Annotated in this window: 71 protein-coding genes and 1 tRNA gene (1 of these 72 only partly in view); 5 read left to right on the top strand and 67 right to left on the bottom strand. The window is 40.7% G+C overall.

Translation table 11 applies throughout. From position 1 onward, the window contains the following. The 10 genes from H0W64_03805 to queA all read right to left on the bottom strand — a co-directional run. Positions 1-244, bottom strand: partial view of a hypothetical protein gene (locus H0W64_03805; GenBank protein MBA3660828.1) — the 5' portion only. 179 nt of this gene lie to the left of the window's left edge; the window shows 244 of its 423 coding nt (coding positions 1-244); its start codon is at positions 242-244; its stop codon lies off the left edge, out of view. Between the two features lie 19 nt (positions 245-263). Continuing rightward, the gene (locus H0W64_03800; GenBank protein MBA3660827.1) at positions 264-656 is read right to left on the bottom strand and encodes a hypothetical protein; all 393 of its coding nucleotides are present in this window, start codon (positions 654-656) and stop codon (positions 264-266) included. A gap of 189 nt (positions 657-845) precedes the next feature. Beyond that, the gene (locus H0W64_03795; protein ID MBA3660826.1) at positions 846-1,982 is read right to left on the bottom strand and encodes an ABC transporter permease; all 1,137 of its coding nucleotides are present in this window, start codon (positions 1,980-1,982) and stop codon (positions 846-848) included. Next, positions 1,982-2,902: an ABC transporter ATP-binding protein gene (locus H0W64_03790; GenBank protein MBA3660825.1), complete on the bottom strand. Its 921-nt coding sequence runs from the start codon at positions 2,900-2,902 to the stop codon at positions 1,982-1,984. The genes H0W64_03795 and H0W64_03790 overlap by 1 nt, the downstream gene beginning before the upstream one ends. Positions 2,903-2,913: 11 nt before the next feature. Next, positions 2,914-3,771: an efflux RND transporter periplasmic adaptor subunit gene (locus H0W64_03785; GenBank protein ID MBA3660824.1), complete on the bottom strand. Its 858-nt coding sequence runs from the start codon at positions 3,769-3,771 to the stop codon at positions 2,914-2,916. Positions 3,772-3,932: 161 nt separating this feature from the next. Continuing rightward, complete coding sequence (locus H0W64_03780; protein MBA3660823.1) at positions 3,933-4,598, bottom strand: outer membrane beta-barrel protein; 666 nt, start codon at positions 4,596-4,598, stop codon at positions 3,933-3,935. 163 nt (positions 4,599-4,761) lie between these two features. Continuing rightward, complete coding sequence (gene secF, locus H0W64_03775) at positions 4,762-5,709, bottom strand: protein translocase subunit SecF (GenBank protein ID MBA3660822.1); 948 nt, start codon at positions 5,707-5,709, stop codon at positions 4,762-4,764. A 3-nt stretch (positions 5,710-5,712) separates the two neighbouring features. Beyond that, complete coding sequence (secD, locus tag H0W64_03770; protein ID MBA3660821.1) at positions 5,713-7,578, bottom strand: protein translocase subunit SecD; 1,866 nt, start codon at positions 7,576-7,578, stop codon at positions 5,713-5,715. A gap of 102 nt (positions 7,579-7,680) precedes the next feature. After that, a complete protein-coding gene (yajC, locus tag H0W64_03765; GenBank protein MBA3660820.1) occupies positions 7,681-8,019 on the bottom strand; it encodes a preprotein translocase subunit YajC in 339 nt (112 codons plus the stop codon). Positions 8,020-8,069: 50 nt separating this feature from the next. Then, on the bottom strand, positions 8,070-9,134 hold the full coding sequence (gene queA / locus H0W64_03760) for a tRNA preQ1(34) S-adenosylmethionine ribosyltransferase-isomerase QueA (GenBank protein MBA3660819.1): 1,065 nt from the start codon (positions 9,132-9,134) through the stop codon (positions 8,070-8,072). Between the two features lie 157 nt (positions 9,135-9,291). Here queA and H0W64_03755 point away from each other — a divergent pair, with 157 nt between their 5' ends. Continuing rightward, positions 9,292-9,441, top strand: a complete 150-nt coding sequence (locus tag H0W64_03755; GenBank protein ID MBA3660818.1) for a hypothetical protein — start codon at positions 9,292-9,294, stop codon at positions 9,439-9,441. Positions 9,442-9,443: 2 nt separating this feature from the next. Here H0W64_03755 and nuoN read toward each other — a convergent pair whose 3' ends face one another. From nuoN to H0W64_03645, 22 genes are all read right to left on the bottom strand, one after another. Further along, positions 9,444-10,895: an NADH-quinone oxidoreductase subunit NuoN gene (nuoN, locus tag H0W64_03750; protein MBA3660817.1), complete on the bottom strand. Its 1,452-nt coding sequence runs from the start codon at positions 10,893-10,895 to the stop codon at positions 9,444-9,446. Between the two features lie 9 nt (positions 10,896-10,904). Beyond that, positions 10,905-12,467: an NADH-quinone oxidoreductase subunit M gene (locus H0W64_03745; protein MBA3660816.1), complete on the bottom strand. Its 1,563-nt coding sequence runs from the start codon at positions 12,465-12,467 to the stop codon at positions 10,905-10,907. A 29-nt stretch (positions 12,468-12,496) separates the two neighbouring features. Continuing rightward, complete coding sequence (gene nuoL / locus H0W64_03740) at positions 12,497-14,521, bottom strand: NADH-quinone oxidoreductase subunit L (protein MBA3660815.1); 2,025 nt, start codon at positions 14,519-14,521, stop codon at positions 12,497-12,499. A 38-nt stretch (positions 14,522-14,559) separates the two neighbouring features. Then, positions 14,560-14,865 (bottom strand): NADH-quinone oxidoreductase subunit NuoK, encoded by a 306-nt coding sequence (gene nuoK / locus H0W64_03735; GenBank protein MBA3660814.1) that lies wholly within the window; start codon positions 14,863-14,865, stop codon positions 14,560-14,562. A gap of 27 nt (positions 14,866-14,892) precedes the next feature. Then, a complete protein-coding gene (locus tag H0W64_03730; protein MBA3660813.1) occupies positions 14,893-15,537 on the bottom strand; it encodes an NADH-quinone oxidoreductase subunit J in 645 nt (214 codons plus the stop codon). Between the two features lie 32 nt (positions 15,538-15,569). Continuing rightward, on the bottom strand, positions 15,570-16,061 hold the full coding sequence (gene nuoI, locus H0W64_03725; GenBank protein MBA3660812.1) for an NADH-quinone oxidoreductase subunit NuoI: 492 nt from the start codon (positions 16,059-16,061) through the stop codon (positions 15,570-15,572). Between the two features lie 14 nt (positions 16,062-16,075). Then, on the bottom strand, positions 16,076-17,101 hold the full coding sequence (gene nuoH, locus H0W64_03720) for an NADH-quinone oxidoreductase subunit NuoH (GenBank protein MBA3660811.1): 1,026 nt from the start codon (positions 17,099-17,101) through the stop codon (positions 16,076-16,078). 36 nt (positions 17,102-17,137) lie between these two features. Further along, positions 17,138-19,465, bottom strand: a complete 2,328-nt coding sequence (locus tag H0W64_03715; GenBank protein ID MBA3660810.1) for an NADH-quinone oxidoreductase subunit G — start codon at positions 19,463-19,465, stop codon at positions 17,138-17,140. A 47-nt stretch (positions 19,466-19,512) separates the two neighbouring features. After that, positions 19,513-20,784, bottom strand: coding sequence for an NADH-quinone oxidoreductase subunit NuoF (gene nuoF / locus H0W64_03710; GenBank protein ID MBA3660809.1), 1,272 nt, complete (start codon positions 20,782-20,784; stop codon positions 19,513-19,515). Beyond that, entirely contained in the window at positions 20,777-21,355 is a 579-nt protein-coding gene (locus H0W64_03705; GenBank protein MBA3660808.1) for an NAD(P)H-dependent oxidoreductase subunit E, read from the bottom strand. The genes nuoF and H0W64_03705 overlap by 8 nt, the downstream gene beginning before the upstream one ends. Then, on the bottom strand, positions 21,355-22,626 hold the full coding sequence (locus tag H0W64_03700) for an NADH-quinone oxidoreductase subunit D (GenBank protein ID MBA3660807.1): 1,272 nt from the start codon (positions 22,624-22,626) through the stop codon (positions 21,355-21,357). The genes H0W64_03705 and H0W64_03700 overlap by 1 nt, the downstream gene beginning before the upstream one ends. Beyond that, positions 22,610-23,305: an NADH-quinone oxidoreductase subunit C gene (locus H0W64_03695; GenBank protein MBA3660806.1), complete on the bottom strand. Its 696-nt coding sequence runs from the start codon at positions 23,303-23,305 to the stop codon at positions 22,610-22,612. The genes H0W64_03700 and H0W64_03695 overlap by 17 nt, the downstream gene beginning before the upstream one ends. 8 nt (positions 23,306-23,313) lie before the next feature. Then, on the bottom strand, positions 23,314-23,787 hold the full coding sequence (locus tag H0W64_03690) for an NADH-quinone oxidoreductase subunit B (GenBank protein MBA3660805.1): 474 nt from the start codon (positions 23,785-23,787) through the stop codon (positions 23,314-23,316). Beyond that, positions 23,778-24,134: an NADH-quinone oxidoreductase subunit A gene (locus tag H0W64_03685; GenBank protein ID MBA3660804.1), complete on the bottom strand. Its 357-nt coding sequence runs from the start codon at positions 24,132-24,134 to the stop codon at positions 23,778-23,780. Before H0W64_03685 ends, H0W64_03690 begins: the two co-directional genes overlap by 10 nt. A gap of 92 nt (positions 24,135-24,226) precedes the next feature. After that, positions 24,227-24,308: transfer RNA gene (locus tag H0W64_03680), tRNA-Leu, on the bottom strand. 4 nt (positions 24,309-24,312) lie between these two features. Continuing rightward, positions 24,313-24,645 (bottom strand): preprotein translocase subunit SecG, encoded by a 333-nt coding sequence (gene secG, locus H0W64_03675; protein MBA3660803.1) that lies wholly within the window; start codon positions 24,643-24,645, stop codon positions 24,313-24,315. Positions 24,646-24,680: 35 nt separating this feature from the next. Next, the gene (locus H0W64_03670) at positions 24,681-25,460 is read right to left on the bottom strand and encodes a triose-phosphate isomerase (protein ID MBA3660802.1); all 780 of its coding nucleotides are present in this window, start codon (positions 25,458-25,460) and stop codon (positions 24,681-24,683) included. A 176-nt stretch (positions 25,461-25,636) separates the two neighbouring features. Next, positions 25,637-27,307 (bottom strand): hypothetical protein, encoded by a 1,671-nt coding sequence (locus H0W64_03665; protein MBA3660801.1) that lies wholly within the window; start codon positions 27,305-27,307, stop codon positions 25,637-25,639. 80 nt (positions 27,308-27,387) lie between these two features. Then, complete coding sequence (locus tag H0W64_03660) at positions 27,388-28,212, bottom strand: hypothetical protein (GenBank protein MBA3660800.1); 825 nt, start codon at positions 28,210-28,212, stop codon at positions 27,388-27,390. A 73-nt stretch (positions 28,213-28,285) separates the two neighbouring features. Then, positions 28,286-28,528, bottom strand: a complete 243-nt coding sequence (locus H0W64_03655) for a hypothetical protein (GenBank protein MBA3660799.1) — start codon at positions 28,526-28,528, stop codon at positions 28,286-28,288. Then, positions 28,525-30,876, bottom strand: coding sequence for a Fe(2+) transporter permease subunit FeoB (feoB, locus tag H0W64_03650; protein ID MBA3660798.1), 2,352 nt, complete (start codon positions 30,874-30,876; stop codon positions 28,525-28,527). Before feoB ends, H0W64_03655 begins: the two co-directional genes overlap by 4 nt. A gap of 4 nt (positions 30,877-30,880) precedes the next feature. Continuing rightward, a complete protein-coding gene (locus H0W64_03645) occupies positions 30,881-31,108 on the bottom strand; it encodes a ferrous iron transport protein A (protein MBA3660797.1) in 228 nt (75 codons plus the stop codon). 200 nt (positions 31,109-31,308) lie between these two features. Here H0W64_03645 and H0W64_03640 point away from each other — a divergent pair, with 200 nt between their 5' ends. Beyond that, positions 31,309-33,249 (top strand): hypothetical protein, encoded by a 1,941-nt coding sequence (locus H0W64_03640; GenBank protein ID MBA3660796.1) that lies wholly within the window; start codon positions 31,309-31,311, stop codon positions 33,247-33,249. Here H0W64_03640 and H0W64_03635 read toward each other — a convergent pair whose 3' ends face one another. Together H0W64_03635 and H0W64_03630 are read right to left on the bottom strand one after the other, a co-directional pair. Then, complete coding sequence (locus tag H0W64_03635; protein MBA3660795.1) at positions 33,250-33,855, bottom strand: alpha/beta fold hydrolase; 606 nt, start codon at positions 33,853-33,855, stop codon at positions 33,250-33,252. Positions 33,856-34,001: 146 nt separating this feature from the next. Beyond that, positions 34,002-34,973: a threonylcarbamoyl-AMP synthase gene (locus H0W64_03630; GenBank protein ID MBA3660794.1), complete on the bottom strand. Its 972-nt coding sequence runs from the start codon at positions 34,971-34,973 to the stop codon at positions 34,002-34,004. A 64-nt stretch (positions 34,974-35,037) separates the two neighbouring features. Between H0W64_03630 and H0W64_03625 the strand changes: the two genes are divergently transcribed. Together H0W64_03625 and H0W64_03620 are read left to right on the top strand one after the other, a co-directional pair. Then, a complete protein-coding gene (locus H0W64_03625) occupies positions 35,038-35,865 on the top strand; it encodes a segregation/condensation protein A (GenBank protein MBA3660793.1) in 828 nt (275 codons plus the stop codon). Between the two features lie 98 nt (positions 35,866-35,963). Then, positions 35,964-36,647, top strand: coding sequence for a hypothetical protein (locus H0W64_03620; protein MBA3660792.1), 684 nt, complete (start codon positions 35,964-35,966; stop codon positions 36,645-36,647). Here H0W64_03620 and murJ read toward each other — a convergent pair. Both murJ and H0W64_03610 read right to left on the bottom strand, forming a co-directional pair. Further along, positions 36,644-38,200, bottom strand: coding sequence for a murein biosynthesis integral membrane protein MurJ (gene murJ, locus H0W64_03615; GenBank protein ID MBA3660791.1), 1,557 nt, complete (start codon positions 38,198-38,200; stop codon positions 36,644-36,646). The two genes, H0W64_03620 and murJ, sit on opposite strands and share 4 nt — an antisense overlap. 44 nt (positions 38,201-38,244) lie before the next feature. Beyond that, on the bottom strand, positions 38,245-39,420 hold the full coding sequence (locus H0W64_03610; GenBank protein MBA3660790.1) for a beta-lactamase family protein: 1,176 nt from the start codon (positions 39,418-39,420) through the stop codon (positions 38,245-38,247). A gap of 164 nt (positions 39,421-39,584) precedes the next feature. Here H0W64_03610 and rpsT point away from each other — a divergent pair, with 164 nt between their 5' ends. Next, complete coding sequence (gene rpsT / locus H0W64_03605) at positions 39,585-39,869, top strand: 30S ribosomal protein S20 (GenBank protein MBA3660789.1); 285 nt, start codon at positions 39,585-39,587, stop codon at positions 39,867-39,869. Between the two features lie 66 nt (positions 39,870-39,935). Here rpsT and cgtA read toward each other — a convergent pair whose 3' ends face one another. The 31 genes from cgtA to H0W64_03450 form a co-directional block, all read right to left on the bottom strand. Further along, a complete protein-coding gene (gene cgtA / locus H0W64_03600; GenBank protein MBA3660788.1) occupies positions 39,936-40,976 on the bottom strand; it encodes an Obg family GTPase CgtA in 1,041 nt (346 codons plus the stop codon). A 112-nt stretch (positions 40,977-41,088) separates the two neighbouring features. Next, positions 41,089-41,364 carry a 50S ribosomal protein L27 gene (gene rpmA / locus H0W64_03595; protein MBA3660787.1) on the bottom strand — a complete coding sequence of 92 codons (276 nt, stop codon included), beginning with the start codon at positions 41,362-41,364 and terminating at the stop codon, positions 41,089-41,091. 17 nt (positions 41,365-41,381) lie between these two features. After that, positions 41,382-41,693 (bottom strand): 50S ribosomal protein L21, encoded by a 312-nt coding sequence (gene rplU, locus H0W64_03590; protein MBA3660786.1) that lies wholly within the window; start codon positions 41,691-41,693, stop codon positions 41,382-41,384. Between the two features lie 80 nt (positions 41,694-41,773). Further along, complete coding sequence (gene rplQ, locus H0W64_03585) at positions 41,774-42,148, bottom strand: 50S ribosomal protein L17 (GenBank protein ID MBA3660785.1); 375 nt, start codon at positions 42,146-42,148, stop codon at positions 41,774-41,776. 73 nt (positions 42,149-42,221) lie between these two features. Continuing rightward, positions 42,222-43,226 (bottom strand): DNA-directed RNA polymerase subunit alpha, encoded by a 1,005-nt coding sequence (gene rpoA / locus H0W64_03580; GenBank protein MBA3660784.1) that lies wholly within the window; start codon positions 43,224-43,226, stop codon positions 42,222-42,224. A 30-nt stretch (positions 43,227-43,256) separates the two neighbouring features. Then, positions 43,257-43,877: a 30S ribosomal protein S4 gene (gene rpsD, locus H0W64_03575; GenBank protein ID MBA3660783.1), complete on the bottom strand. Its 621-nt coding sequence runs from the start codon at positions 43,875-43,877 to the stop codon at positions 43,257-43,259. 15 nt (positions 43,878-43,892) lie between these two features. After that, entirely contained in the window at positions 43,893-44,285 is a 393-nt protein-coding gene (gene rpsK / locus H0W64_03570) for a 30S ribosomal protein S11 (GenBank protein MBA3660782.1), read from the bottom strand. 11 nt (positions 44,286-44,296) lie between these two features. Further along, positions 44,297-44,656: a 30S ribosomal protein S13 gene (rpsM, locus tag H0W64_03565; GenBank protein ID MBA3660781.1), complete on the bottom strand. Its 360-nt coding sequence runs from the start codon at positions 44,654-44,656 to the stop codon at positions 44,297-44,299. A 278-nt stretch (positions 44,657-44,934) separates the two neighbouring features. Beyond that, a complete protein-coding gene (gene rpmJ, locus H0W64_03560) occupies positions 44,935-45,048 on the bottom strand; it encodes a 50S ribosomal protein L36 (protein MBA3660780.1) in 114 nt (37 codons plus the stop codon). A 54-nt stretch (positions 45,049-45,102) separates the two neighbouring features. Continuing rightward, positions 45,103-46,428: a preprotein translocase subunit SecY gene (gene secY, locus H0W64_03555; protein ID MBA3660779.1), complete on the bottom strand. Its 1,326-nt coding sequence runs from the start codon at positions 46,426-46,428 to the stop codon at positions 45,103-45,105. Further along, complete coding sequence (rplO, locus tag H0W64_03550; protein ID MBA3660778.1) at positions 46,429-46,863, bottom strand: 50S ribosomal protein L15; 435 nt, start codon at positions 46,861-46,863, stop codon at positions 46,429-46,431. Positions 46,864-46,963: 100 nt separating this feature from the next. Then, complete coding sequence (gene rpsE, locus H0W64_03545) at positions 46,964-47,473, bottom strand: 30S ribosomal protein S5 (GenBank protein ID MBA3660777.1); 510 nt, start codon at positions 47,471-47,473, stop codon at positions 46,964-46,966. A 17-nt stretch (positions 47,474-47,490) separates the two neighbouring features. Then, on the bottom strand, positions 47,491-47,844 hold the full coding sequence (gene rplR, locus H0W64_03540; GenBank protein ID MBA3660776.1) for a 50S ribosomal protein L18: 354 nt from the start codon (positions 47,842-47,844) through the stop codon (positions 47,491-47,493). Between the two features lie 9 nt (positions 47,845-47,853). Continuing rightward, on the bottom strand, positions 47,854-48,420 hold the full coding sequence (rplF, locus tag H0W64_03535) for a 50S ribosomal protein L6 (protein ID MBA3660775.1): 567 nt from the start codon (positions 48,418-48,420) through the stop codon (positions 47,854-47,856). Between the two features lie 10 nt (positions 48,421-48,430). Next, a complete protein-coding gene (gene rpsH / locus H0W64_03530) occupies positions 48,431-48,826 on the bottom strand; it encodes a 30S ribosomal protein S8 (GenBank protein ID MBA3660774.1) in 396 nt (131 codons plus the stop codon). Positions 48,827-48,858: 32 nt separating this feature from the next. Further along, on the bottom strand, positions 48,859-49,164 hold the full coding sequence (rpsN, locus tag H0W64_03525; GenBank protein ID MBA3660773.1) for a 30S ribosomal protein S14: 306 nt from the start codon (positions 49,162-49,164) through the stop codon (positions 48,859-48,861). 4 nt (positions 49,165-49,168) lie between these two features. Further along, positions 49,169-49,720, bottom strand: coding sequence for a 50S ribosomal protein L5 (gene rplE / locus H0W64_03520; protein MBA3660772.1), 552 nt, complete (start codon positions 49,718-49,720; stop codon positions 49,169-49,171). Positions 49,721-49,729: 9 nt separating this feature from the next. Next, entirely contained in the window at positions 49,730-50,053 is a 324-nt protein-coding gene (gene rplX / locus H0W64_03515; protein MBA3660771.1) for a 50S ribosomal protein L24, read from the bottom strand. Between the two features lie 22 nt (positions 50,054-50,075). Then, complete coding sequence (gene rplN / locus H0W64_03510; GenBank protein ID MBA3660770.1) at positions 50,076-50,444, bottom strand: 50S ribosomal protein L14; 369 nt, start codon at positions 50,442-50,444, stop codon at positions 50,076-50,078. A gap of 268 nt (positions 50,445-50,712) precedes the next feature. Then, entirely contained in the window at positions 50,713-50,976 is a 264-nt protein-coding gene (gene rpsQ, locus H0W64_03505) for a 30S ribosomal protein S17 (protein ID MBA3660769.1), read from the bottom strand. A 1-nt stretch (position 50,977) separates the two neighbouring features. After that, a complete protein-coding gene (gene rpmC / locus H0W64_03500; GenBank protein MBA3660768.1) occupies positions 50,978-51,178 on the bottom strand; it encodes a 50S ribosomal protein L29 in 201 nt (66 codons plus the stop codon). Next, positions 51,178-51,591 carry a 50S ribosomal protein L16 gene (rplP, locus tag H0W64_03495; GenBank protein ID MBA3660767.1) on the bottom strand — a complete coding sequence of 138 codons (414 nt, stop codon included), beginning with the start codon at positions 51,589-51,591 and terminating at the stop codon, positions 51,178-51,180. Before rplP ends, rpmC begins: the two co-directional genes overlap by 1 nt. Before the next feature lie 3 nt (positions 51,592-51,594). Next, positions 51,595-52,275: a 30S ribosomal protein S3 gene (rpsC, locus tag H0W64_03490; protein MBA3660766.1), complete on the bottom strand. Its 681-nt coding sequence runs from the start codon at positions 52,273-52,275 to the stop codon at positions 51,595-51,597. Positions 52,276-52,281: 6 nt separating this feature from the next. Continuing rightward, the gene (gene rplV, locus H0W64_03485; GenBank protein MBA3660765.1) at positions 52,282-52,617 is read right to left on the bottom strand and encodes a 50S ribosomal protein L22; all 336 of its coding nucleotides are present in this window, start codon (positions 52,615-52,617) and stop codon (positions 52,282-52,284) included. 34 nt (positions 52,618-52,651) lie between these two features. After that, positions 52,652-52,954, bottom strand: a complete 303-nt coding sequence (rpsS, locus tag H0W64_03480; protein ID MBA3660764.1) for a 30S ribosomal protein S19 — start codon at positions 52,952-52,954, stop codon at positions 52,652-52,654. 31 nt (positions 52,955-52,985) lie between these two features. Then, on the bottom strand, positions 52,986-53,810 hold the full coding sequence (gene rplB, locus H0W64_03475; protein MBA3660763.1) for a 50S ribosomal protein L2: 825 nt from the start codon (positions 53,808-53,810) through the stop codon (positions 52,986-52,988). 126 nt (positions 53,811-53,936) lie between these two features. Further along, positions 53,937-54,233 (bottom strand): 50S ribosomal protein L23, encoded by a 297-nt coding sequence (rplW, locus tag H0W64_03470; GenBank protein MBA3660762.1) that lies wholly within the window; start codon positions 54,231-54,233, stop codon positions 53,937-53,939. Then, a complete protein-coding gene (gene rplD / locus H0W64_03465; protein ID MBA3660761.1) occupies positions 54,230-54,844 on the bottom strand; it encodes a 50S ribosomal protein L4 in 615 nt (204 codons plus the stop codon). The genes rplW and rplD overlap by 4 nt, the downstream gene beginning before the upstream one ends. Next, the gene (gene rplC, locus H0W64_03460) at positions 54,834-55,499 is read right to left on the bottom strand and encodes a 50S ribosomal protein L3 (protein ID MBA3660760.1); all 666 of its coding nucleotides are present in this window, start codon (positions 55,497-55,499) and stop codon (positions 54,834-54,836) included. Before rplC ends, rplD begins: the two co-directional genes overlap by 11 nt. Before the next feature lie 113 nt (positions 55,500-55,612). After that, positions 55,613-55,945, bottom strand: coding sequence for a 30S ribosomal protein S10 (gene rpsJ / locus H0W64_03455; protein MBA3660759.1), 333 nt, complete (start codon positions 55,943-55,945; stop codon positions 55,613-55,615). Between the two features lie 7 nt (positions 55,946-55,952). Further along, positions 55,953-56,040, bottom strand: an 88-nt coding sequence (locus H0W64_03450) for an elongation factor Tu (protein ID MBA3660758.1), incomplete at its 5' end; no start/stop codon positions are given.

Genomic DNA, 56,040 nt, shown 5'->3' with positions numbered 1-56,040 from the left:
TATCTACAGGCGGTGGTCCTTGAAGGCGGGATTGAACCGTACCCTTGCTATAATAGCCATTATTTTTACGGTGGCCTTTAGAAGAGTGATAATTTTGATTGTAGCCAGATGTTGCATCACTGTAATAACTTTGCGGTGCACTACCACTGCTATAGTAACCATTTGAGTGAAATTGATCTTCAACACACCCAGCAACCAAGCCTGCCGCTAAGAGTACAGAAAATATTTTAATTGTTTTTTTCATTTACTATTTTCCTTAATTGTTAACAAGATTTTGTATCAACCACAATTTCCGCAGGGGAAAAACCATAAACAGTTATTGCTGCGCGAGGACAAAAAGTTGCATCATAAAAAACATTAAAGTTTGGATCTTGCAAAACTAAACGGGTAAAGAAAGCACCATTGCCATTCATGATGTGATCATTTGCATGCGGATAAACTGCATCAGTAAAATTACCTGCAGGCACACTTACGTACATCGTATTATAGGTGGCATTATTAATCACAATGTCAGTTGGGGCGAATAAGGCTGCTTGCAATTTTTGTTGGGTGGCTAAAGGATGTTGTTTACTGAAATAACCACTTGCACTAGCACTGACGTTCGTCGATAAAAGACCACTTACAACTAAACTTAGAACGATAGCCATTTTTCTCATGGGGATAACACCTCGAAAAAGTTCAAAGAATCGTCCATGAGGTGCGTATTACACGTTCCGTTTTGTCGCAAAAGTATATCATCTTCATCCTCTGAAGCAAAATGAGTGGGATTTTTTTTCCTAACTTGTTGAATGATAATGTTATTGATTACGACTTTAATAGCTTGTGACGAGAGAGACCCAATCCAATTAGTCTAAGGTCTGCCGGTAGCGTTTGAGAGCGAAGAGAAACATAACAGCCATAAAAAGAAGGAGTGGCCAAAGGTCAATCCACAGCTCAGCGAAACCAAGTCCTTTCAACATAATACCGCGGATGATATTAATGAAATGGGTGAGGGGCAAAACATTACCAATCCATTGAGCCCACAGTGGCATGCCTTTAAATGGGAAAGCAAAACCTGACAACAGCATCGAAGGCAAAAAGAAAAAGGTACTAATTTGACTCGCTTCGAGTTGAGTTTTTGAAACGGTGGAAATCATCATCCCAACTAATAAGTTAGAAAGAATAAAAGGGAAAGTCAGCACTAATAAAAGTGTAGCGCTGCCAAGCAGGGGAACTTCAAAACAATATACACTTAATAAAAGGACAATAACGACTTGCAGATAACCAACTAAAATAAAAGGGACGGCCTTACCAATAATAACTTCTACGGGTAAAACAGGCGTTGTTAACAAACTTTCCATTGTTCCTTGTTCACGTTCACGCGTTAGAGCCATTGACGCAACCATGACAAAAGTCATCGTTAAAACGGTGCCTAATAAACCGGGGATAATATTATATTGCGTGATAACACTCGGATTATATTTTGTATGGACGATGAGTTGCCCTGCACCACGTGTGGGCGCTAGATATTTCAAAGGACCCAATAAATCGTATTGAAATACTGTACTCATCAAATTGTTAGAAGCTGAAACTGCGTAGGCAACAGAAACAGGATCTGTCCCATCAACTTCGAGTAATGCACTTGGATTTTCTCCCCGAATAACTTTGCGTGAAAAGTCAGGCGGGATTGTTAGGGTAAACAAAACTTGATGGGTTGCCATCAATTTTTCAGCTGCAACATTTGAATTGGGAAAATGATCGAATTTAAAATATTGTGTGTTTTCTAATTCGTGAATTAAGGTTCGCCCAAACGGTCCGGAATCAAAATTTACAAGCGCTGAAGGAAGATGTTTAGGATTCGTATTAATTGCAAGACCAAATAAAATAAGTTGGAGAATAGGGACTAAAATAATCATCGCAAATGTGGTGTGATCACGTTTGAACTGCGTAAACTCTTTACTAATCATCCCGTTTAAACGAAATAAAGAAATTTTATTATGCATTAAGTCTGCCTTTCATCAACTTGGGTTTCGACCAAGTGAATAAATACTTCTTCTAAGCTCGTATCAACGCGTCGCCATTCAAAGTTGTGATGACGCGCTATAGCCGCATCAATTAATGGTGCATCGTTACCACATATTCGCAGTTCATTTCCCCAGGCAATAACTTGTTCGATACCTGGCTCATGCGCAATATCTCGAGCGAGTTGACCTAAATGTTTTCCCGTCGCAGACCAGGTTATTAAATTAACATGCTCAATAATTTGCGGAATGGTACCTTCAGCCATCAAATGACCATACACAATATAAGCCAGTCGATTGCATCGCTCTGCTTCATCCATGTAATGGGTACTAACTAAGGCTGTAATTCCACTTGCCGTTAAATGTGAAATGTAATTCCAAAATTCCCGGCGTGCTTTCGGATCAACGCCTGCGGTTGGTTCATCTAATAATAAAAGTTTGGGATCATGAATAAGTGCCGCTGCCAGTGAAAGTCGTTGTTTCCAACCACCCGATAATTTCCCAGCCAACCTATTTTCAAATTGTTTTAAATCTAAATCCTTCATCATTTCTTCAATACGAAATTTATAATTTTTCTCTTCGTATACGCGCGTAATAAATTCTAGATTTTCTCTAACGGTCAAGTCTTTATATAAACTAAAAGTTTGCGGCACATAACCAACTAACCGTTTGATCATATGTGAATCTTTATAGATGTCGTAACCTAAACATTCTCCTGTACCAGAATCAGGAATCATTAAGCCACATAGCATTCTAATTGTTGTGGTTTTTCCACTGCCATTTGGACCTAAAAAACCAAAAATTTCACCTTTCTTAACATTCAATGAAAGATTTACCACAGCAGGTTTACCACCAAAACTTTTTGATAAGTTGTGAACTTCTACCACATATTCTTCGTCCATCAACTGCTACCTTACTTTTTATTCCCAGAACCTAGGCTCACATAGACTGGCTGACCCGGATGCAATTGGTAAGCATCTTGAGGTGAGAAAGCGGCTTCAATTCGGTAAATTAATTTCACATTGGTTTCAATGCTATAAATGACAGGTGGCGTGAATTCGGCTACGGGCGAAATGAAACTAATTCTACCTGCTCGCACATTTTTGCAACCATCACAACTGACATGAATGGGATTATTTAATTGCAATTTTCCTAGCAAGGGTTCGGGAACATAAAAGACCACTTTAATATCAGCTGGTGCAAGCAACGAGAGGATTGCTTTATTTTCTTCAGTGTATTCACCTACTCGATAAAAGGTGTCAAACACAATTGCATCTACGGGAGAAATTAATTGTTTTTGTTCCAGTCGCCATTTTGCTTGGGCAAGGTTGGCGCGAGCCGATGCAACACTTGCCTTAGCTTGATCGACTTGGGCAAGATTAGCATTGTAAATTGATTTAGCATTGTCGAGTTGAGCTTGTTGAATCGCACCTTGGGGAACTAATACTTTGTAACGTTCGTAAGTAATTTTAGCATATTCAAGATTCGCTTTTATGGCGTTAAGAGCGGCCAAATTTTCTTGTAAACTCTCCCCTGCCGCAAGGTAAGCATCACTTTCTGGTTCGCTTTCTAGCTTAAATAATAGTTGACCGCGCTTTACTTGCGTTCCGCGGGCGACTGCTAATTCAAGTAGACGTCCTGGGACGCTCGTTGCGATATAAGTATATCGACCCTCAACGTAACCTTGATAAGAATTTTCTGCCTCACGCTGGCAGGCGGCCGTGACGATTAATAATAAAAGTATAAATCCCTGGCGTAAGATCTTAAGCATGAAAACATCCTGGTTTGAGATGTAACTATGATACCAGGAAATAGGAGAAGGCAGAATGAGGCTGCAGCTGGATAACCTTAAGCGCGTTAATAAATCAGCCAAAAAAAACCCACACCGTTACAGGTGTGGGGAAAGCATAACAAAAGTCTTACGACTTAGATTTAACCAAAGTTGTAAGCTACGTTGAAAGTTAACATGTTTGCGTCAGGAATTGCTGTGGAGCTAGTGTTAACATTACCCAAGCCTTGCGTGTGAGAAAATTCTAAGTTGGTTGTAACGTTGCTAGCTGGGATGTCATAGCTTGCACCTAAACCATAAACTGGACGGAACTTGTTGTTGGTAACAGAATCTTTAGAAATCGTTACGTTATTAATCGTTTCTTTAAGATCGCTTTGACTATTAACGTAAGCAACACCACCTAAAGCATACAAATTAAAATTACGGGTTTCGCCTAAAGGTAAATAAGCTTTACCCACTAAATTGTAAGTGTTCATTGTATAGTCAAGGTTTGCAACGTAGGTGCTAACAGGGGAGGTGATAGTTGATTTGTACTCGGAATCATTAAAACGAGCATAAGAGCCTTCTAAGCCAAAATATTCGTTAAAATTAAAACCAGCAAATACACGACCGCCTAATCCGCCATTTTGACGAGATTGTTCTAAAGTTGTTCCAACTGGGCTACTGTTAAAAATAAAGTCAGTAGAAGTTAATTGTTTGCTAAGACCAATACCAGCACCTGCATACATACCTGGTAAAGCAGCCAAAGCAACGTTGCTTAAAAGGGCTAAGCAAAGCGCCGTAACGCTAATAGAAACGATCTTCTTCATTATGTAACTCCTCAAGAGTGTGAATATTATTATTGGTTATTATTGTTTTACTTTTGCAAAAGTATAACGATCCCGTTTTGATTGTCAAACGAAATGAAGAAAGAAGAAACTATTACGAGCATTATGATTGTTTAAAAGACAATGATTGCTCTTTTTTAGTTCGTTAGGGACGCTCGTCTATTGTTTTCGGCTGGGGAATTAAGTGATGACGGTGTAACCCTAGCCATAATGTTAAGGACCCGGCAACATAAATGGAGGAGTAAGTACCGATGATAATGCCTATAATTAATGCAAGAGAGAAACCGTATAATAAGCTTCCGCCCAAAAAGAATAGTGCAAAGACGACCGTCAAGGTGATTAAAGAAGTCATGATAGTACGGGATAACGTTTGATTAATGGATTGATTCATGACATCCACTGCATCTGCTTTGCGCAACTTTTTAAAGTTTTCTCGTACACGATCAAAAATAACAATAGTGTCATTCAAAGAATAACCAATGACGGTTAATACAGCCGCTAAAGCAATTAAATTAAATTCAACATGAAGGAAAGAAAACACGCCTAAAATTAGAATGGGATCATGGATCAACGCAACGGTTGACCCGATAGCGAAACGGAAGTCGAATCGAAAGGCAATGTAAATCATCGTGCCGAGTAAAGCAGTCAATACTGCTAATATACTTTTAGTTACCATTTCCTGGCCCACTTGTGGACCGATGTAACTGACTTGTTCTAACTTGGCATCTGGCAATGCAGTCAATACTTGATTTACAAGAAGATCCCGTGCTTCTGCCGAAACGTTTTTCTCATCACTACTACTTTGACCATCTTTGGGTACTAAGCTAATTAATACATCTTTGGAAGTGCCATAACTCACAATGACTGCATCTTTAAAACCAGCTTTTTCTAAGCGCTCATGAATATCATCCAAATTAGCTGCCTGTTCATAACTCACTTGAACTTGAGTGCCTCCGGTAAAATCTAAGCCCCAATTTAATCCATTCATACCCAACGAAAGAATGGAGAATATAAACAATGCGACGGAAAGTAGAGCCGCCCACTTACGCTGGGCCATAAAATCGATTTGCATGTTGTGCTTAAAAAATTCCATGGCTTAAATTCCAATTGAAATATGTTTAACTGGACGACCACCGTAAATTAAATTAACAATTGCACGGGTGCCGGTAATCGCGGTGAACATCGAAGTGATTAAGCCAATCGTAATCGTGATTGCAATGCCCTTGACCATGCCCGATCCAAGACCAAATAAAATCATCATGACGATTAAAGTGGTTAAATTAGCATCGAGAATGGTGGTGAAAGCTCGTTCATAGCCTGCGTGAATACTTGCCTGAATGCCCATGCCCCGACGTAATTCTTCTCGAATTCGTTCAAAGATTAATACATTGGCATCAACCGCCATCCCCACAGTAAGCACGATCCCCGCGATGCCTGGCAAAGTTAAAGTTGCCCCTAATAGTGACAGAATGGCTACGATTAACACTAAATTCATAACAAGTGCAAGGTCAGCAATGATACCCAGTAAACCGTAATATAATCCCATGAAGATGACAACCAAGCCCATGCCGACAACCACAGACATAACGCCCATCTTAATATTTTGTTGACCTAAACTTGGGCCTACTTGTCTCTCTTCAATAATGGTAACAGGGGCAGGAAGTGCACCCGCTCTTAACAAAAGCGCAAGATTGCGAGCTTCATTTTGCCCAACCAATCCTGTGATTTGGAAGTTGCTGCCCAATGCACTTTGAATCGTTGCCACACTGATAATACGACGTTCAGTTTGATAAGTAATGGTTCGTTTATTATTTTCAATTTTAGGAATTGATTTGACTTCAACATAAACCACAGCCATTGATTTACCCACATTTTCAGCTGTGGTTTTAGTAAATAAACTCTCCCCTGCACCACTTAATCGAACTTGTACATTGGCGCGTCCATCCTCTCCAAATCCAGATGTTGCTGTAACAATAGAAGAGCCACGTAAAATAATTTGATTTTTGAGAAGGATAGGTTGGTCGTGATAAGTATAGAGACGGGAGTCCGTGCCTGCACTTTCACCTATAGAACCATTTTCAAAATCAACCAAACGAAATTCTAATGTTGCCGTTTTACCTAAAATATTTTTAGCTTCCGCAGTGTCTTGGATGCCGGGTAAATCCACTGAAACACGACTTTCACCTTGTTGCTGCACAATCGCTTCACTCACCCCTAATTCATTAACACGATTACGAAGAGTATTCATAGCTTGGTCTAATGTCTCTTGTTTTGCCTGGAAGATTGCAGCTGGAGAAAGCTTTCCTTCTAACCAGAATTCGCCACCCCCATTTTGCTTTTCCCAAGCAAATTCATTGTAGCGACGTCCTACAAAAGATACAGCTTCATTACGCGCTTCTTCCGTACGAAATTGGATGGCGATTTGATCACTCGCTTTTCGCTTCAGTCCACTGTAACGAATACGCTGTTCTCGTAGCGCTTGACCAATACCCCGCATATCACCTTCAATGCGCTGCTGTAACACAGAATCCACATCAACTTGTAGTAAAAAATGTACGCCACCGCGCAAATCAAGACCTAACTTCATGGGTAATGCGCCTATGTGGGTGAGGAAAGGTGGCGTACTACTGGCTAAGTTAAGCGCGACTAAATAATTTTCACCGAGCGCTTTTTGCAAAACTTCTTTAGCGCGAAGCTGCACATCGGTTGATGTAAATCGAAAAAGCAACGTATTTTGAGCTTCTTCTGTCTCTAAGGTAAAAGGAATTTTGGCTTGCTCTAGCGCCAGTTTTGCAACATTCATCGTTGTCGCATCAATCGATGCGTTAGGGCCACCAGCCATAATTTGCACTGCGGGATACTCTGGATAAAGATTGGGGGCGGCATAAAAGAAAGCAGCGATGATCACAACAACTACAAGAATATATTTCCATAAGGGATAGCGATTAATTGGTCCGGCCATGCGTTTACCTACTTCCTCTAAAACTTCGCTAGATTAATTATCGAAAATCAGAAATTGCACGCTTACTTGAATAAAGTAACGCGTGCAATCAATATGAAATTTTTACTCCAAAGATTTGATGGTACCTTTGGGTAGCACGCTTACGACTGCCGATTTTTGCAGCATCATTTCAACATTGTTACCCACGGATAAAACAATGTATTGGTCAGTAATTTTGCTAATACGCCCCAAAACACCGCCCGCTGTCATGACTTCGTCGCCTTTGGCAAGTGAGTTAAGTACACTTTGTTGTTCTTTAGCGCGTCTATTTTGCGGACGCCAGATAGTGAAATAAATTAGCAAAACAAACACAACAAGCATGATAACTAAGGAATAACCACTACCCTGCGGTGCTGGTTCTCCTGCCGATTGAGCATAAGCATTTGATATAAAAAATGTCAGCAGCTGATCCATGATGTTGACGACCTTATTGGGACAATTAAAGGTCCCGATTATAAGCTGTTTTTTGTTGGGGTCAAAGCTTGTGAATTTAAAGTAGCCTTATTTACCCACATTGCATCGCCATAACTGTAAAATCGGTATTCTTGTAGAACAGCTTCACGATAAGCTTGCATAACATAGTCATAACCCGCAAAAGCGCAAACCAGCATGAGTAAGGTTGAACTCGGTAGATGTAAATTAGTTATCAGCGCATCGACACATTGAAATTCATAGCCGGGATAAATAAAAATGGTGGTATCTTGATGATAAGGTTTGATACTGCCGGTTGCTGAAGCTGCTTCCAAAGCTCGCATTGCGGTTGTGCCTACAGCAATAACTCTTTTACCTTTTCTTTTAGTGTCGCGGATAGCCTCGCAAAGTTCCTCACTAACCATTACATATTCAGCATGCATACGGTGGGAAGTGACATCTTCAACCCGAACCGGTAAAAAAGTCCCAGCACCGATGTGTAAAGTTAACATCCCTAAACGAATATTTTTTTGGCGAAGCTTAGCCAACAAAGCTTCATCAAAATGTAATCCTGCAGTTGGAGCTGCAATGGAACCTTTGTCTGCGGCATAGACAGTCTGATAGCGTTCAAGATCATTCTCATCAGGACGACGTTCCATATACGGTGGTAAAGGAATTTCACCTAGAGCATCAATAATGGAAAAAATGTTTTTGTCCCTCGCTTCATATTTGAGGGTATAAAATTGCTCCTTCTTATCAAGAATTCGGAAAGTGACACCTTGATCAAATAACAATCTATCCCCTAAACGTGTAGGTTTGCTTGAACGAACTTGCGCCGTAAAACATTGATCATCTAAAATTCTCTCCACCAATATTTCAACCTTACCCCCGGTAACTTTCTTTCCAAAGAGGCGAGCTGGAATCACTTTCGTGTTATTGAACACGATTAAATCACCCTCATTGACCAAATCAAGCATGGCTACGAAATGTTGATGCTGGATGGATTGTTCCTTCAAAACCATCAATCTGCTCTGACTCCGTTGGGGTAAGGGATATTTTGCAATAAGATGCTTAGGTAAATCAAAATGGAAGTCAGAAAGCTGCATGGCTGCATCTCGTATTAATTAATAGGGGTAAAAAGCTGAGCTAATACTCACTCTTAAATAGATTATTTCTTTCGGGCCCGGTTAACTTTAACTGATAGAATCAGCCTGTTATTTCTATTAGGGTATACATGCCAGTAGTTTAAACCAGGATGCAACAATGAAAAAGGGCAATGTTATTGACTTTTTAGCTTATCAGCTCCAACAAGAAGTTAAAATTGCTCCCAATTTGCACCCCATTAGTGACGAGTTGCAGCGCGCCATTGAAAACTTAATTGAACGTATGCGGCAATTTGATCCGATTACCTAAGCTTAACCGACTGAAATTCGACATAAATCAATTAAGAAGCTGGGAAATAGTCCGAGTGCTAAAGCAGCGAAGCCATTAATACTGAGAGCAATCTGCATGTCACGGGGCACAAAAACTGGCAGGGCTTGATTGCCTTCTTTTGGCTCTTCAAAATACATAAGCATGACGACGCGTAAATAATAATAAGCACCGATAAGCGCAAAAATGAGCGCAAGGACAGCTAGCCACACTAAATTCGCTTCCACCAATGATTCGATCAAACCAAGCTTCGCAAAAAAACCAACCGTCGGCGGTACACCTGCCATTGAAAATAAGAGGAGCAACATGAGGAAAGCAAGCCAAGGGTTTCGGGCGTTTAATCCTCTATACTCATCCAGCTGATCTAAATCCACGCCTTTCTGGCTCATCACTGTGATGATGGCAAAAGCCCCAGCTGCTACTAAGACATAAGTAAAAATATAAAACATGGCTGCCGAATAACCTTGCGTTGAATTGGGTCCAGCAATAATACCGAGTAATGTATACCCAATATGCGCAATGGAAGAATAAGCTAACATACGTTTGAAATTAGATTGGACAATCGCCAACACATTACCAAAAAACATAGACAATACAGCGACAATAATTAACAGGTGTTCCCAATTGACTTGCATGGCGGGCATCGCTTGCACAAGAATTCTGAGAGTAATAGCAAAGGCTGCAACTTTAGGCGCACTCGCAATAAAAAGTGTTGTGGGCGTCCCCGCTCCTTGATACACATCGGGAACCCACATATGAAAGGGAACGGCGCCAAATTTAAACATCAATCCCGCTAAAACGAATATAAGCCCAAGCATCGGCACCGTGTTTTGACTGTTTTTTAATACATTCGCCACGCCATCCATTTCAATGCTGCCTGTAACACCATACAAAATAGAAATGCCGTACAAAAACATACCCGATGCAAGCGCGCCTAAAACAAAATATTTCATTGCGGCTTCTGTTGCTAAATTAGAATGTTTTTGTATTGCAACCATGGCGTATAAAGCAATTGAAAGTAATTCTAAGCCTAAAAAAATGGTTAAAAAACTATAAGCGGAAACCATGACAGACATGCCAAGCACGGCAAGTAAACCTAATAAATAATACTCACTTTGGGGAATGTCCCGTGTTTTAATGTAATCGCGTGCGTAGATAAACGAAAAAAGACTAAACAGATAAATAAATAATTTACTCGTAATCGCCAATTCATCCACAACATAATGACCATTGAAAGTCACAATTGAAATGGGATAATTTTTAAATTGCGGTATTGTTATAAAAATTGCAGCAATGAGCGTCAGCTCAACAAAAAGAAACGTAAGATATGATAGACGGGGCGGCAAAAATGCATCAATAAGTAAAATCGCACACGTCATCGACAATAAGAAAATTTCAGGCATTGCAATTAAAAATTGTGGCATCGAAAAATCCATCACAAACCTCTACCCGAAATATAAATTAGAATTAATTAAACTATTCGCTGCTAAAGTTGAAGGAATACTCTGCAATAATAAATGTCCGATGGTAACGCGCATGACATTAATAATCGGTTGCGGATAAAGTCCAACAAAAAAAACGCCGGCCCCTAATAAAATATAATTTATTTTTTCGGTCCACGTGATATCGGTAAAACCTGCGACAGATGAATTAGCAATGGGGCCAAAGAAAACACGTTTATACATCCACAGGGTATATGATGCGCTTAAGACAAGTGAAAGCGCAGCGATGCCTGCGACCCAATAATGAGCTTGAAAAGCACTCATAATGACCATGAACTCACCCACAAAACCAGCTGTGCCAGGAAGTCCAACATTTGACATTGCAAAGAGCATAAAAAAAGCTGCAAATAAGGGCATAGTATGCGCTACACCGCCGTAATCTTTGATTAAACGGCTATGGTTATAAAAACGATCCGCCATTAAACCAATCCCTAAAAACATTGCCCCAGAACCAAAAGCATGGGCAACCATTTGAATCACCGCACCTTCTAAACTCATATAAGCATCTTGCAATGTATGGGTATGACTAATGATGTCATACACCATAAAACAACCAAGCGTTGCAAAACCCATATGAGCAATTGAAGAATAAGCAATCAGCTTTTTCATGTCGGTTTGCACAATGGCAACCAGACCGATATAAACAATAGCAACTAATGAAAGGATGATCATGACCCAAGCAAGTTCTGCACAAGCAAGCGGCGTGATGGGCATGGATAAACGTAAAAAACCATAAATGCCAAGCTTTAACATTAATGCCGCTAAAACCACTGAGCCACCCGCAGGCGCTTCAGTGTGTGCATCCGGTAGCCAAGTGTGGACAGGCCACATCGGTACTTTTACTGCAAAGGCAAATAAGAATGCGACAAATAACCATTCTTGGGTTTTTAAGCTTAAAGGTAATCCGTAAAAATTTTGAATCATAAAACTGCCAGTAAGATTGTATAAATAAACCAATGCAACCAGCATGAGTAAGGAGCCAAAAAACGTAAATAAGAAAAATTTAATTGAAGCATAGGAGCGGTTCGAACTTCCCCACATACCAATGGACAAATACATCGGAATTAACATGCCTTCCCAGAAAACATAAAATAAAATCGCATCCATCGCGCAAAATACACCGACAATCATCGCTTGCATCGTCAAAAAGGCTGCCATGTACTGAGAGACGCGAATGTTAATGGTATGACAGCCCGCAATAACTACCAGTAACCCTGTGAAGTTCGTTAAGATAACCATGATTAACGAAATACCATCGATACCAAGCGCATAATGGATTTGATACGCCCGAATCCATAAATGGTCTTCGGTAAATTGCATATCATAACGACCCGGATCAAAGCCTAGATACAACGGTATACACAGAAGTAAACTTGCTAATGATACAACAACCGCAATTGTGCGCGCTGTATTTGCATGTTTATCACTTCCTGTGCAAAGGCAAAGAAAAGCTCCAACTAAGGGCAGCCAAATGAGTATTGTTAAAATGGGAAATTGTGCCAACATTTTTACCCCTCGAGCTTTTTAAAATTTTATTAAAGTAATACCGGCTGCGTTTGAGTAGGTTGATGTATCACCGTCGCCTCCGCAGTTTCTAATGTTTGACGTGTTGAAGCTGGGTGCCAAGGATAACTATAGCCAACAAGAAAAACGATGACGCCTAACACCATCGCTAAAGCATAATGATAGAGATAACCCGTTTGCACCCGTCTAGAAGCCTGGGCAAACCAGCGAATAACGCGTCCAGATCCATTCACTGCAAAGTTATCAATAAATTTGACGTCACTGACATTATAAAAAAGATTGCCAATGCCTTGCGTTCCTCGAACTAAAATAAGTTGATTGAAATCATCAAATCCATACTTCTGTTGTAAAATAGAATAAATCCAGGAAAAGCGGCGCTTGAGTGAAACGCCCCAATAAGGAAAACCAGCAGTAAATACCCAAGCCACAAAAATGCCGGCCAAAGCTAGCCAAAAAGTTAGTGTTTTACCCGCTTCTAGCGCCATCAATTTTGCGCCGTGATAATCATTGGCTAATTTAGCAATAACATTATGTTCTGGAAGAACAAAGATAGAATTACCTAACCACTTCATATTTGAAAATAACAGGGGATCGATAAAAATTTGCCCCGCAATAACGCTTGGAATCGCGAGTAAAACTAAAGGAAGCCAAACAACCCATGATGATTCGTGAATTTGATTCCGAATTTCAGGGGTTGTGTGTTCTTCAGTATGAAATGTTAGAAATAGCGCTCGGAAAATATAAATGGGCGTAATAAAAGCCCCAGCTTCCACGCAAAGATAAGCAAAACTTGCGCCAGGCAAGGTGGATAATCCCACAGCTTCAATAATGATATCTTTGGAGAAAAAACCTGAAAAAGGTGGAATAGCTGAGAGCGCAAGCGCACCAATCATAAAGGTGAGATAAGTAATAGGAAGATAGGAAGCTAACCCACCCATTTTTCGCATATCTTGTTCGTGATGTAAGGCGAGAATAACCGAACCTGCAGCTAAAAATAATAAAGCTTTAAAGAACGCATGCGTGATTAAATGAAAAATAGCCGCATCATACGCCGAAGCACCTAACGCTACAGCCATGTAACCCAGCTGAGAAATGGTGGAATATGCAATAACTCGCTTAATGTCATGTTGGACCAGCGCAACAAGACCCATAAAAAAAGCCGTCACACCGCCTAGCACTAAAATCAAACTCAAAGTAATTTCTGAATATTCAAATAGAGGAGATAAACGCGCCACCATATAGATACCGGCAGTAACCATGGTTGCTGCGTGAATGAGCGCAGAAATAGGTGTGGGACCTTCCATCGATTCTGGCAACCAGACATGCAAAGGAACTTGCGCCGATTTCGCCATCGCGCCTGTGAACAGCAAAATGCAAATGAAAGAAATAACGGAAACATGCCATTGCGGCAGTAAAGCAATTGTCTTTGAAGTGAGAGTAGGAACTTGTTGAAAGACTTCGTGATAAGACAATGAACCAAACACCATAAGCACAGCAGCAGTGCCGAGTAAAAATCCAATATCGCCAACACGGTTAACGAGAAAAGCTTTTAAGCTACCAAAAGCGGCAGCTTCGCGATTAAACCAAAAGCCAATGAGTAGATAAGAAACGAGTCCCACTCCTTCCCACCCAAAAAACAATAATAAGAAATTATCAGCAAAAACTAACATCAACATCGCAAAGGTAAATAAAGATACGTAACTAAAGAAACGCGTATATCCTGGATCTTCTGCCATGTAACCAATCGTGTAAATGTGCACCATCAAAGAAACAAAAAGTACGATGATCGCCATGATCGTACTTAAACGATCAATGAGGAAGGCAACATCAAAACGCAACATGCCTGAAGTTGCCCAAGTATAAAGAGGTTCATCAACTGCAGGATGATTGTCGAAGATAACTAATTTAAATAGATAACACGCAAGGCCAAATGAAGCGCCAATGGCGGTAACACAAAGACGATGCGACCATTTATCGCCAATTTTTTTCCCGCATAAACCTGCAATAATCGCCGCCAGCAAGGGTAAGAAAATCATAGCTATGACTAGTAATGTTAGAGTGTTATACACAATGTTTAACCTTTTAATGCATCTAATTCTTGCACGTCGATAGAACGGCGTTGACGAAACAGAACGACTAAAATACTTAAACCAATTGCAGCTTCTGCAGCAGCGACGGTCAGCACAAAAAACACAAATACTTGGCCTACGACATTGCCTTGAAAATAAGAAAATGCAACAAAGTTCGTGTTTACAGCTAATAAAATTAATTCAATCGACATCAACATTACGATCAAGTTTTTGCGATTAAGCAAAACACCGGCGATGCCTAAGCCAAATAATAAAGCTGCAACAATTAAAAATTCAGTTAATGATGGCATAACAACATTTTTACTCCAATTTGAAACTTAACCCTCTGGTAATGGGGGGATTTTTTTTTCAGTGTTCTCACCTGGCATCTTGATTATTCGCAATCGATTTTCCGGTCTCGCCAGTAATTGTTCAGAAACCTGTTGAACGCGACGGCGACGTGGACCCCGATACGTGAGGGTAATGGCTGCAATAATTGCAGTAAGTAATAAAACCCCGGCGATTTCAAAAGGATAGGCATAAATGGTGTAGAGTACTTCACCTAATGCTTTAATGTTGCTGTAATTAGCAGGGTAAGCTGCGGGTAAAGGCATTTGATTTGTGCCAAAATAGTTAGGACCAATTGCTAAAATGATAAGCCCTGTCATCACGACCGCAAGCATGGCGGCAACCGGTAAGTACCGCATCAACCCTACTCGCTTACTTTCAAAATCAATATTCAACATCATGACAACGAATAAAAATAGCGTCATCACTGCACCGACATAGACAAGAATAAGAATGAGTGCTAAAAATTCCGCATGTAACATCATCCAAATACCAGCCATGGCAAAAAAGGCAACGACGAGTGAAAGTACAGAATGCACAGGGTTTTTAGCAGAGATAACCACGACACCTGCGCCACAAGCTAAGGTTGCAAAGCAGTAAAATATAATATGTAAAGGTGTCAAAAACTCACTCATTCCTACTTATCCTAATCAGTTGGTACATTTGGCTAGCGATAATCTCTATCGGCAGCACGATCTTCTGCAATTTGACGTTCGAATTTTTCGCCCATTGCTAATAACTTATCTTTAGTCATAATATTTTCACCACGACCTTCAATATGGTAATCCGCCATATTGGTTAAAACGATTGAATCAACGGGGCAAGATTCTTCACACAAGCCACAATAAATACATTTAAATAAATCTATTTCATAAAGCGTGGTGCGTCGTTGCCCATCGGGACGCGGGGCTGCTTCAATCGTAATCGCAAGCGCAGGACAAACTGCCTCGCATAATTTGCAGGCAATACATCGTTCTTCACCATTTGGATAACGCCGCAGGGCATGCAATCCCCGAAACCGCGGGGAAGTGGGCGTTTTTTCTTCTGGATATTGAATAGTAATTTTTTTACGCCAAAAATATTTTCCTGTGACGCGCATACCGCTTAGCAAGTCCCATAACGCAAAACCTTTTACAAATTGAGTAATGTCTCGCCACATATTTTTTATCTCGTTTAAGCAAACCATGGATAGAGATGAAATTGTACTGCTAAAGCAACTACAACAACCCAGACTAAGGTAAGGGGAATAAAAACTTTCCAACCTAACCGCATAATTTGGTCATATCGATAGCGGGGAAATGTTGCTCTAAACCATAAGTAACAATATAAAAAGAAACTAATTTTAAGGAGCAACCAGATGACGCCCGGAATAAAGGCCGTCCAACTTTCTAAATAAGGAATCCCTTGGAAAGGAGATAACCATCCGCCTAAAAAAAGTAGAGAGATGAGCGTTGAAATCATTGTCATATTGACGTATTCGGCAAAGAAAAATAAGGCAAATGTCACGCCTGAATATTCAACATGAAAACCTGCGACTAATTCCGATTCACTTTCGGCCACATCAAAAGGCACGCGATTCGTTTCTGCAACACCTGAAATCCAATAGACAATAAATAAAGGAAAGAGCGGTAACCAGTACCAATGCCACATTCCACCTGATTGCGCATTCACTATGGCTTGAAAATTTAAGGAACCCGCGGCCATCATGACGCCAATCAGTGCAAAGCCCATCGAAATTTCATAGGAGATCGTTTGTGCGGCAGCACGCAAGGCACCAAACATGGCATATTTTGAATTCGACGCCCAGCCGGCGATCATAATACCGTACACCCCCGCAGACGATATAGCGAAAGTATAAAGAAGACCGGCGTTGACGTTAGCAAGCACCACCCCTTCATCAAAAGGGATAACAGCCCAACCTAAAAGCGACACCCCAAAACTTAAAATAGGTGCCAAGATAAAAAGAAAACGGTTTGAAGGGGTGGGAATAATAATTTCTTTGCTTAAGAGTTTAAGAGTATCTGCAAACGGTTGTAACAACCCACGTGGTCCAACGCGATTCGGCCCAATACGCACATGCATATAGCCAATGACTTTACGCTCAAAATAAGTGAGATAAAGAACTACAACAACGAGTGCGAGCACTATCGCAATAATTTTAATAAGGATCAGGGCAATTATATAAAAACTTGCTAACATCGACTAACCTCAATGGTGTTACATATAGGTAACAATTTAACTTTTAAAAACTTCAATTTCGCCAAACAAATTTCCCAATGCACTGGTCTCAGGAATGCCGCCATATACCAAGGCCGCGTTACGAGCAATGCGGTCATCAATAACGAGAGGTAACGTTACTGTTTCATTATCTTGACGGACCTGGACTTGATCATACATGTTGCATTCCAAGGCTTGCGCGGTTTCAGGATGAAGCCGAATGCAAGCGAGATCACCGAGCATGATTTGTTGCGCTTCTTGCAAAGGTTCGGCACGTCTTACAATCGAGTCAATTGCATATAAAGGTATTTCGCCAATGCGCATTAATGTTGCTTTATTCTTTGCTTGTCCTTGCATTTTAGTGGGCAATTTAGAAGGCAAGAAAGTGGCATGCTCAACGTGATTCAAAACTTCATGACGCACTTCTTCGACGCTTTCATATTGAAACTCATCAAGTTCAAGGAAATTCGCAAGCGCACGAAGAATTTTCCAAGCGGGGCGTGCCTCCCCTAGTGGTTTTGCGACACCTTTAAAGTTCTGCCAGACGCCTGTTACGTTAACATACGTACCACCTGTTTCTGTAAAGGGTGTCATGGGTAAAATAACCGAGGCATATTGCTGCAACCTTGGATTTTGATAAATAGATAAAGCAACAACACACTGGGCTTGCATTAACGCCTGATTCGCAAGCGTTGAATTAGCACAATCTAGGGAAGGCTCGACATTCATCAAGATATAACAAGGCAACGCTTTTTCAAGCATTTGATAGGCAGATAGCCCTGGTTGATCTAGTTTTTGTTTCGGCGTGCGATGCGGAATGGCGCCCGCCAACCAACCGCCGGCACTGTTTGAACCGGTTGTCATGGTGCCTAACGTCGCACCGGTTAATTCAGCAAGTTGTTGGGCATGAGCACGGATGGTTGCAGCTTCAGGGTGATGTAGCGAAAGAGCCCCTAATAAGATGCATATTTTCTTTTTTGATTTTAAATTTTGCGCAATGGACTTTTCGTTCGCCTGGGTTGCACCAGACTGTAAGTCATTAATCAGTTGCACCAAAACATCAATAGTGTCTTGCGGCGCAACAATTTGCTTACCGGTGAGGGCAAAGTTAAAAGCATAATCAACGGGGTTAATGGCAAAAATACTCGCACCTTTTAGAGAAGCTTTGCGAACCCGAAGACCCACAATCGGTTGCTCTTTTTGAATGTTAGAACCAATGAGTAAAATTGCATCACAAGATTCAAGTTCATCGAACGAAAGGGTTAAGCCAGGAAAACGGGCCAAGGAAATCTGATCGGCGGTATCTATTTCTCGCAAACGATGATCAATGTTGTTGCTTCCCAAAGCGCGGGTCAATTTTTGTAATAAGTAAAATTCTTCTACGGTAGAGCTGGGGGATGCAAGTGCACCAATCGATTCGGATTGCAAAGCCATTTGCCGAATACTTTTTGCCGCAAGATACAGTGCTTGTTCCCAATCTACTGCTTGCCAAATGCCATTAATTTTCGCCATGGGTTCTTGTAAACGGTCAGCATGATACAAACCGGTATAACTAAAGCGATCCCGATCGGCAGCCCAGATTTCATTGATTTGCATGTTATCCCGTGAAACGACACGCATAACCGAACCATACCGGGTATGAATATTAATATTTGATCCGGTGCAATCATGTGGACTGATACCTGGCGCTTGATCCAACTCCCAAGGACGTGCAGTGTAGCGAAATGGTTTAGAGGTCAGTGCACCCACGGGGCAAAGATCAATAATGTTGCCGGATACTTCGGAGTGGATGGCGTGTTTGATGTAGGTACTGATTTCACTAAATTCACCGCGCCCAATAACACCAAGTTCTCTTAATCCCGCAATTTCATCGCCGAAACGAACGCAACGAGTGCAATATATGCAGCGTGTCATTTCTGTCTCAACTAGTGGGCCAATATTTTGATCGGCAACAGCACGTTTTTTTTCATCATAGTGAGACCAGGATGCACCATAGCCCATCGATAAATCTTGTAACTCACACTCTCCCCCTTGATCGCAAATGGGACAATCAAGCGGGTGGTTAATCAATAGAAATTCCATTACAGCGCGTTGGGCAGCAATAGTTTTAGCAGATTTGGTAAATACTTTCATACCTGGCATGACAGGCGTTGCACAAGCTGGTAGTGCTTTGGGTGCTTTTTCGATTTCTACTAAGCACATTCGGCAATTGGCTGGAATTGATAGCAAATGATGGTAGCAAAAACGTGGAATATAAATTCCTGCCGCATCAGCCACTTGAATCACAGTTTGATTCGGCTCTGCAGTCAGCTTTTTTCCATCTATTTCAATTTCAATCTCGGCCATAATTAACCTATTGTTTGTTTATAGGCTTCGTGCTTAGCAGCAAACACTCAGCACGTTCCCGGCAAACACTTTTTATGTTCAACATGGTATAAGAATTCATCATAAAAATGCTTCAAGCAGCCCCCCACAGGCCAGGCTGCTGCTTCACCAAAAGCACAAATTGTTCGACCTTCAATATTTTTAGCTGAGCGACGTAGGGTTTCGATATCTTCTTTTGTACCGCGTCCGTTCTCGATGTCGCGCGTAAGTCTATATAACCACCCTGTGCCTTCACGACAGGGTGTACATTGTCCACATGATTCATCCATGTAAAATCTTGAAATACGTTCAAGTAGTTTGACGATACAAACTGTTTCATCCAAGACAATGACTGCACCCGATCCTAACCCCGATCCTGCTTTTTGTATTGAATCAAAATCCATCGTTAAATCCATCATGACATCTGCAGGTAAAATCGGCATCGATGAGCCACCTGGAATGACCGCTTTAAGTTTGTGATCATTCGTCACCCCACCTGCTAAAGCCAATAAATCGCGGAAAGGTGTTCCTAATGGAATTTCAAAGTTGCCTGGATTATTAACATTACCCGTGACGGAAAATATTTTAACGCCGCCGTTATTAGGCTTGCCCAAGTTGAGAAACCATTCAGCCCCTTTTTCCATAATGACGGGGATCGAAGTAAAAGTTTCAGTGTTGTTGATGGTTGTCGGTTTGCCATATAAACCGCGCATGGCAGGAAAAGGCGGTTTATTACGGGGTAATCCGCGCTTACCTTCGAGTGATTCCATCAATGCGGTTTCTTCACCGCATATATAAGCACCGGCACCTAAATGCGAATACAATTCAAAATTAAATCCGGAAGATAAAATGTTTTCACCTAAAAAACCGGCTTCTTTTGCTTCACGAAGCGCTTCTTCAAAACGTTCGTAGGGCTCGTAATATTCACCCCGAATATAATTGTAAGCAACGCTGACGCCCATGGCATACGCTGCAATAGCCATACCTTCGATGAGTTGGTGAGGATTAAACCGTAAGATATCTCGATCTTTGCAAGTGCCGGGCTCACCTTCATCAGAGTTGCATAATAAGTATTTTTGACCTGGCATATCCCGTTTAATGAAACTCCACTTTAATCCGGTAGAGAATCCCGCTCCGCCCCGACCGCGTAATGCTGAAGCTTTGATCGCTTCAATAATTTTTTCGGGTGGCGTTTGTTCGCGAAGCACTTTTTTCCATTGCTCATATCCGCCTGCAGAAAGATAAGTTGCGAGCGTCCAAGGTTTATCAAGCTTTAGGGTGCGGAAACAAACTTCATTCATGATGTGGTTCCGTGCTTAAATCAGCCACAATACGATCAATTTTTTCAGGCGTGACATTTTCATAATATTTTTTATCAATCATACAAACAGGAGGCGCAATACAGGCACCCAAACATTCAACTTCTTTTAATGTAAAACGACGGTCTCCCGTTGTTTCATTGAGATTAATATGTAAAGTTTCTTTTAAACGTTCTAAAACTTTTTCTGCGCCATTTAAGGTGCAAGAAATATTGGTGCAAACGTGAATGACATGTCGACCGACAGGATTTAATTCGTACATTGTGTAAAACGCTGCAACTTCATAAACAGAAATTTTAGTAATCCCTAAATAAGCAGCAACTGCATCCATCAAGGCAACATTGAGTGACCCATTATTTTCTTCTTGAACTAATCGCAAAGCTTCAAACACCCCAGACTGTCGTTTATCAGCGGGGTAGCGTTTGAGCCATTGATCGAGGCGATGACGTATATTTTCTGAAAGCTCGATAGGTTGTGCTGCATCAGGCATATTCATTGGAATACGCTCATGATCTAATCGCTCGAATGCTATTGGTTTATTTTCATCGTTCATTATCGATCTATCTCACCAAAAACAATATCTAAACTAGACAAGACCGAAACCACATCTGAAATCATGTGACCCTGTATCAACTCATTTAATCCTGCTAAGTGAGGAAAACCAGCAGGTCGAACTTTTAAACGATAAGGTTTATTTGCACCATCAGAAGCGATATAAATACCAAATTCACCTTTAGGATGTTCAATTGCAGTGTAGACTTCACCCTCAGGAACGCTATAACCTTCTGTCATATTTTTAAAATGATGAATCATCGCTTCCATACTAATTTTCATTTCGCTGCGAGGCGGAATTGCAACTTTATAGTCATCAATCATAACGGGACCGGGATTAGCGTTCAGCCAAGCAACACACTGTTGGATAATTCGATTAGATTGCCGCATTTCGTTGATGCGCACTAGGTAACGATCATAACAATCACCGACTGTGCCAATGGGAATATCAAAATCTAGCCGATCGTATACTTCATAAGGTTGTTTTTTTCGCAAATCCCAAGCAACCCCAGAACCTCGTAACATCGGTCCAGTAAAACCCAAAGCAATTGCACGATCGGCTGGAATAATACCGATATTGACGGTCCGTTGTTTCCAAATACGATTATTAGTAAGTAATTCCTCATATTCATCCACGCACTTTGGAAATCGTTGCGTAAAGTCATTGATAAAATCGAGCAGCGTCCCTTGACGATTTTTATTGAGTTCAGCGACTTCTTTTTTGCTTTGCCATTTTGAAGGACGATATTGTGGCATTTTGTCTGGTAAATCGCGGTAAACGCCACCTGGTCGGTAGTAGGTTGCGTGCATACGCGCCCCAGATGCTGCTTCGTAGCAATCCAGTAAATCTTCACGCTCGCGAAAACAATACAAGAAAACTGCCATAGCGCCGTTATCAATCCCATGTCCTGCTAACCACAATAAATGATTCAGAATTCGGGTTATTTCATCAAACATCACCCGGATATATTGAGCACGAATAGGTGGCGTAATACCTAACAACTTTTCAATAGCAAGAACATAACCATGCTCATTACACATCATCGAGACGTAATCTAATCGATCCATATAACCAATGGTGTGATTGAAAGGTTTGCTTTCTGCCAACTTTTCAGTAGCACGATGCAACAAACCTACATGAGGATCAACTCGAACGATTGTTTCACCATCTACTTCTAAAATAAGTCGCAACACACCATGCGCAGCAGGATGTTGAGGGCCAAAATTAAAGACGTAATTTTTAATTTCTGGCGCATTATTTTCTTTCATCATGGATACCTTCCTCGCCTACAATGTAGCGATGATCATGACGAATGACTTTGGGCTCAAGTATTCGGGGCTCGATGCTAACGGGTTCGTAAACAACGCGATTAAGCGCTGCATCAAAACGCGCTTCGACTTTACCAATGAGCGGAAAATCTTTTCGGAAAGGATGACCCACAAAACCGTAATCAGTTAAAATTCGTCGTAAATCCGGATGACCTTTGTAAGCAATGCCAAATAAATCAAATGATTCTCTTTCAAACCAATTTGCAGAAGGCCAAATATCAACAACTGAATCAACCATCAGATCAGCATCATCAGGAATATTGACGCGTAAACGAATGCGGTGATTATGAGTTAAAGATAATAAGTGGTAAATTGAAGCAAAACGTGTAGGCTTTGCGGGCTCCACACGCAACCACTTTTCGGTTACACCGCGGGAAAATCCAGTTAAGGTTGTTGACTTCGTTTGCCAATCATCTAAACCATATTCTAAATAATCAATGCCACAAACATCCACTAACATTTTAAAATCAAATTCAGCTTGATCCCGTAATATTAAGCAAAGATCAATCAGATGAGATGGGAAAACATCGATAGTTAATTCTTCAAATTCAATTTTACTTCCCTCAATCCAATGCGAAAATTGCGCATTGATGAGAGTTGCTAAATCCGTGACAGACGCCATGGCAAAACCTACCGTTCGATTCGTTTACGGCGAATTTTATTTTGCAACTGAATCATCCCGTAAACGAGTGCTTCCGCTGTTGGAGGGCAGCCCGGAACATAAATATCTACGGGAACAATTCGATCACAACCGCGGACGACAGAATAAGAATAGTGGTAATACCCACCACCATTCGCACAAGAACCCATGGAGACAACATAACGCGGTTCAGCCATTTGTTCATAAACTTTACGAAAAGCAGGCGCCATTTTATTACAGAGCGTTCCCGCAACGATAATGACGTCAGATTGACGCGGGCTTGGTCGAAAAATAATACCGAAGCGATCCATATCGTAACGTGAGGCTGCAGCATGCATCATTTCCACTGCACAACACGCAAGCCCGAATGACATGGGCCAAAGCGATCCTGCACGCGCCCAGTCAAGAACACTTTCAATGGTCGTGACATAAAACCCCGGTTTAATAATATCGCTTATTCCCATTCCAAGGCTCCTTTACGCCATTCATAAATAAAACCGATGGTTAACAGCCCTAAAAAAATACCCATCACGGCCATACCAAACCATCCTAATTCGCGAAAAACGACTGCCCAAGGAACGAGAAAGGCCGTTTCTAAATCAAAAATGATAAATAAAATAGCGACTAAGTAATAGCGAACATCAAAGGGTGCACGAGCATCGTTAAAAGGTTCAAAACCGCATTCATAAGCAGAAAGCTTTTGAGGATTAGGACGTTTAGGTCCCAATAAATAGCCAAGCAATGGTGCAATCAGCCCAACCGCTACGCCGACCACCATAAAGAGCAATACTGGTAAATAATTTTGCAGCACCGCCTCGCCCCTTTTCTACACGTCATCATTTTACGCGGGTTGCCAAGATATACCACAACCTTTTCATTGACGTTTAATTATAATGTAACTATTGCCGAGGGCCGGACTCGAACCGGCACAGCTTTCGCCACTACCACCTCAAGGTAGCGTGTCTACCAATTCCACCACATCGGCTTTTTTATTTTCTTGTTGGTACTTCTGGTGTGCGCTTTGCAGGTACTTCAGTGCTTGGTACTGACTTACCACCGAAGGGAAGCGTCATCACTTTTTCTTGTTTATAAGCCCGTACTGCCATGTTATTTAAAACAAGGCTTGTTGCAAAAAAAATAATCAAAAAACCGCCGGTAATTTTAAATAAAAAAGAGCCAGAACCACGGCTACCAAAAACAGTTTGCGAGGCACCACTTCCAAAAGCAGCTCCCAGTGTGGCACCTTTGCCTTGTTGCACAAGGACGAGTGCAATCAAACAAACAGCTGCGAACACATGAACCAGTAAAATCAATTGATACATTAGTACCCTAAGACCTTTATTTCAGTAAAAAAACGTTAAGCACTGCGCTTATTTTCAAATCCGCTTTCAATTGCGGCTTGGCATATGGCTAAAAATTGCTCTGCATTCAGAGAAGCGCCACCTATTAATCCACCATCAATATTAGGCATGCTGAGTAAAGCATGGGCATTCTCCGGCTTCATACTGCCGCCGTACAGTATACGAATTGTTTCCGCCATAGCAACATTATTTTGCGCAATTAACTGTCGTATAAAGTGATGCACTGCATCGGCCTCGGTCGGGGTCGCAGTTAAACCTGTGCCAATCGCCCAAACAGGTTCATAGGCAATCACTGCATTTTTAAAACCTGCAATGCCTACGAGATCAATAACCGATTGGATTTGATTCGTAATGATACTTTCTGTTTGATTCTTTTCACGCTCTTCCTGCGTTTCTCCGACACAAAGTATAGGAGTCAAGTTAGCAGTTAATGCAGCATTAAATTTTGCTGCAATTAAATCCAAATCTTCCTGGAAAATCGTGCGTCGTTCGGAATGGCCCACTAAAACATAGCGACAACCTAAATCGGAAAGCATGGGACCTGCAACTTCACCCGTAAATGCGCCTTGCGGATTAATATAAAGATTTTGCGCACCTAGATGGATGTCACTGGCGGTACATGCCTGCTGAACAAGATCAAGGTGAACGAAGGCTGGACAAACGACAACATCAATTGAATGATGGTGATACCCCTTCAGAATGGCTTGAATCAAAGCACTGGCCTGTTGCTTTGTGCCATGCATTTTCCAATTACCAGCAATTAAGGGTTTGCGCACATCAGCCTCTGTTGATTCAATAAATGAATAGGGCAGTGATTTTATATGAATCAAAACATGCGGCGCAAGGTAAATGATTGGTTTTTATTAGAAGAAGCAATTTCATTACTTATTAGCTAATAATAATTTGCGAACTTGAAAGCCTAACGATAATTTGAATCATTCTAAAACGCGTATCAAGATGGTCGATGGCTTGGTTTTTCTTCTTGAGCAAGTTCGGGCTCAGGTTTAAGCTTATCAAGCTTCTCGAGTTTCTCTCCAATTTGGGTTAGGGTCAGATTAGTAGAATCTGATTTATCCTCTCCTTCCTCTTTGTGGTCTTGCCATTGTTTCATTTCATGGTGGTTTTCTTTCAATAAGGATTTCAGCATTCCATTATTAGGAGATTCTACGAAATGACCTTCTTTCTCGAATGCCTTTCTTTCTGCCTGCCAAACTTTACTTAATATAAGTACTTCCCTTCCTTCTACTTTTAATTGCTTTAATAAAGCCTTACGATTTTCTTGGGTTTGTTCAAAAGTTGGGTCAGACAACAGCTGTTTAGGATTTTTTAAACGACTCTCCAAAATACCTTTCGTTCTATTAATTTCCTTACTGCGCTCTATTAATGAATCGATCTCAGTCTTTGCAACTTTAACCTTATCCTCAATCGTTTCTGTGTCTTTATAAACTCGCGCAAGATACTGCTTGGTTTGCTCTTCTCTATCAATTTTAAGGAGACTATCCAATTCTTTTTTTGCTGATTTCATGGCTGAGACTTTACGATTCAATTCAAATCGTTCTGCTTGGAAAGGATGTTCCTGTAATCGTCGAGCGAAGTCTCCTTGTTTAGCTTTCACATCATTACGATTTAATCGCGCATTAGCCTTATTTTGCAAGTCACCTAAAATTTGCGCGTATTTCATACGGCGTGCTTTAGCATCTTCCGGAGAAAGTTTTTTTTCTTCTCCCTTTAAATCTTTATTGAAAATAAAACTTCTTTCTTTATCCTGCGTTTGAAGAAAACTATTAATATTACTACCAAAGCGAACAGCAAGACCCCGTTCTTCAGCAAGCTTTAAAATAATTGCTAAACGTTCTTCACTAAATTGATTTGATTTTTTCCAATCGATTTCAATCGTGCGAACACCTTTTGAGACTGCTAAGAAGTCAATCACGGCTCTATAACATTCCTCGAAATCACCTTTACTGGGCGGAGGAACGGGTCTTGCCATGCCTTGTTTTAATTCAATGGCAAACTTTGGAAATTTATCACATCGATATAATCCATCAGCTAAAATTTCTGTTAATAACGATCTTGTTTCAAGCCCAGCCGGTTTTTCATCTTGCTTACCTTCTTCATTGGTTGGATACCACGTTGGAATGCCAAAGTGATATCGATAAGCATTAGCGTTGGCTAATCTTTCTTGCGTTTGTAATCGTACAGTGGCTTCTTTTTCTTCTGCTAATTTTTTTTCAGCCGCTACTTGTTCTTGTGCTTTTTTTTCTTTTGCTAAATCATCTACCGATTGTTTTTTTTCGGGGGCTTCTTTATTTTCAGCGACTTCGGCATCTGCCTTCTCTTTGATAGGTTTTTGTGGAATTTGAAGCGTGTTTTGCTTATTCGCTGCCTCTACTTCACTTTCTGAGCCCAACTCATCACTACTTTCCGAGCTTTCATCATCGGTATCAGTGTCATACTGATCCTCTCGGTTTAATTGCTCATTCGCTGCCTCTACTTCACTTTCTGAGCCCAACTCATCACTACTTTCCGAGCTTTCATCATCGGTATCAGTGTCATACTGATCCTCTCGGTTTAATTGCTCATTTGATTGTTTATCATCTGAACCTGGATTTTTGGGAAGCATAGTTTTCTCTTATTCTCTAAAGGTATTTTCTAATTATAAGCGAGCCCACCTTAAGGTTTCATAAACTCAATGAAATCAACTTACTCCATTTCTTTTCTTGGCCCTAAGTTAATCGCTTGCTCAGTGTATAATCCGACTAATAACGGGGTGGGCTTGTAATTAACTATTTCAGCTTTGCGGCCATATTGATCTGATAAATGCTGGAGCTCAACCCAAATCGCCTTGGTGAACCGGTCAACGCCTGCCATCTCAATCGCCCAGCCTCGCTTGTAAACTTCACGTGCCATGGCTCGCGCCGTTAGCATACCATCGAGTGACGTTCGCTCATGGGAATATAAATCTTTGGGTGTTGCCACAAGACAACTACCACGGTCATATACATCATAATGGGGACTTGCGTCTTTTAGCATTAGGGGATGTTTATCGCCTGGACTTTCCAGATTAAAGGCATCCCAAATCATAATTAAACCGAAACGCTCAAGTAAATAATAAATTTCTTGCGGTGTGATAGCACGTTCAATTAATCCGCCTAAATCTGGAATCGGTAAATTTTGGTCTAGCGCTTCCCACACTTGTGACTTTAAATCATCAAAATATTTTTCATCGGTAGAAGGGGCTGATTTGATCGTCAAAATTAATGCGGTTTGAATGTGCCCCGCTTCATTTTCTATGGTGAGGATAACTTCATGTCTACCCTCCGTTCCTTTAGCAGGAATACCGGTGAGAATGCCATCTTCAGTACAAATCATGCCTCTTGGCAAAGGTTGACCATTTTTTAATTCTGCACTAAATCGACACCGTGAATTTTCAGCTTGAATATAATTTTTTAAATCAAACGGACCGTAGGCCGCCAATTCATTGACGAGTTGCGGAGGAATAGCTTGAATCACAACTGGGGCCGACATGAATAATCCCTTTGCTTAATTATAAACGTGATTATAGCAATTATTTCTAACGGCGCGTATTGCTTCAAGGGATTTAGCTAAAAGAAGGCATACTGGGTTCCACCCACTCATACATTTCAGTGTCGGCAACGGGGCACTTCGAACACTTACTACCACAAGCGGGCGTTTTTTGGCACACGCGAATCTTTCCTTTCGCAATAAAATGCCGCAGTAAACACCGTATGGTTTCAGGTTTTGCATTAAAAAGGGTACACAAGCTTGCAAGGGTTGCAATACGTACGTGCAACATATGATTTTTAATAGCAAGTAAACTCATGCTGACTCTCCTATCCGTAAGGCATGCGTAGGCTTTTGTTGGTCCGTGTAATAAGCGATTGAGCGAATAGAAATCATGGTCGTCAGTAAAACCGCACTGATACCGAGGATCCAAAGGGAAGATGAAAGGGGATGTTGCAAAATTGTCGCTGCTTGATAAAAAAGGACAGCAGCACCATAAGCCACACCGCTCATCCAGAGTACTGAAAAGATAGCCCAACCCCGATTTAATTCTCTTAACATTGCTGCGGTTGTAGAGACGCAAGGGAAATATAACAATACAAATAATAAATAAGAAAATGCACCAACTTTTCCATCAAATTTTTGATACATCAAGCCATAAACACCTTGGCTGACTTCATCGATAGGCGCTTTAGCTAATACAGGGTTTTGCCATGCATCTTTTAATGCAGCAAAATTAGTGAAGATAGAATGCCAGGCATCTTGCAAACCTCCCACTAGGCTAAAACTTTCTGCGGATTGTATTGTGCTCAATTGGCCCATCTGCGTATAAAGCGTATTGAGCGTACCGACCACAACTTCTTTCGCCAAAATACCAGTGAGTAGACCAACCGTGGCCGGCCAATTATCCATACGAATTCCCATGGGCATGAAAAGTGGCGTCAATATTTTACCGAAGAAAGAAAGGATTGAATGGGTATCACCCTCTGCTGAAACAATGATGCCTTCCAATGTGATGGAATTGAGAACACCGATAACAATGCAAATAGGAACAATAAGTTTGCCCGCTCGCACCACGAAGCCTTTTAAACGTTGCCAGGTATGGAGTAATAATGTTTTGAATTGAGGACGGTGATAAAGCGGTAATTCCATAATCAAAGGCGCAGGATCACCTTTCAAAAATGTTTGACGTAATAAAAACCCAGTAAAAACCGCCATTGCAATGCCGATGAGATAAAGCGCGAAAACAATATTGTGTCCACCGCGTGGAAAAAAGGCGGCAGTGAATACGGCAAAGATAGCAAGCCTTGCACCGCAAGACATAAACGGACTCATCATAATCGTTAAAATACGATCACGTTTATTTTCTAGCGAGCGTGCAGCCATGACACCTGGAACATTACAACCAAAACCTACAATCATTGGAACGAATGCTTTACCCGGTAAGCCGAGTGCTCGCATGAATCGATCGACAACAAACGCTGCGCGCGCCATGTAGCCTGAGTCTTCCAAAAAGGCGAGAAATAAAAACAAAGCACCAATGACTGGAATGAATGTAATGGTTGTATTAATGCCTTTGCCGACACCATTGGCTAAAAGGACGGTGAGCCAAGTCGGGGTATTAATTTGATTGAGGTAATAAGCAAAACCATCCACAAATAGTGTTTGACTACTAATGTCAAAAAAATCTTGAAACGCGCCGCCAATGTTAATCGAGAAAAAAAATAAAGCGTACATCATTAATAAAAAAATGGGTAAGCCCAAAAAACGATTTAAAACAATGTTATCAATCCATGCCGTCCACTTATCCCCTTTGGTTCTATGCTCAACAACACAGTGCGTTAATGTAGTTTGAATAAATTGGTAACGTGTCTCAGCGCAAAGGATATCAATGTCTTCTTGTAATGCTTCCTGAATTTGCGTCGATAGCACCGCAACATTCGTTAAAACGTGGGCATCCACACTACGTTTGGCAAAACCATTATCTTCTAATAAACATAGCGCAAGCCATTCGTTACGAATGTGTGGATTAAGCGCGGCTACAGAAGTTTGATTTAATTGATCAGTCAGGGTGGTGATAGCATTTTGTAAACGTGTTGGATAAGAAAGCGTTAAATTCTGAGGAACAAGATGGTCAGCGGTAAGGATTTGTTTAAGGGCATGGATCCCTGTTTGTTTATTAGCTTGTAATGCAATGACGGGACATTTTAGTTGGGTTCCCAACTTTTGCGCATCAACTTCAATACCATTTGCCTTGGCAACATCAATCATATTGACCGCAACGATAACCGGCGCACCCATTTCTAATAACTGAGTCGTGAGATAAAGATGACGTTCTAAATTGGCGGCATCAACAATATTGATAATTAAATCAAATTCCATTTGTAAGATAAATTGGCAAGCGATACTTTCATCAATGGCATTATCTTGGGCGCATAAATTGAGGGCATAAATACCAGGCAGATCTATTACTTCAATGGTTTTCTCTTGATGAAGAAAGGAACCACTTTTGCGCTCAACCGTCACCCCCGGCCAATTCCCAACTTTTTGTTTAGCACCGGTTAAGGCATTAAATAACGTGGTCTTTCCACAATTGGGGTTACCTACCAAGGCAACTCGAATGGGAGCCGGCACCAGCAGCTGCTTTTCCAAGCGATTTAAACCCATTCCGCTACAAAGCCTCAATATTCACAATTCCCGCCTCGTCTTTCCGCAAGGTCAGCATAAAACCTCGGACTTTGACTTCAATAGGATCTCCTAAGGGTGCAATACGAGTTAGAGTGATTTCGGTACCAGGGATTAAACCCATTGCAATCAGCCGCTTACGATAACAGCTGCAACCCTTAGCGAGGCTGGTGATGATTGCCTTACTGCCCACTTTAAGTTGTTTTAATTGCATGCTAGGTCCTTGTTTTAAAGCGGGTTAGTATTCCTCTTATGATAAACGAAGTCAATACAATTGAGAATCATTCTCATTTATAGGTAGGTTATTTTAAGCCTATACTATGAGAAGTGGTCAAAATTAAGTTTAATTTAATGAACCTAGCCCATAATTGAAGTATACAAAGTAGTAAGAAGTAAATAATGAGGAGCAGCTTTATGGCAAGATCGAGACCCAAAAAAAGAGTCATTAATAAGAAAAATAAGAAAAAATCAGAAAATCTCCCCCAAGTAGATTTTTCCATAAACCTTGATAAACCGGAGTTTCTGGGGAAAGTTGGCAATTATTTGAATCGAGCAATGGGGGAAATCGATGAAACCAACATTAAGATATCTGAAGAAATAGATAGGTTGAGGGCAGGTTTAAGTCTGGATCCAAAAGATGCGAGAGGGGATGAAGCCTTATTAAATACTATGTTAAATGATCCCTCAAGTAGCCTCATGAAAGATATCATAAGTAACTTACAAGAATTAAAAAAGAACAAAGTGGAACTTGAGTTAATTCGTAAGGACATGGAGGATTTGAATAGCCAAATCAATGCTGATGGAATTAAAACTCCTGAAACCATATCTACTGAAGCAAGTCGTTTACGAACGGCTTTTATGAGTGTCGTCTCGAAGGTTGACACAATTGTGACACACAACGATGGGAAAACTATACGGAAGAAAATTAATAATTATTCTAAACAAAAAGCTGAATCGGAAGAGAACAGAGGATCTGATAGAAATAATGAAAATGGGCAAAGGGGTTATGAGTCTGACAGAGAAAAATCTGAGCAAGAAGAAATTTTAAACGAAGAAAATGAATTATTAAATCAGACGAAAGTAGGCCGTTTTGCTAGAATGATGAAAGTATTTAGATCAAAACCAGGTTTACCCGAACATCCCCTGAATAAAAGTTATGAACAAAATATTGAGGTATTAAAAACAGCGCTTGTTTTCATTGAAAAATACAAAACAATGGCAAGCCGAGATACGGATACAATGGTTGCAAAAACGAAAGAAGCGAAAGATATATGCATTAAAATCATGAATAACTTATATGCTTATCAAACTTTGCTAACACATTCCCTAAATGACCCAAACCTAAATATTAATCAAGACATCACACAAAAAAGATTAAACGAAGTAAACGATGAAATGAAAAATGCACGACTAAGATTTAATTTCATCCATGATAGTAAAATTGCTACTTATACTTATAGCGTCATCATTAACGCTAATAACAACCTAGACCGATCCATTGAAGACTTTTTTAATAAACCTCGAGGAGATATAGATAACCAACCAACTCCATTTGCAGAAAATGTTGAGAAAGCTAAAAACGAGTATTTAAGTGAAAATGGTCTCTCAGCTTCGATTGGACAGGATGTTCCCGTCCACAAGGGATCGATTAAAACTTCCGATTCATTTGATGGGATTCGTAATGCTAGAGTAAATATTTTTATCGCCGATATTCCTGCGAAGGGTCAAATACCTGCTCAAACAGCACAATTCGCAACAGTTCAACGTATTCAAAATGGTTCTTTTGTATCTCGCTTTCGTTATACCCCAGGAGAGATTCAGGCTCTAAGTGCTGATCAACGTTTTATATTAGCCGTCAAAGAAGCCGAAAACTTCATCGCTGCGATGCCTGACCCAGGAGAGCCTATCAAAATTTCAGGAAAAAATTTACCCAAAGATTTTGTTATGCATATGGTTAATCATATTTCATGTACGCGTCAATATGAAAATATCGCAACAACTCATTACGCTTCTGAGAGAGATCAAAACAACCATCGCCGAAAATTACAAAAACATTTGAATGATATTTACCCAAATAAAGATACCGAACGATTGGCCATGTCACCTAAAATTTTTGAGGAAATGCGTGCTAAAACAAAAACTACCAAAGAGGACTTGAGAGGTAATGCAATTAAGATTCCCTCTCACCGCTGGGAGGCAGAGGAGAGTCGTGAAACAAACCCCGTCCACCGGACTGTAAATAGGCATTCTACTTTCTCACCGCAAACGCAAACGATAGATTTGCCGTCTGACAGTGAAAACGAGAACGATAGTCATTTACACGATAAAAGGTTAACCAAATTCAAAAAATCCTAATTAGCCCGCACCCAATACTTCTTCTAACCCAGTCCGCAAATCCACAAGCTGGCCATGAAAAAAATGGCTGGCTTCTGGGAAAGTGAGGATAAGAGGGGGCGGTTTTCGTTTTTTTGCCCACTTCAAAACTTTTTCAGGCGGTACCACTTCATCTTTCATCCCTTGCACTACAATCCATGGATAGGTTATGGGTGGAATACTTTTGAAAGAAAAATGATTAACGGGCGGTGCGACTACAACAAGTTTTTCAACAGGAATTCGACTAGCAGCTTTCATCGCAATGTAGGCACCAAAAGAAAAACCGGCAAGCCAAATACGATGGCTGGGCTTTTCATGCAACACCCAATCGATGACTGCAAATAAATCATCAAGCTCTCCATTGCCTTGGTCATAACTTCCCGTACTTTTTCCAACGCCCCGAAAGTTAAATCGAACCGTATTGACACCTAAATGTTGAAACGTTTTAGCAAGTGTTGTCACCACTTTATTTTGCAGAGTGCCGCCGTGAAGCGGATGAGGATGACAAACAATGCCCCAGGCTTGCCTGGGAACCTCTTGAGTCTTTGACACCACCACCTCAAGTTCGCCCGCAGGACCGTGAATCATTTGCGGCGTATCAATGATTGTCTTGGTTGATATCATGGGTTCAATTAATCTCTTAACTAAAACGGAATCTTATAAGCTACCTATTCCGACTGCGGCTGTCATCTGTAGATTGCAGTCTTTAAACATATTTAATACGAATAAAAAATTTAGCGTGGCGCAGAGGATTTAATTAAGCGGTCATGGATGGCTTGCCAAACTTCCCCCTGGGGGGGGGTTTGAATAAAAATATGGCTGTAACCTTGTTGATCGAGTTGTCGTAATGTTCGATAGAGAGCGCGAGCATAGTTTTCTGGGTGCCTCGGCATATATTGCCAAGTGATCGTGGCATTAGACTTATATTCCAGAGGGTCGAGCAAAAGAAAACACACAGGGGAATGAGACTGTATGGCGCGATCAACAAGTACTTTCACTTCTGAAGGGTCGATAAGTGTTGTGTGTGTATTGGGCGCATAATGAATTTTATGCATACCGGGAACCAAGACTTTGCCGCTTGTTCCATAATCAATTTCACAATTTAAACAGGCTTTAATATCAGAAGGGGTAATATGTCCAGGCCGTAAGATTTTGTAAGGGAACTGTGATAAGTCTATTATGGTAGATTCCAAGCCGACCTGACATGCATCGCCTTCTAAAATAAGATCGATATCTTTTCCCAACTCATCCCAAACTGCCGCTGAAGTAGTAGGACTAACCTTCGTAAATTTATTAGCTGAAGGTCCTGCCACCCCTCTGCCAAATGACTTAAGTAAGGATAAGGCAATAGGATGATTTGGCATCCGTAAACCTACGGTGGGTTGGCCGCCGGTTAATAAAACAGAGACGGAAGCCTTTTTTTTAAGTAAGACTGTGAGCGGACCGGGCCAAAAGCGATCCATGAGCTGCCATGCAGCGGGTGGAATTTCTTCAGCCCAGGTCTCAACTTCTTCTTTCCTGCCAATATGGACAATCAAAGGGTGCTGCATTGGTCTTTCTTTAACCAAAAATATGCGCTGAATGGCCGACTCACAACGAGCATCCGCGCCTAAACCGTAAACTGTTTCTGTTGGAAAGGCGACAAGCCCCCCTTTTCCAAGGATATTGGCCGCATCGGGGATTGAGGAAGTCGTTTTAGATATCATTGTAGTGTGCAACTTTGAGCAATTTGGTTAATATATCATTTTATTCTTATTATGAATCCCACTCATGAGCGAACTTGCAGCAAATCGTGCGCTTGAAGATGAAACGCCTGAACTAATAGCCCTTTCCCCTTTCGCTACGATCAAGGGACAGGCCGTTATCGATTTGCCTAAAGATCTTTATATTCCGCCCGATGCAATGAAAGTTTTTCTCGAAGCATTTGAGGGGCCGCTCGATTTTTTGCTATATCTGATCCGTAAACAAAATATTGATATTCTTGATATTCCTGTGGCTTCCGTTACTCGGCAATACATGGAATACATCGGCTTAATGACGAATTTGTCCTTGGAACTCGCCGCGGAGTACCTCGTGATGGCCGCTATTTTAACTGAAATTAAATCACGGATGCTACTGCCACGACCGGAAATTGAAAGTACAGAGGAAGACCCGCGCGCAGAACTGGTAAGACGCCTTCAAGAGTATGAGCGCTATAAACAAGCTGCTGAAGATTTAGATAAACTTCCACGCCTGATGCGCGATCATTTTCCTATCTTGGTTGCATCTGATCACTTGACGGTTGTTAAACCTGAACCCCATGTTGCCCTCCCGGATTTAGTCAATGCGTTAATGGATGTTCTAAAACGCGCTAAGCTCTCGGTGGATCATCACATTAGTATGGAAACCATTTCAGTTCGTGAAAAAATGACGCATATTTTAACCTCGCTTCAGGAGCAAAATCATTTACCCTTTGATCAATTATTTAACCTCCAAGAAGGGCGCTTAGGTATCGTCGTCACTTTTTTGGCAATGCTCGAGTTACTTAAGCAAAGTTTGATTGAATTTGTGCAAGCAACTGATTTCGCTCCCATTTATTTAAATACAAAATCAGCTTAAGGTTTACTTAACAAAACGACCAATTTATCATTCTCGGGATTATTTGCTGATATAATAAAAATTAAGCTTCTTTTGCATGAACAGTTCAAGGGGTGTTTATGTTGAAACGTGGATCAAGCATCAGTCCAGCTCAACCCTCTATCGGTGGCGGCAGCACCCTTTTCATGATGCGCGATTTCATTTATAGGCAGTTCATCGCAAAGCAAGGCCTCTCATTTGGTTTGCAAAATGCATCGACTGATTTTTCTTCGCTTATCGATACTAATTTAGATCGTATGGTAAAGACTGATAAAGTAGCGGCGGTTATTAATGAAAAAATTGAAGTTGCAACGCCTGTCACTGAAATGAAAGATGCATTGCAATCTGCCAAGATAAATATTGATAAACTAAGTTCTATCGGTGATGAAACTACTTCAGGGTTTTTACACCGGTATACTTCTCTTACCTTAGAAGTCAGAAAATTAGAGCAAGAACGAAGTATTTTAAAAGAAGAAAAAAATAAGTTTTTTATCCAGAAAAATCAAATTTTTCATGAAGCAGGCACTGCACTTTTAGCCGGACGCCCCGAAGAAGAAATTAAAAAAATACTGTATAAACTTAATAATCCATTGCGGGTTTTAGAAGATAAAGTCAGCAAACTTATTCGTAACGAAGATGCGCAAATGCCGCTTGTTGAAACTTTACGACATCAAGTTGCAGGAAGGATTGATATTCTAATTTCAACAAAACAAGTTACTGCAGCAGAATTACAACAATTGTCTGGGATAAGACAAGGTAATTAAGAAGATATCAATTGCTGTTCGCGAATTAACAAATGATGCGGACGTAAGCCTGCGACCCATAACGTTGCGAGATAAAGAATAGCTGCAAATCCCAATAAGTAAATTAAGTGGGTAAATCGCCAAGCTGCAGTTTGACTCAACCAGTCTGACATCGCTCCCTCCCCAAAGAAAAGCCAGGTACCGAGAACCAAATTAGCAAGAAGTAAACGTAAACCAAAAACTCTCCAACCCGAACGCGCACGATAATAATTTTTGACGAATAAAAAATAAAGCAAACAACCCGTATTGATAATTGCTGCACATGATGTTGCAAGGGCAATGCCAGCATGTGCGAGAGGGATAATAAAGATAAGATTTAAAACAATATTAGCAACCATTGCAATGACACCAATTCGCACCGGCGTTTTCATATCTTGTTTCGCGTAAAAGCCTGCTGCTAAAATTTTCACAAGCATGAAAGGTGTAATACCAATGGCAAATGCCATTAAACTTTGTTTTGCCATCAAGACATCATGCGGACTAAATTTACCATACTGAAAAAGCGTAGCAAGCATCGGCCCTCCCGCAACAAACAACACCATCGTCGCAGGAATACCAATGAGTAACACAGCTCGTAAAGCCCAATCGATCGTTAGAGCATAAGACTCTTCGGATTGCATTGCTTGATGACGTGAAAGATTAGGGAGTATCACCGTTGAAATCGCAACACCAAAAACGCCTAAAGGAAACTCCATTAAACGATCAGAATAATAAAGCCAAGATATGCTACCGACTGCTAATAATGAAGCAAACAAACTGTCCACAAGTAAATTAATTTGACCCACTGATACCCCGAATAAAGCAGGTAACATCAGTTTCAACACACGCCGAACGCCCGGATCTTTAAAATTGATATAGGGACGTGGTAGTAATTTTAAGATTTTTAAAAATGGAAGTTGAAAAAGAAATTGCACTATCCCTGCAAGAAATACCCCCCAAGCAAGACCAGTGATAGGAATCTTTAAATGAGGTGCAAACCACAAAGCAGCACTAATCATGCAAAGATTTAAAAATACAGGCGTAAAAGCTGCAACCCAAAAACGATTGTAAGTATTTAAGATCGCACCAGAAAATGCTGTTAGAGAAATAAAAAAAAGATAAGGGAAAGTAATTCGCAACATCGTAACCGCTAAATCAAACCGATCCCCATCAATTGCAAAGCCTGGAGCAAACACACGGATGATCATGGGTGAAAACAGCATACCAGCCACTGTAACAATCAGGAGCACAATGCCGAGCGTACCGGCAATAGCATCAATAAACCGTTGCGCCTCATCTTTTGATTGAGTTCTTTGATATTGTGCAAGGACGGGAACGAAAGCTTGTGAAAACGATCCTTCAGCAAATAATCGTCGCATAAAATTAGGAATTTTAAATGCAATGGAAAAAGCATCGAAAGATGCACCTGCACCAAAAGCGGCTGCGGTCACCATATCTCTAATGAAACCAAAGACACGTGAGATGGATGTCATACCAACAACAACTGATGTAGATTTAACTAAGTTTTTACTCATGCATCATGCACTCTTTAATTAATCTGAATGAAGCTTAATGGCCATTAGAGAATAAGCGAAGCAATGTGATTGATCAACGAAACTAAATGATTTTCTTTACCATCAAAACTACTGTTCACGGTAATGACAATCAGGACCTTACGTGTTGGCACATAAACATAAATTGCCCGATAACCTAAAGTCATACCTTGATAAATAAAAAAAGCTTGCTTAAAAGAAGGACCATATTGAGCACTTGTTCCTAAACCATAACCTTGTAAATCTTGACTATTAAGCTGGGTAATAGGTTTCCCATCTTTTTCAGAAACCATCGATAGCATTTTTTTGAGTTGCACACGTGATAAAACTTGCCCAGGAGTAAATAATGCTTTAACCCATTTGGCTAAATCTTGGTTGCTTGCAATTATTCCCCCTGCTGCTTGTAAGTAAGACAAACTATACTGGGTTACCACAGTACCGACTGGTAAGTAATGGGCAAAACTGCGCTCACCTTGATACCCTTGGATGAGGTTTTTTTGCAAATTTTGTGGAATAAGGTGCGGAACATAGTAGGTGGAATTTAAAGACAAAGGATGAATTAACATCTCTTGCATTACATTGGAAACACTTTTACCCGTTAACCGTTCAATCAGTAAACCTAGAATATAGTAATTGGTATTTGAATAGTTAAACTGCGTACCAGGAGGAAATAATAAAGCCATGCGATGCATTTGACTGATCCAAGCGGGAAGCGAATGATTTCGATACGGATCAGCAATCAATTCTGTAAAAAAAACTTGTCTTTGAAGGTAATCAGGGATACCACTTGTCATATTTAATAACTGCAAAATCGTGATATCTTTCCATGCTGGGTATTCAGGGAAATAAGTGGTGACTGGATCATTAATAGAAAAATGATAACGAGGATCACTTTCAAGCTTAAGTAAAATTGCGGCAATAAAAGATTTTGTAATACTGCCGATCTGAAATAACGTTTTGTCATTGACTAAGACTTTTTGATCGTTGGCTTGGTGTCCTGCAAATACAGAAGTTTGTTGGCTTGGGGTATGAACAGTTATAGCAACACCCGTTAGATATTCTTCAGGAGCGTGCTGAGATACATATTCATTTGCTAAGCTTTGCAAAGCGACTTGCAACTGAGTACTCGAGGATGAAAATAAGAGATTGGGGCAGACTATGAGGGCAATAAGTAGCGCCCATATTGTTGTTTTTATTTTCATTAAAAATATATTTGGCTAAAATTAGGCCAATTATCTTACCATAACCTGTCGCAATTTAACAATTAATGTCTCAAAAACGACCCCTAACAAATTGACAATATAGGAAAAAGCGGGCATATTACGCTCTCTTTTCGTGTAACTTAAAAATTTTGTGGAGAAACCCCTTGGCTAATACAAAGCAGGCAAAAAAACGCATCCGCCAAGCAGAAAAACATCGACGCCATAACGCCAGCATGCGCTCCATGCTCCGTACGTACATTAAAAAAGTCGCCGCTGCCATCGCTGTTGGTGATCAAACTAATGCAATTGCTTCGTTACGCTCTGCAACCCCTGTCATCGACAGAATGGCAAACAAAGGTATCATACATAAAAATAAAGCTGCTCGGCACAAAAGCAGGCTGACCGCTAGCATTAAGAAAATGGAAGAGCAAGTAGGCGCTAAAGCTTAACTTATTTTTCTAAGAGAAACTCACTAAGAAGCCCCGCATTGGTTGATTTAATGTGGGGTTTTTCTTTTATAGGGGTTCTGACAATTCTTCAGGATCTTTCGACATTTGATCAAGGCGGTTTGCGGCTTCTTGAGCTAATTCTGTTAACCCAGTTTTGGCAAGCCCCGATACAATAAAAACTTTCCCCTGCCAATTGAGTCGTTTAATAATTGATTGACAAACTTCCAATTGATCTTCCGGAGGCAGCAAGTCGACTTTGTTTAAAACTAACCAGCGCTCCTTCTGCAGTAATGCTTCATTAAACTTAGCTAATTCTTGGGTAATAACATGCACTTGCTCAACTGGATCCGTTCCATCATTAGGCGCAACATCTAGCACATGAAAGAGTAGCCGAGTACGCATGATATGCCTCAAAAATTGAATTCCTAAGCCGGCTCCAGCAGAAGCTCCTTCAATGAGGCCTGGAATATCAGCCATTACAAAGCTACGAAATTGTCCGACTCGAACCACACCTAAATAGGGGTGAAGGGTGGTAAAAGGATAATCAGCAATTTTAGGCCGAGCTGCAGACATCGCACTGATTAAGGTGGATTTGCCTGCATTGGGTAACCCTACCAACCCCACATCAGCTAAAACTTTTAATTCTAAGCGGAGATTACGACTATCCCCAAGTTCCGCAGGAATGGTCTGCCGGGGGGAGCGATTGACACTACTTTTAAAGCGCGAATTACCGATACCATGTCTTCCGCCTTTTGCGACACAGGCAATTTGGTGGGGATCGACTAAATCTGCAATGAGCTCATTGGTATCTTCATCATAAATCATCGTACCTACAGGAACTGGCAAGTATAAATCTTCACCGCTTCGTCCCGTACAATTACGGCCTGCGCCTCTTTCTCCGTCTCTTGCTTTATAGCGATGAATATAACGGTAATCAATTAAAGTATTGATCCCTTCCTCTGCACGAAGAAAGACACTTCCTCCGTCACCGCCATTCCCTCCATCAGGACCACCAAAGGGCATAAATTTAAGCCGTAAGAAACTTGAGGCACCTTCTCCACCTTTACCAGCTTCAACAAAAATTTTGGCTTCATCAACAAATTTCATAAGGGATTTTTGATTTAAATTAATTTAGAAAATCATGTGCATCATTAGAAAAGCCCTGTACTGACAGGGCTTACCAATGTGCCTCATGAAAAGATGAGGGACAAACTTGAGATTATGCAGCCTCAGTAATTTCGAGAGGCTCAATACTAACACAACGTCTATTCTTTGGACCTTTGCGACTAAATACCACTCGACCAGGTTTTAAAGCATATAACGTATAATCTCTACCTAAACCAACGTGCATCCCAGGATGGAATTGGGTGCCCCGTTGACGAATAATAATCTCGCCCGCGTTAACAAATTGACCGCCATAACGTTTAACACCAAGATACTTGGGTTTTGAATCGCGACCGTTTCGTGTACTACCACCAGCTTTTTTATGTGCCATTGCAAACCTCGTTTAACCTAAGCTTGAATTTGATCAATTCTTACTTCGGTATAATCCTGTCTATGTCCTTGCCACTTTTCATAATGCTTGCGGCGACGAAATTTTATAATGTGAATTTTCTTATGACGACCTTGACTCACTACTGTGGCTGAAACAGTAGTGGCATTTAAGTAAGGGCTACCAATCTGAACTGTTTCGCCTTCGCCAATAAGTAACACTTTGTCAAAGCCAATTGTCGCTCCAACTTCAGCTGGTAACTTTTCCAATTTAATGGTGTCACCTTCTTGAACGCGGTATTGTTTACCACCGCTTAAAATTACTGCGTACATGCAAAACTCCAACGCATTGATTTTGGAAAATAAAAAGAGGGCAAATTATATGAAATAAACCTCATCGCTGCAACAATCTGTTACGCAGCCGCCTCATCTCTTCTACCAACTAATTCTATAATCGCCATGGGGGCGCAATCACCTTTACGAAAATTACATTTTAAAATTCGCAAATACCCACCTGGACGCTCTTTGTAAAATGGTGCAATGTCATTAAATAACTTAAGAACAATTTCACGATCACACAGTCGAGAAAATGCTAACCGACGTCTGTGAAGCGTATCTTCTTTTGCTAACGTGATCATTGGCTCCATAAATCTTCTTAGCTCTTTGGCTTTAGGCAATGTCGTCTTGATTAATTCATGACGAAGCAAAGAAACCATCATATTTTTAAACATCGCTTTTCGATGGGTACTATTTCGGCCTAACGCTTTTCCACTATTACCATGACGCATAAAAAAGACCTTTCTTTAAATGTAACAATCAAATTTAATTAACAACTTTTTAAGAAATAAAAAGTTTAAAATTTTATTTCTTTATATCATCTCTGTCATGCGAAGCAGGAGCACGCCAGCCTTCAATTTTCGTGCCTAAGCCTAATCCATGAACAGCTAAGACATTTTTAATCTCGGTTAATGACTTCTTACCTAAATTAGGTGTCTTTAATAAATCGGCTTCGGTGCGTTGAACTAAATCACCAATAAAGAAAATATTTTCAGCTTTCAAACAATTCGCAGAGCGAACTGTCAGTTCCAAATCATCTACCGGACGATGAAAAATTGGGTTAATTGAATCTTCACGAGACATTTTCTCAAGAATCATCGGAGCAGATTGTAAGTCAACAAATGCCGCCAATTGCTGCTGAAGAATAGTAGCCGAACGTCGGATCGCTTCTTCAGGATCTAAAGTACCGTTAGTTTCAAGATCAATAATCAATTTATCCAAATCTGTACGTTGTTCAACACGCGCATTTTCCACACTGTAGGCAACCCGACGAATTGGACTAAAGCTTGCATCAAGATGCAGCGCACCAATTACTGTCTTTCCTTCAGCTTTTTTATTACGTGTAATCGCAGGTTGGTAACCTCTACCCATTACTACACGAAGCGTCATGCTAAGTGCACCACTGTCATTCAAATGGGCAATAACATGATTGGGGTTAACCACTTCAACATCATGTTCCGGTTCAATATCACCAGCAAGAACTGGGCCGGGGCCTTTTTTATTAAGCTTAAGCGTAACTTCTTGACGCCCTTGCAAACGAATAAAAACATTTTTCAAGTTAAGCAGAATTTCAACTACATCTTCTTGAACGCCTTGAATTGCACTGTATTCATGCAATACCCCTTCGATTTTAGCTTCAACAATAGCAGCACCTGGCATCGAAGAAAGTAAAATTCTTCTTAAAGTGTTGCCCAAAGTATATCCAAAACCACGTTCGAGCGGTTCCAAAGTAATCTTGGCGTGAAATGGCGATATAGACTCGACAGCAATTTCTCGAGGTGTTAGAAAGTCAAATGGATTGTTTTGCATGTAACAACCTCTCTATGTCCCAGAAGTGAGTTATTTAGAATAAAGCTCAACTATCAACTGTTCATTAATATCCGGCGGTAAACGATCTCGATCCGGTGCGTTTTTAAACGTGCCAGAAAATGTCGTGGCATCTACTTCAATCCAATCACAGCTGGGGCGATTTTGAGATAAAGTTAGAGCTGACTGTACACGAAGTTGAGATTTCGCTTTTTCCCGTACACTTATCACATCACCTGCGGATAATAAGTAAGAAGGAATATTTACAGCTTTACCATTAACTAAAACACCACAATGATTAACCAACTGTCTCGCTTCCGCACGTGTAGAACCAAACCCCATGCGATAAACAACATTGTCCAAACGACGCTCTAGGAGCTTTAGCAAGTTTTCACCTGTAGAACCCTTTAAACGAGTCGCTTTTTTAAAGTAGTTTTCAAACTGACGCTCTAAAATACCATAAATACGTCTAACTTTTTGTTTTTCTCGAAGTTGAACACCATGTTCTGTTTCTCGACCGCGTCTAGCACCATGCTGACCGGGAGCTGTATCCAGCTTACATTTGCTATCTAATGCTCTTACACCGCTGGTGAGTGAAAGATCCATTCTCTCCCGACGAGCAAGCTTACAACGAGGACCTAAATACCGTGCCATTTATTATCTCTCCTGCTATACACGTCGTTTCTTTGGCGCGCGACAGCCATTAAAGGGAATACCAGTTACATCTGTAATCGATTTTACTTTCAAACCAACAGCAGCCAATGCACGAATTGCTGATTCGCGACCTGGACCTGGCCCGCGTACGCGAACATCAACACTTTTCATACCAAAATTTTCAACTGCAAGTGAGCCAACTTTTTGCGCAGCTTCGCCAGCAGCATAGGGAGTAGATTTCCGAGAACCACGATAACCGCAGCTCGCCGCACTAGCCCAACATACTGCATTCCCTTGAACATCTGTCATGGTCACAATGGTATTATTGAATGAAGAATCAATATGGGCGATACCGTCTGTAACTTGCCGTTTAGATTTTTTTCTTTGCTTACTTTTATCGTCTGCCATTCAATTTACCTTTATTTAGCTTTGCCTTTACTTCTTCCTTTACGGGTTCTTGCATTAGTTCGAGTTCTTTGTCCTCGAACGGGTAAGCCACGCTTATGCCGAGAGCCGCGATAAGTACCAAGCTCCATCAAGCGTTTAATATTCATAGCTACTTCACGTCGAAGATCACCTTCAACACGAATTTTGCTTACTTCACCGCGCAAACTTTCAAGTTCCGCTTCAGTTAAGTCTTTGACTTTCTTAGCTGGATCTATCTGCGTCGATTCACACATCGATTTAGCAAGATTTCTGCCAACACCATAAATCGCTGTCAGACCTATGCTGACATGTTTATGCATTGGTATATTTACGCCTACAATACGCGCCGCCATTCCATCACTCCTAACATTTAAGACTTACTGAATAAATATCATTCATACTGTATTACTTGGTCGCTTGTTCCTCGACATATTTTCCGATTTTTGAGTTAATCTAATCAAAATTCGCTTAAAAAACCTCACAAAAAATGTAGAAGGTGGAACTAACTCATTATAAACACTAACTTTATCACTAACCTCGGCGGGTGCTGCGTGACTTACTTTAGGCAGCGTCCAAACTACACGAGCATAGTTGCAAAAGCGCATGAGTTTAATATTCAATCACAGAAAAATCAACCTTGTCTTTGCTTATGTCGTTTTTCTTTGCAAATAATTCTAACCGTATTTTTACGACGGATGACTTTACAATTTCGACAAATTTTCTTTACTGATGCTCCAACTTTCATTTTCCACCCCACGTAAACTCAAATTAGCTGATTTTTTCATCTTTGGAAGCTAGCTTACCGATTTGAGGTTGCACCGCTTCTTAAATTTGCCTTTTTAAGTAAAGACTCATACTGATAAGACATGATATGGGCCTGAACTTGTGCCATAAAATCCATAACTACAACAACAATAATTAACAAAGAAGTCCCGCCAAAATAAAATGGAACATTCCAAGCTAAAATTAAAAACTCAGGCAAAAGGCATACTAAAGTAATATAGATTGCACCAGCCAAAGTCAGTCTTGTCATTACTGTGTCAATATACCGCGCAGTTTGATCTCCTGGACGAATCCCTGGAATAAATGCACCCGATTTCTTCAAATTATCTGCAGTTTCTTTCGGATTAAAAACTAAAGCAGTATAGAAAAAACAAAAGAATATGATACCTGCACTAAATAATAACATATGCAGAGGCTGGCCTTGCTGCAAAGCAACACTAAATGAACTTAGCCATCCAAGTCCTTTGGTATTACCAAACCATTGCGCAATGGTTGCCGGAAACAAAATCAAACTGGAGGCAAAAATCGGAGGTATAACCCCTGCCATATTAATTTTCAGGGGAAGGTGCGTGCTTTGTGCAGCATAAACTTTACCACCCTGCATTCGTCTCGCATAATTGATGGTTATACGTCTTTGTGCCCGTTCTACAAAAACCACGAATGCCACTACCCCTACCACTGCGGCAAGGATAATCAATAAGAAAATGATTTGTAACTGACCTTCACGAACTTGCTCTAAGGTACGACCTAGCGCTTGTGGAAGTCCCGCTACAATACCTGCAAAGATGATCATTGAAATGCCATTACCAATACCACGTTCCGTGACTTGCTCACCCAACCACATAAGGAACATCGTTCCCGTAACTAAGGTAACGGTAGTTGTAAAATAAAATGACATCCCGACAGAGATTGCGACCCCATTTGCTGCCAACATTTTAGAAATACCGATTGCTTGAAACGTTGCCAGAACTAAGGTGCCATAGCGAGTATATTTATTAATTTTTCGTTGCCCTGCTTCCCCTTCTTTGCGTAGTTCAGAAAGTGAAGGCGTCATCACACTTAATAACTGCACGATAATAGAAGCCGAGATGTAGGGCATGATTCCTAAGGCGAAAATACTAAAACGCATTAAAGCGCCACCAGAAAACATGTTGAACAAACCAACAATGTTGTTTTGTTGCGAGTTAAAAAGTTCTTGTAAACGCAATGGGTTTAATCCAGGAACGGGAATATAAGATCCTATTCGAAAGATTAAAATTGCAATTAAAACAAACAAGAGCCGGTTTTTTAAGTCAGCAAATCCTGTTCCTTTTAAATTTTCCCCAAGCCGACCGATTGTCATTTAAACCTCAACTTTCCCTTTTGCAGCTTCAATAGCGCGACGTGCGCCAGCTGTTATAGCAATTCCACGAATCGTAAATGCTTTGGTTACTTCACCTGAACCAATAATTTTAACTTCTTTGGTATTAGCGCGAATAAGTCCTGACGCTTTTAACGAGTTAAAATCAATTTCAGTAATATCTAAGGTATCTAAAGCAGATAGATAAATTTCTTCCCTGTAAAGGGCTGTGCGTGAACGAAAACCAGATTTAGGTATGCGACGTTGGATAGGCATTTGGCCACCTTCAAAACCAACTTTATGATACCCACCCGCACGAGCGCGTTGACCTTTATGTCCGCGACCACAAGTCTTTCCCTTGCCAGATCCAATACCGCGACCTAAGCGTTTTGATTTTGTTTTGGATCCTGGTGCTGGATGTAAAGTATTTAACTGCATCTTTACATATCCTCTATATTAATTAATGTCTGAGATGCTATTAATTTGACCGGTTAAACTAAGGACCGGTTTAGCACAACCATTCTTATTTGAATAAAAATTACTTTTCGGTTAGCTCATCAACCGTTTTACCGCGTTTAGCCGCTAAAAATTCAGGCGGTGTAATATTCGACAAGGCTTTTAATGTAGCCCTAACAACATTGACGGGATTTGTAGATCCACCAATTTTGGCTAACACATTCTTAACACCTAAAACTTCGAATACTGCGCGCATAGCACCACCGGCAATAATACCTGTACCATCTGAAGCGGGCTTCATAAATACGCGTGTCGCACCATGTTTACCAGTAATTTCGTGATGCAAAGTATCATTTTTAAGAACCACGTGACGCATATTCTTACGAGCATTCTCGAGAGATTTTTGAATCGCGACAGGCACTTCACGCGCTTTTCCTCGACCAATACCTATACGGCCATGGCCATCACCCACCACAGTAACGGCAGAAAAACTAAAAATCTTACCACCCTTTACTACCTTGGCGTTTCGAGCGACTGCAACAAGCTTTTCTAGATACCCATCGCTTTTTGTACTTTGATCATAACTAGCCATAATATGGATAACCTTATTTAGAATTCTAACCCAACTTCGCGTGCAGCATCTGCGAGCGCTTTAACCCGACCATGAAAAGCAAAGCCCGATCTATCAAAAGCAACTGTACTAATTCCTGCTTTCATTGCGCGCTTTGCCAACAAAGCACCTACTGCTTTTGCAGCTTCGACATTTCCACTTATTTTTAAATCTTTTTTCAACTCTTTATCTAAAGTCGAAGCAGATACTAAAGTAGTTTTACCATCTGGCGTCGTAACTTGAGCATACATATGGCGTGGTGTTTTATGGATACACAACCTTGTGGTTTCAAGCTCTCTTATTTTAAGACGCGTTCTTTTTGCACGACGCAATCTTGACATCTTTTTATTCATGAATACACCCTACTTTTTCTTAGTCTCTTTTAGCTCAATGATTTCATTAGCATAGCGAACGCCTTTCCCTTTGTAAGGTTCCGGACTTCTTATACTGCGAATTTGTGCAGCAACTAAGCCAACTAACTCTTTATTAATCCCTTTTACTAAAATTTCAGTTTGAGTGGGCGTTTCAATTGTTACGCCTTCAGGAACAGAAAAATCTGTAGGGTGGGAAAAACCTAAACTTAAGGAAAGCACTTTACCTTTTGATTGAGCGCGATAACCAACACCCACCAATTGGAGCTTACGTTCGTAACCCGCAGTGATACCTTGAATAATATTAAAAATGTTCGCTCTAATCGTTCCAGCGATTGAACGATTAAGCTTTGTTTGCAAACCCGTAATCTTATGAGGCGGATTACGATTTGGCTCAACTAAAATCTGATTGTTTTCCATTTTAACAATAACAAAGGGATGCAAAGGAATACTGAGATTGCCTTTAGGACCTTTGGCAGAAAACTGACCGTCATGTATTTTAACTTCAACGCCTGAAGGTATAGTGACTGGCTTTCTTCCAATACGAGATGTTGTCATATTTAAATTCCTACTCGACCGTGCATAAAATTTCGCCGCCTAAGTGGCCAGCACGTGCAGCTTTATCAGTCATGACGCCTTTGGATGTTGAAACTACAGCTATGCCTAAACCACCCCGAACACGTGGTAATTGGTCGTATCCTTTATAAACTCGTAAAGCAGGTCGACTTACGCGTTTAATTTTTTCAATAACAGGTCGACCTTCGTAATACTTTAAAGCGACCTTTAAATCACGTTTATTGTCATCAATTACTTCTTCAAAGCTTTCGATAAAACCTTCTTCCTTAAGCACATTTAGGATTTTTTGCTTTAAGTTAGAACTTGGAAACTTAATTTGCTTAATCCCCATCGATTGAGCATTGCGCAAACAAGTTAGCATATCAGCAACAGGATCTTGCAGGGACATCTTAAAATACCTCTCTTTGCATTCTATTCTCTTTACCAGCTTGCTTTATGCATGCCAGGAACCATGCCACTAATTGTAGCGATGCGCATATGGAGCCTGCACAATCCCGTCAATCGATTATATGCACGTGGTCGTCCGCATAGTTTGCAGCGGTTTCGTCTGCGTGTAGGACTTGAATCCCGAGGGAGCTGCGACAATTGTTGCATCGCATCCATTCTCTCTTGATCACTTAAGTTAGAATCGCTTACTGCGTCTCTCAACTGGTCGCGCTTGTCTTTAAGACGAGTTACAAGCTCGACTCGTTTTTTGTTGCGATTTTTAACTGATTTTTTGGCCATATCCTTAACTCACTTCTTTCTCACGAAAAGGAAAATTAAAAGCTTGCAAAAGAGCAAACGCTTCTTTATTGGTTTTTGCTGAGGTAGTAATTGTAATATCCATGCCTCGCATGACATCAACTTTGTCATATTCTATTTCAGGAAATACAATTTGCTCTTTCATTCCTAGGCTAAAATTACCTTGTCCATCAAATGATTTAGCAGTAATACCACGAAAATCCCTTACTCGTGGTAAGGCAATCGTTATAAGACGATCTAAAAATTCATACATTTTATCGCGGCGTAAAGTTACCTTACATCCAATCGGCCATCCTGCACGAATTTTAAAACCAGCATTCGATTTACGCGCCAACGTTTGAACAACTTTCTGCCCCGTGATTTTTTCAAGGTCAGCAATAGCGTTTGTTAATGCTTTCTTATCAGCTGCAGCTTCGCCTACACCCATATTAACTGTAATCTTTTCAATGTGCGGAACTTGCATTACAGAAGAATAAGCAAACTTTTCTTTTAATTTAGGGACAATCTCTTTTCGGTAAATCTCTTGTAATCTAGCCATGAGGCACCTTTATTTTTTTACATCAACAAGTTGATCACTGGCTTTAAAATATCGAGCTCGCTGACCATCTTTCAACACACGAATTCCAACACGGCTTCCTTTTTGCGAAACTGGGTCGTAAACCATGACGTTAGAACGGTGGATTGGCATAGTTTTATTGACAATACCGCCCCGCTCTTGGGTATTTGGATTTTGTTTAACGTGTTTCTTGGCAATATTAATACCTTCAACTTTCAGTTTATTATCCTTCAATATGTTGAGGACAACGCCCCGCTTTCCCTTATCTTTACCTGCAGTGACTATAACTTCATCACCTTTCTTTATTTTATTCATGTGGGCTCTCTCTGATCCTTTCCTACAATACTTCGGGGGCTAACGATATAATTTTCATAAAGTTTTCACCACGCAGTTCTCTCGTAATTGGACCAAAAACTCGTGTGCCAATAGGTTGTAATTGTGCGTTAAGTAAAACAACCGCATTTTCATCGAAGCGAATAGCGGAACCATCCGGTCTTCTGATGCCTTTTTTGGTACGAACAATTACGGCATTTAAAACTTCACCCTTTTTTACTTTGCCGCGGGGTATGGCTTCTTTTACAGAGACCTTAATGACATCTCCAATACCCGCATATCGACGTCGCGAGCCGCCTAAAACTTTAATACACATGACACGACGTGCACCGCTATTATCTGCCACATCGAGCACTGTCTGCATCTGAATCATGCTTTACTCCAACTTCACTGTTTGCAAGGCTTTTGAGCCCGCCAATATTATCATGTTTAATTAAAAATAAAAGATTAAGACATTATTTTTAACTACTTTTTTTAAAGACTTTATATCTAAAACACATTTCTTTACCCGAAACGCGTTTTAACCCTGTTTTTAAAACCCTTAAGAATCATTTCTTCAAGAAGATAAACAATTAGCTAGGCTAAATCGCCTAAAACTAATTATTTGATTCATCGACGATGGGCTTATCGATTTAAAGAAGTTATTCTGCTTCTTTTGTTATAATTTCCACTAGCTTCCAACGCTTTAATTTCGAGATTGGTCTGCTGGATTCAATTCTAACTAAATCACCAACTTGACAAGTATTTTCTTCATCATGGGCATACATTTTAGAAAACCGTCGAATATATTTACCATAAAGCGGATGTTTTACTTTGCGTTCAACTTGGACGACAACCGTTTTATTCATCTTAGCGCTGATGACTTTACCAACCATGCTTCGTTGGGATTTTGATTGGTCGCTAATATTAATTTCCATCTTCAGAACCTTTCTCGGTTAATAAAGTTTTAATACGAGCAATATCTTTACGTACTTTTCGCATTAGATGGGGTTTTGGCTGTTGACCGGTCCCTCTTTGAATACGCAAATTAAACTGTTCACGTAGTAATGCAAAAAGCTCTTTTGATAGCTCTTCAGTACTTTTTACTCTTAATTCACTCGCCTTCATTATATAATCGTCCGCGCTACAAATAAGGTTTTCACAGGTAATTTAGCCGCTGCAAGACCAAGAGCTTCCCGGGCTAATTCTTCTGTAACACCCTCGATTTCAAACATCACTCTACCTGGCTGAACTAAAGCTACCCAATATTCAACATTACCTTTCCCAGAACCTTGTCGAACTTCTAGAGGTTTTTTGGTAATAGGTTTGTCTGGAAAAATTCGAATCCAAACTTTACCACCACGTTTGATATGCCTAGACATAGCACGTCTAGCAGCTTCGATTTGTCTCGCTGTAATACGTCCATGATCTAGTGTTTTTAAACCAAATTCTCCAAAACTGACTTTGGTTCCGCGCAAAGCGATCCCGCGATTGCGCCCTTTAAATTGCTTACGATATTTTGTACGCTTTGGCTGCAACATGGGTTATTTCTCCGTCTTTGCATTTTTATCTGTTGACTCAGGTTGTGGCATTTTATCGCCCAACACTTCGCCTTTAAATATCCAAACTTTCACCCCAATTACGCCATATGTCGTAAAAGCTTCTGCTAATGCATAATCAATATCAGCTCTAAAGGTCTGCAATGGAACACGGCCTTCTCGGTACCATTCAGTTCGAGCAATTTCAGATCCACCTAACCGACCACTGACGCTGATCTTGATTCCTAACGCCCCGGAACGAAGTGCGGTTGTAACAGCTCGCTTCATAGCACGTCTAAACATGATTCGTCTTTCCAACTGTTGCGCCACTGACTCTGCAACTAATTTGGCATCAATTTCCGGCTTACGTACTTCTTCAATACTAACGTGTACAGGAACATTAACAATTTTACTTACTTCATCCCGCAAAACTTCAACTTCTTTACCGCTTTTACCGATAATTACGCCAGGTCTTGCAGTATAGACAGTAACTTTGGCATTGCGCGCTGGACGATCAATTTGAATGCGGCTAATACCAGCTTGATGCAATTTCTTTTGTAAAAATGCACGCACTTTCAAATCAGCACATAAAGTGTCTGAGAATTCTTTAGATGAGGCATACCATCTCGAAGCCCAATCTTTAACAATGCCTAAACGGATGCCGACTGGATTAACTTTTTGACCCATTATCCTCTACTCCCCATCCGATAATATGATAGTAATATGGCATGTTGGCTTAAGAAGGCTTGTGCCGCGGCCCTTGGCTCTGGCTTGCATGCGCTTATAAGTTGGCCCTTGATCAGCATAAATTTGAGTGACCTTTAATTCATCAATATCAGCCCCGAAATTATGCTCTGCGTTTGCAATCGCGGAATCTAGTAGCTTTTTAAGTATCCCAGCAACTTTCTTGGGGCTAAATTTTAAAAGATCAATCGCGCGATCAATCGGTAAGCCACGAATTTGATCGCAAACTAAGCGACATTTTTGTGGCGACAACCTCGCGAATTTTAATTTTGCTGCAACTTCCATTCTCTAATCCTCTATTAGGATGCTTGTGATGCTTTTATGCTTTACCGCCCTTAGAATCTTCAGCACCTTTTGCTTTTCTATCACCTGAATGTCCACGGAAAGTACGTGTAGCAGCAAACTCGCCGAGCTTATAGCCAACCATATTTTCAGTAATATAAACAGGAACATGTAGCCTTCCATTGTGCACTGCGATAGTTAAACCTACCATTTCAGGCACAATCATGGATCGTCTCGACCAGGTTTTAATTGGACGCTTATCACTTGTCGCTACAGACTTTTCTACCTTTCTAGACAAGTGGTAATCAACAAATGGTCCTTTTTTAATTGAACGTGGCACGCTGACACCTCATTTACTCAAAAAGTTAATGCTACTTTTTACTATCTTTGTTAATAAACTTACTTGTACGTTTATTACGTCTTGTCTTAAAGCCTTTAGTTTGCACGCCCCAAGGACTTACTGGATGGCGACCACCTTTGGTACGGCCTTCACCACCACCATGTGGATGGTCAATCGGGTTCATCGCTGTACCACGAACCGTTGGACGCGTTCCTCGATGGCGCGTTGCACCAGCTTTACCTAAAGATCGCAAATTATGCTCAGAGTTACTTACTTCGCCAATCACTGCGCGGCACTCGGCAAGAATTTTACGCATTTCACCGGACTTTAAACGTAGAGTTGCATAAATACCTTCTCGGGCCACTAACTGAACCGAGGTACCCGCACTACGTGCAATCTTTGCGCCGCCACCCGGCTGCATTTCGATACAATGAATGACTGTACCGACAGGAATGTTGATCAGTGGCAAGCAGTTGCCTGGCTTAATTGCTACTTCGCGACCTGAAACTATTTCATCACCCGCACGTGTTCCTTGGGGTGCAATAATATAGCGTCTTTCGCCATCTGCATACAACAAAAGTGCGATAAATGCACTTCGATTTGGATCGTATTCTAATCGCTCAACTTTAGCTGGCACGCTATCTTTATTACGTTTGAAGTCAACTAAGCGATACTTTTGTTTGTGCCCGCCACCAATATGCCTGCAAGTAATCCGACCTTGGTTATTTCGACCACCAGTTTTGGATTTCTTTGTCACCAGTGCAGCAAAAGGTGCTCCTTTATGTAACTCTTTATTCACGACTCTAATCGCAAATCGTTGTCCCGGCGATGTCGGTGAGCTTTTAACAATGGCCATTATAATCCCCAATACTCAACTTTGTTCTTAAAACTAAATAACCTAAAACTGACACGCACAACTTGCAGGCGCACCTTATCAAAAAAAATACCAATGGTGAACTGTTTCAGAGTCTTTGAATACGGATTACTGTATATTCAACGCGTCAAGCTTTTGACCCGGCTCAAGTGTTACATAAGCCTTTTTCCAGCCCTTCTTTTTTCCTTCGATACTTTTAAAAATTTTCTTCTTTGGTTTCACATTTACAATATGAACAGCTTGTACTTTCGTACTAAATAAATGCTCAATAGCATCTTTTATTTCAGGTTTTGAAGCAGATTTTGCAACTTTAAAAATGTATTTATTAAATTTCTCAGTTGCAATTGTCGCTTTTTCTGAAATGTGTGGAGATAAAATTATTTTTAAAAGACGCTCTGATCTCATTTCAACAACCCCTCAATCTCTTTAATTGCTGCTTCTGTAATTACGACATACTCAGCTCGAATCAAGCTCACAGGGTCTGTCACACTAACAACTGCGTCTTTTACATCAACATAAGGCAAATTTCTAGCTGATAAATATAAATTTTCGTCAATTACGTCAGATACTACTAAAACCTTGCCTGATATTTTCATATCATCAAATTTCTTTAATAACGACTTGGTCTTAGGGTCTGCAACAGTAAATGTATCAACTAAATGCACTCTCTCTTGACGAAACAATTCAGAAAAAATGGATCTGAGAGCGAGCTTATACATTTTCTTATTAACTTTTTGCTTATAACACCGTGGTTTAGCAGCAAAAGTTACACCACCCGTTCGCCAGATCGGACTACGAATGGTACCAGCACGCGCGCGGCCTGTACCTTTTTGCTTCCAAGGCTTAGCACCACCACCACTTACTTCAGCACGGGTTTTTTGCGCTTTGGTTCCGGCTCGGCCTGCTGCCATATAAGCAGTTACAATTTGGTGAACAAGCGGTTCGTTAAAATCACATGCGAACACTTCGTCAGTCAGCTCTAATTTCTTTTTAGAATTGATAAATTTAATTTCCATGCCCTTCCCCTTGTGCACTTTTTTTAATAGCTGGTCGAATAACAACAAAAGTGCTTGGCGCACCAGGCACGGCTCCCCTAATCATCACAAGGTTCCGCTCCATATCAATACGGACGATTCTTTGCGATAAAATGGTTCGCTGTTTATCACCAAGGTGACCTGACATCTTCTTACCTTTAAATACTTTACCAGGTGATTGTCTTTGGCCAATTGATCCGGGGGCACGATGTGATAATGAATTACCATGTGTTGCATCTTGAGATCTGAAATGATGGCGTTTAATGGCCCCAGCGTAACCCTTACCTTTAGAGGTTGAAGTTACATCTACGAATTGACCTTCAGTAAAGCGATCAAGCTTTATTTCAGCCCCTAGAACGATATCATTCATTTCTTCATTTTTTACAGTGAATTCTTTCGTTGAAATACCTGGCACAACCCCTGCCTTAGCAAAGTGACCCGCGGTTGGCTTATTAACGCGAGAACGTTTACGTTCTCCCATGGAGACCTGAATTGCGGCATAACCATCGTTATCTACCGTTTTAATCTGGGTTACATGGTTAGGCAACACTTCGATTATCGTAACAGGAATGGCAATACCTTCATCGGTATAAATCCTCGTCATCCCGCATTTTTTTCCTAGCAAACCTATTGTCATTTCTCTGGTCTCACTTCAGGCTTAAAACACTATAACTTACATTGTTAGCGCAGATTTAACCTGCTGGTCATAAGAAAATATGTAAGTATTAATCCTACAATTCTCAGTTCTTTTTAATCTTCAGCATCAACACTAATTTGGACATCCACACCAGCAGCTAAATCAAGCTTCATCAGTGCATCAATCGTTTTATCAGTTGGTCGATTAATATCTACAACACGTTTATGCGTACGTAATTCGTATTGGTCTCTAGCATCTTTATCCGCGTTAGGCGAAATACAAATGGTGTAGCGCTCAATCCGAGTTGGCAGCGGAATAGGACCACGGACTTGTGCTCCCGTTCTTTTAGCTGTTTCGACGATCTCTTTCGTTGACTTATCAATCAGTCGGTGGTCAAAAGACTTTAACCGAATGCGAATTCTTTGACTCTTTCTTCCTATTGCCATAGCAGTACTACTCAATTATTTTAGCAACGACCCCGGCCCCAACTGTGCGACCACCTTCTCGAACGGCAAAACGTAACCCTTCTTCCATCGCGACG

This window comes from Gammaproteobacteria bacterium (assembly GCA_013816845.1).
Classification (GTDB): Bacteria; Pseudomonadota; Gammaproteobacteria; order DSM-16500; family DSM-16500; genus Aquicella.
The sequence above is the reverse complement of the archived record's forward strand: the minus strand, read 5'-3'. Positions and strand labels throughout refer to the sequence as shown.

Excerpts from the sequence above, each read along its gene's own strand:
- nuoN (MBA3660817.1), bottom strand. The coding sequence starts at position 10,895 with ATGGATTTTTCGATGCCACAATTTTTAATTGCAATGCCTGAAATTTTC.
- nuoL (MBA3660815.1), bottom strand. The coding sequence starts at position 14,521 with ATGATTTTCTTACCCTTGCTGGCGGCGATTATTGCAGGTTTATGCGGG.
- secF (MBA3660822.1), bottom strand. The coding sequence starts at position 5,709 with ATGGAATTTTTTAAGCACAACATGCAAATCGATTTTATGGCCCAGCGT.
- H0W64_03800 (MBA3660827.1), bottom strand. The coding sequence starts at position 656 with ATGAGAAAAATGGCTATCGTTCTAAGTTTAGTTGTAAGTGGTCTTTTA.
- H0W64_03715 (MBA3660810.1), bottom strand. The coding sequence starts at position 19,465 with ATGGCCGAGATTGAAATTGAAATAGATGGAAAAAAGCTGACTGCAGAG.
- H0W64_03795 (MBA3660826.1), bottom strand. The coding sequence starts at position 1,982 with ATGCATAATAAAATTTCTTTATTTCGTTTAAACGGGATGATTAGTAAA.
- rpoA (MBA3660784.1), bottom strand. The coding sequence starts at position 43,226 with ATGCAAAACAATCCATTTGACTTTCTAACACCTCGAGAAATTGCTGTC.
- queA (MBA3660819.1), bottom strand. The coding sequence starts at position 9,134 with ATGCAGCTTTCTGACTTCCATTTTGATTTACCTAAGCATCTTATTGCA.
- rpsC (MBA3660766.1), bottom strand. The coding sequence starts at position 52,275 with ATGGGTCAAAAAGTTAATCCAGTCGGCATCCGTTTAGGCATTGTTAAA.
- H0W64_03635 (MBA3660795.1), bottom strand. The coding sequence starts at position 33,855 with ATGATTCACGGTCCTGCGGGCGAACTTGAGGTGGTGGTGTCAAAGACT.
- cgtA (MBA3660788.1), bottom strand. The coding sequence starts at position 40,976 with ATGAAATTTGTTGATGAAGCCAAAATTTTTGTTGAAGCTGGTAAAGGT.
- rplN (MBA3660770.1), bottom strand. The coding sequence starts at position 50,444 with ATGATTCAGATGCAGACAGTGCTCGATGTGGCAGATAATAGCGGTGCA.
- nuoF (MBA3660809.1), bottom strand. The coding sequence starts at position 20,784 with ATGAATGAAGTTTGTTTCCGCACCCTAAAGCTTGATAAACCTTGGACG.
- rplV (MBA3660765.1), bottom strand. The coding sequence starts at position 52,617 with ATGGAAGTTGCAGCAAAATTAAAATTCGCGAGGTTGTCGCCACAAAAA.
- H0W64_03665 (MBA3660801.1), bottom strand. The coding sequence starts at position 27,307 with ATGCTTCCCAAAAATCCAGGTTCAGATGATAAACAATCAAATGAGCAA.
- rplX (MBA3660771.1), bottom strand. The coding sequence starts at position 50,053 with ATGAATAAAATAAAGAAAGGTGATGAAGTTATAGTCACTGCAGGTAAA.
- secY (MBA3660779.1), bottom strand. The coding sequence starts at position 46,428 with ATGACAATCGGTCGGCTTGGGGAAAATTTAAAAGGAACAGGATTTGCT.
- H0W64_03730 (MBA3660813.1), bottom strand. The coding sequence starts at position 15,537 with ATGAGTGAGTTTTTGACACCTTTACATATTATATTTTACTGCTTTGCA.
- rpsH (MBA3660774.1), bottom strand. The coding sequence starts at position 48,826 with ATGTCCCTGCAAGATCCTGTTGCTGATATGCTAACTTGTTTGCGCAAT.
- nuoH (MBA3660811.1), bottom strand. The coding sequence starts at position 17,101 with ATGTTAGCAAGTTTTTATATAATTGCCCTGATCCTTATTAAAATTATT.
- feoB (MBA3660798.1), bottom strand. The coding sequence starts at position 30,876 with ATGGGTTTAAATCGCTTGGAAAAGCAGCTGCTGGTGCCGGCTCCCATT.
- H0W64_03785 (MBA3660824.1), bottom strand. The coding sequence starts at position 3,771 with ATGCTTAAGATCTTACGCCAGGGATTTATACTTTTATTATTAATCGTC.
- rplW (MBA3660762.1), bottom strand. The coding sequence starts at position 54,233 with ATGAGATCAGAGCGTCTTTTAAAAATAATTTTATCTCCACACATTTCA.
- H0W64_03745 (MBA3660816.1), bottom strand. The coding sequence starts at position 12,467 with ATGTTGGCACAATTTCCCATTTTAACAATACTCATTTGGCTGCCCTTA.
- H0W64_03620 (MBA3660792.1), top strand. The coding sequence starts at position 35,964 with ATGTTGAAACGTGGATCAAGCATCAGTCCAGCTCAACCCTCTATCGGT.
- rpmA (MBA3660787.1), bottom strand. The coding sequence starts at position 41,364 with ATGGCACATAAAAAAGCTGGTGGTAGTACACGAAACGGTCGCGATTCA.
- rpsJ (MBA3660759.1), bottom strand. The coding sequence starts at position 55,945 with ATGGCAATAGGAAGAAAGAGTCAAAGAATTCGCATTCGGTTAAAGTCT.
- rpmC (MBA3660768.1), bottom strand. The coding sequence starts at position 51,178 with ATGAAGGCGAGTGAATTAAGAGTAAAAAGTACTGAAGAGCTATCAAAA.
- nuoI (MBA3660812.1), bottom strand. The coding sequence starts at position 16,061 with ATGTGGCGAGACATTACTCAATTTGTAAAAGGTTTTGCGTTATGGGAC.
- rplC (MBA3660760.1), bottom strand. The coding sequence starts at position 55,499 with ATGACAATAGGTTTGCTAGGAAAAAAATGCGGGATGACGAGGATTTAT.
- H0W64_03695 (MBA3660806.1), bottom strand. The coding sequence starts at position 23,305 with ATGGCGTCTGTCACGGATTTAGCAACTCTCATCAATGCGCAATTTTCG.
- rplE (MBA3660772.1), bottom strand. The coding sequence starts at position 49,720 with ATGGCTAGATTACAAGAGATTTACCGAAAAGAGATTGTCCCTAAATTA.
- secG (MBA3660803.1), bottom strand. The coding sequence starts at position 24,645 with ATGTATCAATTGATTTTACTGGTTCATGTGTTCGCAGCTGTTTGTTTG.
- H0W64_03625 (MBA3660793.1), top strand. The coding sequence starts at position 35,038 with ATGAGCGAACTTGCAGCAAATCGTGCGCTTGAAGATGAAACGCCTGAA.
- rpsN (MBA3660773.1), bottom strand. The coding sequence starts at position 49,164 with ATGGCCAAAAAATCAGTTAAAAATCGCAACAAAAAACGAGTCGAGCTT.
- H0W64_03660 (MBA3660800.1), bottom strand. The coding sequence starts at position 28,212 with ATGTCGGCCCCAGTTGTGATTCAAGCTATTCCTCCGCAACTCGTCAAT.
- rplB (MBA3660763.1), bottom strand. The coding sequence starts at position 53,810 with ATGGCCATTGTTAAAAGCTCACCGACATCGCCGGGACAACGATTTGCG.
- secD (MBA3660821.1), bottom strand. The coding sequence starts at position 7,578 with ATGGCCGGACCAATTAATCGCTATCCCTTATGGAAATATATTCTTGTA.
- rplU (MBA3660786.1), bottom strand. The coding sequence starts at position 41,693 with ATGTACGCAGTAATTTTAAGCGGTGGTAAACAATACCGCGTTCAAGAA.
- murJ (MBA3660791.1), bottom strand. The coding sequence starts at position 38,200 with ATGAGTAAAAACTTAGTTAAATCTACATCAGTTGTTGTTGGTATGACA.
- rpsK (MBA3660782.1), bottom strand. The coding sequence starts at position 44,285 with ATGGCAGACGATAAAAGTAAGCAAAGAAAAAAATCTAAACGGCAAGTT.
- rplR (MBA3660776.1), bottom strand. The coding sequence starts at position 47,844 with ATGAATAAAAAGATGTCAAGATTGCGTCGTGCAAAAAGAACGCGTCTT.
- rpsD (MBA3660783.1), bottom strand. The coding sequence starts at position 43,877 with ATGGCACGGTATTTAGGTCCTCGTTGTAAGCTTGCTCGTCGGGAGAGA.
- H0W64_03640 (MBA3660796.1), top strand. The coding sequence starts at position 31,309 with ATGGCAAGATCGAGACCCAAAAAAAGAGTCATTAATAAGAAAAATAAG.
- H0W64_03755 (MBA3660818.1), top strand. The coding sequence starts at position 9,292 with ATGAAAAAGGGCAATGTTATTGACTTTTTAGCTTATCAGCTCCAACAA.
- H0W64_03705 (MBA3660808.1), bottom strand. The coding sequence starts at position 21,355 with ATGAACGATGAAAATAAACCAATAGCATTCGAGCGATTAGATCATGAG.
- rplQ (MBA3660785.1), bottom strand. The coding sequence starts at position 42,148 with ATGCGTCATGGTAATAGTGGAAAAGCGTTAGGCCGAAATAGTACCCAT.
- rplF (MBA3660775.1), bottom strand. The coding sequence starts at position 48,420 with ATGACAACATCTCGTATTGGAAGAAAGCCAGTCACTATACCTTCAGGC.
- H0W64_03700 (MBA3660807.1), bottom strand. The coding sequence starts at position 22,626 with ATGATGAAAGAAAATAATGCGCCAGAAATTAAAAATTACGTCTTTAAT.
- H0W64_03690 (MBA3660805.1), bottom strand. The coding sequence starts at position 23,787 with ATGGGAATAAGCGATATTATTAAACCGGGGTTTTATGTCACGACCATT.
- rpsM (MBA3660781.1), bottom strand. The coding sequence starts at position 44,656 with ATGGCGGCGCGTATTGTAGGCGTAAATATACCAATGCATAAACATGTC.
- H0W64_03645 (MBA3660797.1), bottom strand. The coding sequence starts at position 31,108 with ATGCAATTAAAACAACTTAAAGTGGGCAGTAAGGCAATCATCACCAGC.
- rpmJ (MBA3660780.1), bottom strand. The coding sequence starts at position 45,048 with ATGAAAGTTGGAGCATCAGTAAAGAAAATTTGTCGAAATTGTAAAGTC.
- rpsE (MBA3660777.1), bottom strand. The coding sequence starts at position 47,473 with ATGGCTAGTTATGATCAAAGTACAAAAAGCGATGGGTATCTAGAAAAG.
- nuoK (MBA3660814.1), bottom strand. The coding sequence starts at position 14,865 with ATGCCATCATTAACTGAATTTTTAATTGTTGCAGCTTTATTATTTGGC.
- H0W64_03655 (MBA3660799.1), bottom strand. The coding sequence starts at position 28,528 with ATGAGTTTACTTGCTATTAAAAATCATATGTTGCACGTACGTATTGCA.
- H0W64_03790 (MBA3660825.1), bottom strand. The coding sequence starts at position 2,902 with ATGGACGAAGAATATGTGGTAGAAGTTCACAACTTATCAAAAAGTTTT.
- H0W64_03630 (MBA3660794.1), bottom strand. The coding sequence starts at position 34,973 with ATGATATCTAAAACGACTTCCTCAATCCCCGATGCGGCCAATATCCTT.
- rplO (MBA3660778.1), bottom strand. The coding sequence starts at position 46,863 with ATGCAGTTAAATACTTTACATCCAGCACCAGGATCCAAAACAAAATCA.
- rplP (MBA3660767.1), bottom strand. The coding sequence starts at position 51,591 with ATGTTGCAGCCAAAGCGTACAAAATATCGTAAGCAATTTAAAGGGCGC.
- rplD (MBA3660761.1), bottom strand. The coding sequence starts at position 54,844 with ATGGAAATTAAATTTATCAATTCTAAAAAGAAATTAGAGCTGACTGAC.
- H0W64_03610 (MBA3660790.1), bottom strand. The coding sequence starts at position 39,420 with ATGAAAATAAAAACAACAATATGGGCGCTACTTATTGCCCTCATAGTC.
- H0W64_03780 (MBA3660823.1), bottom strand. The coding sequence starts at position 4,598 with ATGAAGAAGATCGTTTCTATTAGCGTTACGGCGCTTTGCTTAGCCCTT.